A 57,671-nucleotide genomic window follows, 5' to 3' on the forward strand; every position below is an offset into this window, starting at 1 on the left:
TACGATTGACCGGTGACTTCTTTCGCTGCCGATGCCCAGTATTCAGCACTTCTTCGCGACACCCTCGAGAACGGCGCGCGAAAGGCCGACCGCACCGGAACCGGCACTCGCAGCGTATTCGGCCGCCAACTGCGCTTCGATCTGGCCGCCGGTTTTCCGCTCGTCACCACCAAACGAGTGCACTTCGCGTCGATCGCCTACGAACTGCTCTGGTTTCTGCGAGGCGACTCCAACGTCACGTGGCTGCAGGAAAAGGGCGTTCGCATCTGGAACGAGTGGGCAGACGAAGACGGAGAACTCGGCCCGGTCTACGGGGTGCAGTGGCGCTCCTGGCCCACCGCGGACGGAGAGGCCATCGACCAGATCAGCGAAGTGCTCAAAACCCTCCGCACCGACCCGGACTCACGGCGCATGATCGTCTCAAGCTGGAACGTGGCCGACCTCTCGAAAATGGCGCTCGCCCCCTGCCACGCCCTGTTCCAGTTCTATGTTGCCGACGGCAAGCTTTCCTGCCAGCTGTACCAACGCAGCGCCGATCTGTTTTTGGGCGTGCCGTTCAACATCGCCAGCTACGCCCTGCTCACCCAGCTCGTCGCCGAACAGGCCGGCCTTGAGCTCGGCGAGTTCGTCTGGACCGGTGGGGACTGCCACATCTACGACAATCATGTCGAGCAGGTCACCGAGCAACTCTCCCGCACGCCGTTCCCGTCTCCCACCCTGCGCGTCAAGCCGGGTCGGGACAGCCTGTTCGACTACGAATTCGACGACCTCGTGCTCGAGAACTATCAGCACCATCCCGCTATCAAGGGCGCGGTCGCGGTATGAAACTGGGCCTGATCTGGGCGCAGACGGTGAATGGCGTCATCGGGGCTGACGGCGTCATGCCCTGGCACCTGCCGGAAGACCTCGCCCATTTTCGTACCGTCACCCTGGGCGGCGCCGTCATCATGGGACGACGCACCTGGGATTCGCTTCCGGAGCGTTATCGCCCCCTGCCGGGTCGGCAGAACGTCGTGATCACCCGGCAGCAGGGCTGGGCCGCGGAGGGAACATCCATTGCGCACAGCCTCGATGACGCCCGCGCGCTGATCGAGGGGCCGGTGTGGGTAATCGGTGGTGGCGAGATCTATCGTCTCGCCCTACCCCTCGCCGACACGCTCGAGGTGACCGAGATCGACGCCGAGATCGCCGGCGATACCCATGCGCCCGCTCTCGACGCCGCCTGGGCCCGGGTCAGCACAGATCCGGAAAACGGATGGTTCAGCTCGAGTACCGCGCTCCCCTACCGTTTCACACGCTACGAGCGGTCTCCCGGCATCCGCTAGCCGGCCCCACCCGGTAAACCGACGCCTAATTGGACGGGGCCTGGGCCCGGGCCTCGGGCCCAGTTTATAACCTGGGCCCAGGGACGGGGCCCGGGCCCCGTCCGGAGTGGTGCGGCACGCTAGTGCTTCGGGGTGCTTTCGGCGCCAGGCTCGACGTCGTCGTCGTCTTCTTCTTGTTCGAGGTCGTATTCGCGCGGCTTCTTGTACGGGTCTGCTTCGCCGGCGTACGTGGCCGCGCCCTTGCCGTCTTCGGTCGCGGTATCGCGGTCGTGTGCCTCACGCAGCAGGTCGTCGATCAACGCCGCGTTCTCGGGGATGCCATCGGCGATGAACTCGATAGACGGAGTGAGTCGGGCGGTGATGTTCTTGCCGACCTCGCTGCGCATGAGGCCGGTTGCGGCCTTCAGGGCGGCTGCGCTGTCGGTGCGCTCCTCGATCGAACCGTAGACGGTGTAGAACACCGAGGCGTGCTGGAGATCGCCGGTCACCTTCACGTCGGTGATGGTCACGAACCCGAGCCTTGGATCGCGCAGGCCGCGTTCCAGTCGCTTGGCGATGATGACCTTAATGCGGTCCGCCATCTTTCTGGCGCGTTCCGGATCTGCCATGACTCACTCCTTATTAGCGGGCGTCGAAGCGCCCGGTCGTTCTGTACTTTTTCACCGTATTAAACGGATGCGCCCTGCCCGCTAAGGGCCGGAGCAAATTTCCCACGCAGTTAATATGCACAGCAGGGAATCGGGGTAGGGTCCCCGCTCTTTCCTTTTCGGGGGAAAAATTGCGGAGACCCGACCCAATGCGGAAGTCGGACTTCGTGAGAAGTCCGACTTCCAACAAGCCAAACGTTAGACGCGCGGCTTTTCCTTCATTTCGATGGTCTCAATCTCATCGCCAATCCGGATGTCGTTGAACTTGCCCAGTCCGATACCACACTCGAAGTCCGTGCGGACCTCGGTGACATCGTCCTTGAAGCGGCGCAGCGACTCGATGCCCAGGTTGTCCCCCACCACGATGCCCTCGCGAATAACGCGAGCCTTGGCATTTCGGGTGATGGTACCGGAGCGCACGATGACACCGGCGACGTTTCCGAACTTCGACGAGCTGAAGACCTCGCGAATTTCGGCGACACCACTCTGGATCTCTTCGTACTCGGGCTTGAGCATTCCCTTGAGGGAATTCTCGATGTCCTCGAGGGCGGAGTAGATGACGGAGTAGAACCGCACGTCGACGCCTTCGCGAGCGGCACGCTCGCGGGCCTTCGTGTCTGGACGAACGTTGAACCCAATGATGATGGCGTTGTCGACGGTGGCGAGGTTGACGTCGCTCTCCGTGACCGCACCGACACCACGGTGGATGATGCGCAGCTGAACCGAATCGTCGACCTCGATCTTGAGCAGCGACTCTTCCAGCGCCTCAACGGCACCGGAAACGTCACCCTTGATGATGAGGTTGAGCGACTCGACCTTGCCCTCTTCGAGGGCACGGGTGAAGTCTTCGAGGCTGATGCGCTTGCGCGCCTTGGCCAGCAGAGCGTTGCGCTCGGCGGCTTCACGCTTCTCGGCGATCTGACGGGCGGTGCGGTCTTCCTCGATGACGAGGAAGGTGTCGCCGGCGCGGGGAACGCTCGACAGACCCTGCACCTGAACCGCGCGGGACGGTGTGGCGGCAAGAACGGCGACGCCGTTCTCGTCGGCCATCGCACGAACGCGGCCATAAGCCGTTCCGGCGACGATGGAGTCTCCCACGTGCAGCGTTCCGGACTGGATGAGAACGGTTGCCACCGCGCCGCGGCCCTTGTCGAGGCGGGCCTCTATGGCAACACCACGGGCATCCTTGTTCGGGTTGGAGCGCATGTCGAGTCCGGCATCGGCGACCAGGAGCACGGCGTCAAGGATTTCCTGGATGCCGGTCTTGTTCTTGGCCGATACGTCGACGAACATGACGTCTCCGCCGTACTCTTCGGCGACGAGGCCGAATTCGGTGAGCTGCTGACGCACCTTCTGCGGGTTCGCGCCGGGCTTGTCGATCTTGTTCACTGCAACCACGATTGGCACGTTGGCGGCCTGGGCGTGGTTGAGCGCTTCAATGGTCTGCGGCATGATGCCGTCATCGGCAGCGACCACGAGAATGGCGATGTCAGTGACCTGCGCACCACGAGCACGCATGGCGGTGAACGCCTCGTGGCCCGGTGTGTCGATGAAGGTCATCGCGCGATCAATACCCTCGTGCTCGGTGATGATCTGGTAGGCACCAATGTGCTGCGTGATTCCACCGGCTTCACCCTCGGCGACCTTGGCGTTACGGATCGCGTCAAGAAGCGCGGTCTTACCGTGGTCGACGTGACCCATGACGGTGACGACGGGAGGACGAATCTCGAGGTCCTCGTCGGTTTCGTCTTCGAGTTCCTGGTCGATGTCGATGTCGAACGCGAGCAGCAGCTCACGGTCTTCGTCATCGGGAGAGACCATCTGAATTTTGTAGCCGAGCTCGCTGCCGAGCACATCGAACGTCGCCTCGTCGAGGGACTCCGTTGCCGTGGCCATTTCACCGAGGTGGAACAGCACGGTAACGAGGTTTCCAGGACTCGCGTCGATCTTGTCGGCGAAGTCCGTGATGGACGCTCCGCGACGAAGACGAACAACGGTTCCACCGTCACCGCGGGGTACGGATACTCCACCCAGCGACGGGGCCTCGCGCAGCTCGAACTCTGCTCTCTTCGTGCGCTTCGACTTGCGCGCCTTGTTCTTGCCGCCACCGCGACCGAACGCACCAGCGGTACCACCGCCGGGGCCGCGACCGCGACCGGCTCCACCGCCACCACCGGCAGGGCGAGGCGGGCCGAAGCCGGGGGCTCCGGCCGGAGCACCTGGACGAGTGAATCCGGGACGTGCTGCGCCGGCTCCACCCGGAGCGCCACCAGGGCGCTGGAAAGCGCCTGGACGCTGGCCGAAGCCGGTCGGGCGTGCAGCCTGGCCGGGTCCGCCGGGGCGCGGGGCGCCCGGGCGAGGTGCGGGAGGACGCGGAATGTTGCTCGGGGTAGGTGTGGCGGGACGCTGGCCCATGCCCTGCGCACTCGCGAACGGGTTGTTACCCGGACGCGGCGGCTGGGCGGGACGCTGACCCATGCCCTGATTGCTGGCGAACGGGTTATTGCCCGGTCGTGCTGCTCCGGGGCGAGGCATGCCAGGCTTGACCGGCGTAGCCGATCCTTCCGTGGTCTTCGCTTCGGGGGTACCTGTGCTCGGCTCGTCGGCCGCAGCAACCTTCTCGGCGGCTGCAGCCTTCTCGGCAGCAGCGGCCTTCTCAGCAGCCTGGGCCTGGCGCTCGGCAACGGTGAGCGGCGCGACCGGAACGGGCGCGGCATCCATTGTCGGAGCAGACTCGGCTGGCGCAGGGGCAACCGCTTCGGCTGGCGGCTTGGGGCCGGGACGAGCGCCCGGCTTGGCGCCGTGGCTCGGTCGCGCGGGTGTTGCCGTCGTAGAGGCGGCGGCTGCTTCACCGGCGGCGGGCGCTGGCGTTGCAGCCTTGGCAGCGGTACTGGCCGCTTCGAGAGCGGCACGAAGGCGACGTGCTACTGGCGGTTCAACGCTGGAAGACGGTCCTTTGACGAACTCGCCCATTTCTTTCAATTTAGCAAGGACATCCTTGCTTTCGAGTCCGAGTTCGGTAGCGATCTCGTGCACGCGTGGTTTCGCAGCCACAATTCTCCTGTTCCGGGTCTGCACCCGGAAAGGGGCAGACCGTTAGTAACGGACGGGTCTCATTTCGAGCCGCTCATTAGTTATCCATAAGCCAATTCAGCCTGTTCTCTAGTTGTTTCGCGTCCAGTGACCTGGTCACGCGAAAAGCACGCCCGAAAGCGTGTCGCCTTACGGCATCCTGAAAGCACGCTTCACGGGCGTGCAGCCACGCACCTCTACCGGGGATTGTGGCGGTTTCATCCACCACAATTTCTGATTTCCCAGCAACGATCCGCAAAAGTGAGGATCGAGGGGCGCGCGAACGGCAGCCAATACACGTTCTAACGGGTTCCATCGTACCCCCTATTCGGCATCCTCCAGAATGCTGTCCGGCTGGATGTCGATTTTCGCACCGGTCAGCTTGGCCGCGAGGCGAGCATTCTGGCCCTCCTTGCCGATCGCGAGCGACAGCTGGTAGTCGGGAACGAGGGCACGCACAGCCTTGATCGACTCGTCAATCACGTAGGCGCTGGTCACCTTGGCCGGCGACAGGGCGCTCGCGACGAAGGTTGCGAGGTCGGGCGAGAAGTCGACGATGTCGATCTTCTCGTTGTTGAGCTCAACGGTCACGGCGCGTACGCGCTGGCCGAGCTCGCCGATGCAGGCACCCTTGGCGTTGACGCCGGGCTCCGTGGCGCGCACGGCGATCTTGGTGCGGTGTCCGGCTTCGCGGGCGAGCGACACGATCTCGACGACTCCGCTGGCGATCTCGGGTACCTCAAGTGCGAACAGTTTGCGCACGAGCGAGGGATGGGTGCGCGACACGGTGATCTGCGGGCCCTTGAGTCCGCGACCAACGGCCGTCACGAACACGCGAATGCGTGCGCCGTGCACGTAGCTTTCGGTGGGCACCTGCTCCTCGGGGGGCATGATCGCTTCGATCGTGCCGAGGTCGACGTGGATCATTCGAGGGTTTGGGCCCTGCTGAATGATTCCGGCGACGATGTCACCCTCGCGGCCCTTGAATTCGCCGAGCACAGCGTCATCGGCCAGGTCGCGCAGACGCTGGTTGATGACCTGCTTGGCGGCGAAGGCGGCGATGCGACCGAAGTCGGTGGGGTTGTCGACGGCTTCGCCGATGACGTTGCCCTCGTCGTCGTGCTCGGGAATGTAGATGTCGACGTGTCCGGTCTTGCGGTCGAGAACGACGCGCGCTTCCGGCACTTCTTGGATGTCATGCTTGGCGTCGGCAATTTTCGACGCTTCAAGCTTGGTCACATCCTGCTGGATGTGCTTGACGTAGGCGGTCAGAATCGCCTGTTCAATGATTTGTACGAGTTCCTCAAAGGGAATCTCTTTTTCGCGCTCCAGTAGCCGCAAAACACTGAGGTCGATGTCCATGGCCGGCCTCCTCTATTCAGATCTTGCCGCCGCGAAACCGCGCAGCGGGCTGGATACTACGGTACCCGAATCTGCGGCGGCCCGTCACCCACTGCTCGGGCTGGGCACGTTCCGCGCTGGTTCGCTACAGAGCGGATGCTGCCAGCTGGGCCAGCCGGCAGCATCCGCTCTCGATGAGTCGGTCAGGCGAAGTGCTTGGCAACTTCGGCGACGTCGACCTGCTCGCGGTCGCCGGTGCGCCGGTTCCACAGTTCGACGATGCCGTCGGCCGCGCCACGGCCGACGATGACGATCCACGGCACGCCGATGAGTTCGGCGTCACCGAACTTTACGCCGGGCGAGACCTTGCGGCGGTCGTCGTAAAGCACCTCACGATTGGTGGCCTCGATCGCGGCAACAACGGTCTCTGCCGTGTCGAAGACGATCTCGTCCCGGCCGGTGGCGATCACGTGCACGTCAAACGGAGTGACCGATTCGGGCCAGATCAGGCCCTTTGCGTCGTTGTTGAGTTCAGCGATGACAGCGAGGATGCGGGTGACGCCGATGCCGTACGAGCCCATCGTGACCGTGACCAGCTTGCCATTCTCGTCGAGAACCTTCAGGCCGAGCACCTCGGCATACTTGCGGCCGAGCTGAAACACGTGCCCGATTTCCATGCCACGAATGAGTTCGACCGGGCCGGAACCGTCGGGGGCCGGATCGCCGGCGCGCACATCAGAAGCTTCAACGACGTCGTCGATGGCGAAGTCACGGCCGGCGACGAGGCCGAACACGTGGCGGCCCGCTTCGTTTGCTCCGGTGATCCACTCGGTGCCGGCGACCACTCGCGGGTCGACCAGAAAACGAATACCTGTGGTCGATTTCGTGCCGAGCACGGCACCGTCCACGCCCCACGGGCCGATGTAGCCCTTGACCAGGCCGGGGTTCTTGGCGAAGTCGCCCTCGTTGGCCGCCTCCACCTCGGCGGGAGCGAATGCCACCTCGACGCGCTTGAGGTCGACCTCGCGGTCGCCGGGAACGCCGATCGCGATCAGTTCACGCGTGCCGTCCAGGCTCGTAAGGGCGAGCACGACGTTCTTCAGCGTGTCGGCTGCCGTCCACTGGCGGCCATCGGGGCGGGGGTGTTCGGCATTGGCCTTGTCGACCAGCGTCTGGATGGTCGGAGTGTTCGGGGTGTCGAAGACCTGCGCGGCGGGCAGAGCAGCGAAATCTTCGTCGGCCGGCACGAGGGTGCGGAACGCCTCGATGTTGGCCGCATAGCCACCGCTGCTGCGCACGAAGGTGTCTTCGCCAACGGGGGTGGGGTGCAGAAACTCTTCGCTCTTGGAGCCACCCATCGCGCCGGCATCCGCTTGCACGATCTCGTAGTCGAGGCCGAAGCGGGAGAAGATGCGCTCGTAGGCGTCGCGCTGCAGCTGATAGCTGACGTCAAGGCCGGCGTCGGTGTGGTCGAAGGAGTATGCGTCTTTCATGGTGAACTCGCGGCCGCGCAGAAGTCCGCCACGCGAGCGAGCCTCATCCCGGTACTTGTCCTGAATCTGATAGATCGACAGCGGCAGGTCTTTGTAGCTGCTGTACAGGTCTTTGACGAGCAGCGCGAAGACCTCTTCGTGGGTCGGCGCGAGCAGCATGTCGGAGCCCTTGCGGTCCTTCAGGCGAAAAAGCCCGTCGCCGTATTCGTCCCAACGACCGGTCAGCTCGTAGGGTTCGCGCGGCAGCAGGGCCGGAAAGTGCACCTCGTGGGCGCCAGCGGCGGTCATCTCCTCACGGATGATGCGCTCCACTTTGGCCTTCACCCGCAGGCCGAGCGGCAGCCAGGCAAAAATACCCGGGGCCTGTCGGCGGATGTAGCCGGCCCGCACGAGCAGGCGGTGACTGGTCACCTCGGCGTCGGAGGGGTCTTCGCGGAGAGTACGGAGAAAGTAGTTGGAGAGACGTGTAGGCACCCGTCTACCTTACGCGGGCGCCGCCAGCCACTCCCCCACGGACCGTGCAGCCGCTGCGTCAGCCGACCTCGCTCAGGGTGCGCTCAATTGCGGCCAGGCGCGTATCCATTGCGGTGAGCCTAGATAGCAACGCGGCGTTGGTCTCGTTGCTCCGTGCCAACGCCTCTCGGACCGCAGGCGAACCCTCGTTATCGCGGCGACGAGATTTGAAGTACTGATTGAAAATTGCGTAAGTGATTCCGCCGATGATAGCGACGATTGGGACGAGATACGCGAAGTCAAAATTCATGGTTTTCCCCTTTTTGCTTGTTTACCGTGGCGGTTGCTACGGCATCGGCGATGGTGTCGATGGTCACGGTGATTGAAAATGGGGCCAGCGCGACGTGCTTGAGTGCGGTTCCCTCTGGGGAGAGTTCGAGTGACGTGGTGACGAATCCGCTCGCTTCGAGTTTGGCCAGATGCATGTAGAGCAGCGCCCGCGACATTCCAACGCGCCTGGCCAGCTCGCTGACGTGCACGCGCCCGCCCTGCAACTCGGCGAGGATCAGCATCCGCTGCGGGCTGGCGACCGCCGCGAGGGTCGCGCTGAGCTGTTCCACATTCATATCAACGCCTCCTGACGGGTGTAAGTATATTATTACACCCGCAAGTAAAGCAATGCCGCACACTGCAAAAGCGGGCAACCGGTTGCTTCGGGGTGCTGAAGTAACCGGTTACCCGCTTTCGCGGATCGAGAGATGCTACGGCACCAATTAGTTACTTCGCGCCGACGGAGACCGTGGGGCTGCCGAGTGCGGCAGCGGGCATCTCTGCGGCGAGACGGTTGGCCTCTTCGATGAGTGTCGCTACGATCTCGGACTCTGGCACGGTTTTGATGACCTCGCCGCGCACGAAGATCTGGCCCTTGCCGTTGCCGCTGGCGACGCCGAGATCGGCCTCGCGGGCTTCGCCCGGTCCATTGACGACGCAACCCATGACCGCGACGCGCAGCGGCACTGTCATGCCTTCGAGCCCGTCGGTGACGTCGTTGGCGAGCTTGTAGACATCCACCTGCGCCCGGCCGCAGCTCGGGCAAGAGACGATCTCAAGCTTGCGTTCGCGCAGGTTGAGCGACTGCAGAATCTGCAGGCCCACCTTGATCTCCTCGACCGGCGGGGCACTCAGGGACACGCGAATGGTGTCACCGATCCCCTCGCCGAGCAGAATACCGAACGCTGTCGCGCTCTTGATCGTGCCCTGAAAACTAGGACCGGCCTCGGTCACGCCGAGGTGCAATGGCCAGTCTCCGCGTTCGGCGAGCAGGCGGTAGGCCTTGACCATGATCACCGGGTCGTTGTGCTTGACCGAGATTTTGAAGTCGTGAAAGTCGTGTTCCTCGAATAGGCTCGCCTCCCAGACGGCGCTCTCCACGAGGGCCTCGGGGGTGGCCTTGCCATACTTCTGCATGAGGCTCGGCTCGAGCGAGCCGGCGTTGACTCCGATGCGCAGGCTCACGCCCGCCGCCTTCGCGGCAGCAGCGATCTTGCCGACCTGGTCGTCGAACTTGCGGATGTTGCCGGGGTTGACGCGCACGGCGGCGCAGCCGGCGTCGATCGCGGCGAAGACGTAGTTCGGCTGAAAGTGGATGTCCGCGATGACCGGAATCTGACTCTTCTTCGCGATGATCGGCAGCGCTTCGGCGTCATCGCGCGTGGGCACCGCAACGCGCACAATGTCACAGCCGGTCGCCGTGAGTTCGGCGATCTGCTGGAGCGTTGCATTGATGTTCGTCGTCGGAGTCGTCGTCATCGATTGCACGCTCACTTGAGCATTGCCACCGACCAGGACCTTTCCGACCTTGATCTGACGGGATTTACGTCTGGGAGCGAGTACCTCAGGTACTTTGGGCATCCCCAAGTTGATTGCAGCCACCGTCCTAGCTTAGTTGTCGTACTGTGCGCCAAGCTGAGTGCCGTCCCGGATCAGCGCTCCAGTTGGGCGAGCAGCGCCTCGAGGAACGCGGCCGGGTGTTCCAGATGCGGCGAGTGCCCGCAGTCGGCCAGTTCCAGCTCGGTCAGCTCCCCGCCGGCGGCCCGGTAGGCGCCCAGTACCGCGCGGGTCTGCTGGATCATCGGCTGCGGCGGCGCCACGTCGACACCGGGCCAACCCGGAATCACGCCGAGCTGCCCGAGATAGTTGAGGTCGAAGAACGAGGTGTCCGAGATGATGACGTCGTCGCTGCCGTGGATCCAGAGAATGGCCGGTTTCACGGCCAGGTCGACGATGCCGCTCGTGTTGAAATGGCCGGGAGACATGGTATTGAGCACGCCGCTGCCGCCAGGGGCGAAGCCGGGCCAATTCTCGGAAGGCGTCGAATCACCGGGGTAGTTGCCGACACCTGTTGCCGTGGTGAGCATTGATTCGATCCAGACATCGTCGTGCTCCGAACTGAACGGAGGCTTGACGTAGGTGGTCTGGTACACGGTGCGGGGGCTGGTCGGTTCGGTGCTATGGTCACCGTCATGTAGCCGGGCAACGAAGTCGGGGTTGGCGCCACCAGCACCCGTGCCTGCGTCGTCGGCGCTCAGCCGATGGCCGTCCGTTCCCCCCGTGCCGCCAAAGCCGTAGGGGGAAACCGGCGCGACCAGGGTCAGGGTCGCCGCAAGGCTGGCGTGGTCGAGCAGCAACTGCATGGTGACACCGCCGCCCATGCTCCAGCCCACGAGGTGCACCCCGGCGACGCCGAGCTCGGCCAACACGGCTGCAACATCGTCGGAGTAGTCGGCCAGGCCCCGAGTGGCATCGACCGGAAGTGTCGCGCTGCTGCCGAAGCCGCGCAGGTCGATGGCGAGCGCGCGCACCGAGGCGGGAAGGGCCAACATGAGCGGCTGCCAGAACAGTGACGACGACACGTTGCCGTGTATGAAGACGACGGTCGCCGTGGCGGTTCCTGTCGCCGTCCGTTCGAGCACGCCAGCGCGCAGTCGCGGGGTAAGCACGCTGCGTTCGGCAATGCCGTCGAAAATGTTGCTTCTGCTCATATCGGGGTCCTCTCTGACTCCTTGATCTGTGCCTTCACGGCCCGGGCTACCCGGTCGGCGCCACGGTCGCTCATGATGATCGTGTAGTGGTTGACGTCGTCGACCTCCTGCACGGTTAGGTGCGACAGTTGAGTTGCCCAGTCAGCGGCGACCGAGCGGTCGTACAGTGCGGTCGGCTCGTTGAGCAACCCGCGCGGCGCGCGCAGAAAATCGATAGGCACAGCCAGACCTCTCAGTGCCTCGGTGTAGCCATCGGAACCGTTGAGCTCCATCACGTTCTCGACCACGGCCGCCAGCCGTGTCGAGGGGTGCAGCGTGGGCGCAACTCCGTCGAGGTCGTAACGGGCGAAGTCGACCACCCGGGGGGACCAGTCGGCCGAAAACGCGGGGTGCCCCCGCCAAAAATCGAGGTAGGTCTGCTCCGTGTCGAAAGTCTGTGACAGGCGTTCGACGGCCGGGCCGAGCATGAGCAGCGGGTCGATGCCAGTATCCCGAGGAATCGGCAGGCCACCGTCGACCAGAACAAGCGAGTCGACCCGGTCAGGGTGCAAGTGGGCGAGCCAGACGGCGACGAACGCGCCCATCGAGTGGCCCACCACCACGGCGCGGTCAACCTCCAGAAAATCCAGCAGCCGGGCCAGATCATCCGCGTGCCGGCGCAGCCCGTATGGCCCAGGCAGCGCGTTACTGCGAGCACGGCCACGCAGATCGGGAGCGATCACCCGATGGCTCCCGAGGCGGTCGGTCAGCCACGGCCAGGTGAGGTGGGAAGCCGTGATGCCGTGGATAGCGAGCACCGTCGTCTGCTGCCCGCTGTGCGGCGCCGCACGCCACTGGCCACCGCACAGGTCTCCCCCGGCGACCGGAGCCCGGAACGGCTGGTAATCGTCACTCATGACTTCCTCGTTTCCACGATCCTGCTGGCGACGTTTCTATTGCCCCCGAGTGCGCCCTCAATGAAGCGCATCATCTGCTCGAAGACGTGCTCGGGCACGGCGCGCGTTCCGCTCGCGAATGGATCAGACTCCGCCCCTTCGTCGGCTCCATCATCACCCCAAAGCACCCAGCGCATGCCGATCATCTCACCGATGCCCATGAGCGCCCAGGCGGCGACAGTCGGATCGATATCGCTGATCTCCCCCGCAGCGCCGGCCGCGCGCAGCCCCGTTATGTAGCCCTCGACGATGCGGGTGTAGTGCAGCCGCAGGGCCCCAGGCGAGACGAACTCGGCCTCGCGAATTACCCGATACAGGGCGGGGTGGTCGGCGGTGAATTGAAAGAAAGCCCGAAATCCGGCGCGTTCCGAATCGATGCGATTTTCCGTGGCAGCGGATGCCGCACTCATCGCCAACCGCACGCGGTGATTGAGGTCCTCGACCAGTTCGTCGAAGATCTGCAGTTTTGAGTCGAAGTACAGGTAGAACGTGCCCTGACCGATGCCGGCGGCATCCGTTATGCGCGAGATCGACGCGTCGGCGTAGCCGACCCGCGAGAACACCTGCTCGGCGGCCTCGATGAGCTTGCGTTTCGTTTCTTCGCCTCGGGCGGTGCGCGGCTTTCCGGCGCTCAATGTTCGTTTCCTATCTTCTCAAAATCAAGACCGTGGTGCCAGTGCTCGAGCAGCTGGCGCCGCAGCACCTTGTTGCCGAGGGATCGTGGAATTTCCGGCACGAAACGCACGAACGCCGGCACCTTGAATGCGGCCAGCTGGGTGCGGGCATAGGCCAGGACGTCGACCTCATCGGGCGAGAATCCGGGCGCCAGCACAATGAAGGCGACGCCGACCTCGCCCCAGCGCTCGTGCGGAACCCCGATGACGGCGACCTCGGCGACCGCGGCGTGCTCGATCAGAACGGTTTCCACCTCGGCGGGAGCGACGCTCTCGCCGCCCGAGATGAAGATGTCGGTGAGCCGGTCGATCACGGCGAAGTAGCCGTGCTCGTCGCGGCGCACGAGGTCGCCGGTGTGCAGCCAGCCGCCGCGCAGGGTTCGGGCGGTCTCCTCCGGGGCGCGAAAGTAGCCGGAGAACACGCCGGGACCGCGCACGAGCAGTTCCCCAGTGGCGGCACCTCCGAGCAGGTCGCCGGTGACCGGATCGGCAACGGCAACCTCCACGTGCGGGTACGGCTTGCCGGCATAGCCGACCATGCTGCGCGCCTCGTCGTCGGGCAGGCACAGTACGTTCGGGGACGCTTCGGTCAGCCCATAACCCTGAGTGAGGGCCACGCCGCGGGCGTGCCAGGTGCGCAGCAGCGGCGCAGGCATTGGCGCCCCGCCGACGACGGCATGGTTCAGACTCGACAGGTCGGTCGCGGCAAAGTCCGGATGCTGCGCGAGGAAGAGGTAGTTCGCTGGAACTCCCATCATCGTCGTGATACGGCGGTCCGCAATCAGGTGCAGCACCCGGCCGGGGTCGAAGGTGCGCTCGAGCACGACGGTGGCGCCCATCCACCAGGCCAGCAGGGGCTGAATGTTCCAGCCGCCCACGTGATACTGAGGCATGACCGAGAGCACGACGTCCTTGCTGGTGATCTCCGTGATCCGGGAGAGCGACAGGTTGGTCCAGAAGCAGTTCGAGTGGGTCAGCACGACGCCCTTGGCCGGGCCGAGCGTGCCGGAAGTGAACACGATCAGCAAAGGGTCGTCGTCCTGCACGGATCTGGCCACCAGAGGCTCGTCCCAGCCACGGCGCGGGGAAGGCACGACGGTTTCAACTCCACGAACGCCGAGCAGCGTTGACGGGAGAGGCTCGGGAAGTCGGCTCTGGGCATCCGTTGCCAGGGTCTGGAACTCGTCTTCGACCAGCAACAGTGCCGGATCGGCGCGCTGCAGCTGCGCGGCCAATTCCCGGGGTGCGAGCCGCCAGGAGAGCGGCACAAGCACGAGACCGGCCTGGGCGCAGGCGAAGAACAGCACGACCTGATCCGAGCTGTTGCCGGTGATGGTCGCGACCCGGTCTCCTACGCCGAATCCGGCGGCGCGAAACGCGGCGGCGAGGTCGCCGGCCCGGTCGTCGAGGTCGCGGTAGCGCAGTGTGACGCCCCGGTCGTCGACGGCGACGCGTTCGGGTGTGGTTCGGGCCCGGTCACGGGTCCACCGGCCAAGGGTGTGCAGGTCGTCGGTCATATCTCCTCCGCCTCAAGCATGCGCTCCCGGCCCCGTCTTGACGGCCGATGCGGCCGGCCGCTGCGCTTGGTCAGGCCGGCCAGCCCTCCCGGAAGGAACAACACCACGAGAATAAACAGGGTGCCGAGGATGAACAACGGCTGCGACAACGGAATTCGCAGCAGGTCGGGCAATCCGGCGATGAACTCGGACCCGGCGAGGGCGGTCAGCCGCTGGTCGAGCAGCGTGTAGACGATCGCGCCGAGCACAGCTCCCCAACGCAGCCCGACGCCGCCGAGCACGACGATCACCAGCAGCGTCAGCGTGAAGTCCGGCGTTGCGACCCGGGGAGAAACCCCGCTCTGGAGCAGCAGGAACGCAGCGCCGGCCAGGGCGGCGAGCGCACCGGCGATGGCGAAAATGAGCAGCCGCACAAGATAGGGACGGATGCCGATGACGCGTACCCGAAGTTCGTTTTCGCGCGTCGCGGCCACGACGTGCCCGGCTCGCGACTTCTCCACCCACAAGACCACGAGGTAGACGATCACGAGCACCGCGAGCGAGAGCCAGTACAGGTTTCGGGTGTTGAGCACCCCGACGAGATCGTCGGGCACGTGTGAGACGTCGAGGGTGAGCCCCTCCTCACCGCCGGTCTGCCCGCCCGGGTTGCGCCGCACCACGACCGAGCCGGCCTGCGCGAAGGCGAGGGTGACCATGGCGAAGGAGATACCGGTGACGCGCAAACTCACGGAGCCGACCAGAGCGGCCAGGACGAAACCGATCAGCACGGTGATGAGGATGGCCGCGACGAACGTCGCGCCGGCCGGCAACCAGCTCGGCGAGAAGTTGCGCAACACGATTCCGAGCCCGTAGGCGCCGGCCGCGAAGAACAGCGCGTGCCCGAACGAGAGCATGCCGGCCAGCCCGAACAAAAGGTGGTAGCTGAGTGCGAGGGCCGCAATGAGCATGGCGTAGGCGAGCAGTTGCAGCGTGCCCGGAGTGTAAGTCGGGCCGGGAAAGACCCCGGGGATGCTGATATTCAGCAGCGGCAGCAGCAGCATGAGCAGCACCAGGGCGGCACTCGCGGCTATCTTGGTGACCGGTCGGGCCCACATCGATCTCATACTTTTGCTCCCAACAGTCCGCGCGGGCGCAGCAGCAGCACCGCGGCGAGGGCGAGCACCACGGCGAGGTCGCCGGTGCCGCCGAGATAGAAGTTCGCGAACTGCTGCAGCACCGCCACCAGAACGGATGCGATGGCCGCCCCGGCGAGGGACCCCAGACCTCCGATGACGGTCACGATGAAGGCGAAGATCAGCAGGGATCCGCCGATGTGGGCCGAGACATAGCCGTAATAGATCGAGGCGAGCACCCCGCCGAGGCCGGCGGCGGCGCCGCCGATCGCGAAGACCAGTGTGAAGGCGCGGCGCACGTCGATGCCGAGCGCGGTGACCATGAGCCGATTCTCGACGCCGGCCCGAATGATCAGGCCATACCGGGTGAACTTGAGGAACAGCACGATCGCCACGAGCACGAGCACCGCCACAACGATGAGCATGAACCGGTTGTTCGGAATGCGAGCACCGAGAATCTCGGTCGTCTGCCCTAGCCAGGACGGGCTAGTGACGTAGGTCGGGTCGGTGCCCCAGATTCCTTCGAACAGGGCAACGGAGGCGAGTGCGAGGCCGACGGTCACGAGCACCTGTTCGATGTGCCGGTTGTACAGCCGTCGGATCAGAAAGAATTCGGTGGCGGCAGCGACGAGCGCACCGACCACGGCTCCGGTCAGCATGGCGGCGGCCAGCGCCCACCAAGAGCCGTCGCTCAAGCGGCGGGCGACCTCCCAGCCGATGAAGGCGCCGATGGTTAGGAATGAGCCGTGCGCGAAGTTGAGCACGCCCATGAGGCCATAGATGAGGGAGAGGCCGGAGGCGACGAGAAAGTAGAGGGCACCGAGGCCGAGGCCGGTGATGAGCAGCAGAACGATGGTACTCATGCCGGCACCGTCGCATCCGTCTGTCCGGCGCTGCTTCGTTCCGAGCCGCTGTGCACGCCCAGGTAGCGCTGGATGCGTTCGGGGTCGTCGAGCAGTTCCGAGGCCTCGCCGGTGAAGACGACCCGACCACCGGACAGCACGACCACCCGGTCGGCGAGCTGCCGGATCACCTGCAGGTTCTGTTCCACCAACAGGATCGGCACCGTTTTCGCGGCGGCGAGCAACGCCTGGGCGACCTCGCCGACGATCTTCGGCGAAAGACCCTTGGTGGGTTCGTCGACCAGCAGCAGCCGGTTCTGGTTCAGCAAGGCGCGGGCCAGAGACACCATCTGCTGCTGTCCGCCGGAGAGCGTGCCGGCTAGCTGGGCCTGGCGTTGCACCAGGTCGGGGAAGAGTTCCTCGACCAGGGCCCGGTTGGGGTGGGCGGAGCGTTCAGCGAGTTTCAAGTTCTCGGCGACGGTGAGTTTGCCGAAGACCTCGCGGTCTTCCGGCACGTAGCCGACGCCGAGCTGCACGACCTTGTGGGTCGGCAGCCGGTCGATCCGGCGTCCGCCGAGGGTGACCTCGCCGCTGCGATCGATCAGGCCGAGGATCGACTTGATCGTGCTGGTCTTGCCGACGCCGTTGCGGCCGAGCAGTGCGGTGACGCCGGTGTCCAGCACGTTGAACGAGACGTCTTCGACGACCTGTTGACCCTGGATGCGGCCGTACAGGTTGCGCACGGTGAGGACGTTGGTGGTGCTCGAGTTGGTGCTCATACCGGATCTCCGAGATAGGCGGATTGCACCGTGGGATTCTTCATCACGGCATCGGGGGTGTCGCAGGCGAGCAGCTCGCCGTGGTGCATGACCGCAACGCGGTCGACCAGGCCGAGTACGACCTCCATGTGGTGTTCGACCATGAGCACGGTGCGGCCACCATGGTGCAGGCCGCGAATGACGTCCATCAGGCCGGGGATATCACCAGAGCCAACGCCGGCCATCGGCTCGTCGAGCAGAATGACGCTCGGATCCATGGCCAGCAGCATTGCGATCTCCAGCTTGCGCTTGTCGCCGTGCGAGAGGCCGCCGGCCAGGCTCTGGGCATGGTCGGCGAGGCCGACCTCGTCGAGTCGCGCGGCGGCCAGTCGGGTAGCGGCATCCGTTACCCGGGGAAACCGGGTGACGAGGCTGCCGCCGCCGGCCTTGGCCTGTGCGGCCAGACGCACGTTCTCGGTAGCGCTGAGCCCGTTGAACAGGCTCGAAGTTTGAAAGGTGCGGCCGAGACCGGCCCGTGCCCTGACATGGATCGGTTCCCGGGTCATGTCGCGGCCGTTATGCCGCACCACACCTTCCGTGGCGAACATCACTCCGGAAATCAGGTTGAACAGGGTTGTCTTACCGGCCCCATTGGGGCCGATCACACCGAGCATCTCGCCCCGCGGGATCGACAGCGACACATCGTTGAGGATGCGGGCACCGCCGATCTGCAGTCCGACTCGCTCTAAGGTGAGCACATCCATGCTGAGCACGGGCTGGTCCGGCATCGGGTTACTTCGCTGCGGTGACCGGCGGGGCGACGGTCTTCGCGTCGACGGTCTCGATCAGTTCCGGCGACCATGTGCCATCGGTGCCTTCCTTGAGCGTCGCCTGGAACATCGGCTGCAGAACGGCGTGGTCTTCGGCGCGAATGGTGAGCGAACCCTTGACCGAGTCGAAGGTGTAGCCCTCGAGTGAGGCGATCATGTCGTCGACGTTGTCGCCGCCACCCTCACGCACGGCCTGCACGAGCAGCTGTGCGGCAACGAAGCCGTCGGGCGAGAACAGGTCTGCCTGCGCATCGTTGGCCTTGAGGTAGCTGATCATGGCCTTACTTTGCTCGTTATCGGTGGCTGACGCGAAGTAGTGCGACAGGAAGCTGATCTGGCCGCTCGCCTCTCCATAGGCACCGTAGGTCGAGACGTCACCGAGGCCGGTCACCACGGGAACAGCGTCGAAGACGCCCTGCTGTTGCAGCGCGGTCCACATAGCGCCGGTGCTGGCACCGGCCCACGCTACGAAGATGAGGTCGGGTGAGGCGTCCAGCAGCTGCTGCGCGAAGGGCGTGAACTCGGTCGCGTCTTCGGCGACGAGCACGCCTTCGACGGTTGCGCCCTTGGCACCCAGCACGGCCTGGACTCCGGCGAGGTTGCCCTGGCCGAAGGCGTTGTCCTGGGCGAAGACCACGATCTTCTTGCCGCTCGGGTCGCCGATGAACGTTCCGGCGGTCGCGACATCTTCGTAGGTCTGACGTCCGGAGCGGAAGGTGTAGTCGTTGATGCCGGTGATGGCGTCGGCAGCGGCTGGGCCGGAGATGTAAAGGATCTTGTTTTGCGCGGCCTGCTCGGCGAGGGTGACGGCGATGCCCGAAGCGACGGTGCCGGCCAGAATCTGGTAGCCCTGCCCGATCAGATCCTTGGCGACCGAGACGGCAGTGTCGGGGTTGCCCTGGTCATCCTTCCAGGTGATGTCGAGCTCCCGGCCGTCGACCATACCGGTTCCGTCGGTCGCGTAGTCGAGGCCGGCCTCGAAGCCGGCGGTGTATGCGGCGCCATAGGCGGCGAGCGGGCCGGTCGCCGAGGTGATCATGCCTACCTGCACTGCGGCCTTGTCGGTGGAATCGCTGGCTGCCGTGCCGCCGGTCGTTGTCGTTGGTGCGCATCCGACCAGGGTGAGGGCGGCGACGGCGATGAACGCCGGGGCCAGGAACATCTTCGTTACCCGCATGAAATTTGCCTCTGTTCTTTGGTTGCTTGCTGTGAGTGGGGTGGTGTCAGGAGGTGCTGGGAGAGTGACTGCCAAGAAAATAACGCAAACATGACAGGTGGTTCAGGTATCAGGAATCTATGGGCGATCGACGCTAGTGTCAAGGTTCAGGCGTAAACCGATACCCAGACGTGGCCAATATGCTGGAGGCCTCACCTCATTGACAAAGGAGTCCCGATGACCGAAAACGATGTCGTAATCCTGGCCGGATCACGCACCCCGCAGGGTCGCGTGAACGGGCAGCTCTCGTCCCTCACCGCCGTTGACCTCGGCGCCGCAGCCATCGCCGGGGCCCTCTCTCGCGCCGGAGTGGCTCCGGAGCAGGTCGACTTCGTGCTTATGGGGCAGGTACTGCAAGCCGGCTGCGGGCAGAACCCGGCCCGGCAATCCAGCGTGGCTGCAGGCATCCCCTGGAACGTGCCGGCCATGACGCTCAACAAGGTGTGCCTGTCCGGCTTGGCCGCCGTGATAGATGCCGCCCGGCTGGTGCGGCTCGGCGAAGCGGATGTCGTCGTGGCCGGCGGCCAGGAATCCATGTCGCGCGCACCCCACCTGCTGCCCGGCTCCCGCCAAGGCTGGGCCTACGGAACGGTTTCGGCTCTCGATCACGCCGCCCACGACGGACTCACCGACGCGTTCGACGGACTCTCGATGGGACTCTCGACCGAGCGCGCCAACGTTGAACTCGGCCAGACTCGACTCGAGCAGGACGAAATCGCCGCCACCTCGCACCAGCGGGCCGCCGCGGCCGCGGCACACGACGTCTTTCACGACGAGATCACGCCGATCAGCGTGCCGCAGCGCAAAGGCGAGCCGCTCGTGATCAGCACCGACGAGGGTGTGCGTGCCGAGAGCACGACCGAGACGCTCGGCCGGTTGCGCCCCGCCTTCGACCCCGCGGGAAGCATTACCGCCGGCAATGCCGCCCCCCTGAGCGACGGGGCGAGCGCGGTCGTCGTGACCAGCCGCGGCTGGGCCGAAAAGCACGGCCTGCCCTGGTTGGCTGTGATTGAGGCCAGCGGCCAGGTTGCCGGCCCCGACAACTCCCTGCACTCCCAGCCGGCCAACGCGATCGCGCACGCACTCTCCCGCCAGGGCTGGACTGTGGCGGACCTCGACGTGATCGAGATCAACGAGGCCTTCGCCTCGGTCGTGGCGCAGTCGTCGAAGGTACTCGGGGTGAGCGCCGACGAAGTGAACATTCACGGCGGCGGCATCGCGATCGGCCACCCCATCGGATCGAGCGGCGGGCGCATCGCCCTGCATGCCGCGCTCGAACTGGCGCGTCGCGGCACCGGCAAGGCCGCCGTGGCCCTGTGCGGCGGCGGCGGCCAGGGCGAGGCGCTGCTGCTGTCGCGGTAACGTCTGGCTGGGTACGGCTAGGCCGGTCAGACCAGACCAAGCCGGGTCGGAATCCCAGTGTGGTGCCATGACTCGATGCTGCGTCTGGGCGCGGGGCGCCGCATCCGCCCGCGGGAGTAGTGCCCTACCCGAAGAAGTTGATCGGCTTGACGATGTCGGCGTAGATGAGCAACAGGCTCATCCCGCCGAGCAAAATCACCACAGCCAGGGTGAGCGGCATGAGCTTGGCCATGTCGACCGGTCCCGGGTCGGGTCGCTTGAACAGCTTCGCGAAGAATCGACGGATGCCTTCCCAAAGCGCCCCGGCCACGTGGCCGCCGTCGAGCGGCAGCAGGGGCACCAGATTGAACACGAACAGGGCGATATTGAGCGATCCGAGCAGCTGAAGCATGCTCGCGACCTTGGTGGCCACCGGAATGGTGTCCATACTGGCCAGTTCGCCGGCCACCCGGCCGACACCGACCACGCTGATCGGTCCGTCCAGGTCGCGCTCCCCCGGGCCGAACGCGGCATTGGCCACGGCCACGAGCCGGTCGGGCAGGTTGAGAATCACGTGGGCGACTCCGGCGATGTTGTCGCCGACCATCGGCAGCACGGCCGTCACGGGCTGGGGCACCAGTTCGCTCGCGGCTCCGATGCCGACGAAGCCGACCTCCTCCGTGATCGCGGCGCCGGAAGCATCCGTTCTAATTTTGTTATCAGCGGTGTAGACGTAGCGTTCGGTGAGTTTGGGGGTGAGTGCGAGATCGACGTCGGTACCGTCTCGTTCGACGACGACGGCGAGGGTACGACCGGGCGCCGAGCGGATGATCTCGGTCGACTGCTCCCAGCTCGCGATGGCGGTGCCGCCGATACTGACCAGTCGGTCTCCGGGCAGTAGACCGGAAGCGGCACCGGGCGACGCTTCATCGGTGGCCGCGCAGGTCTGTCGGTCGTTCGATGCGGGCAGCACGCACTCGCTCACGCTGCCGACGGTGGTGCTGATCTGCGCGCTTCCGAATCCCATGAGCAAAATTGCAAACATCACGATCGCGATGAGCAGATTCATGGTCGGCCCGCCGAGCATGATGATCACGCGTTTGTAGACCGGCAGTTGATAGAACGCGCGGTGGTCTTCGCCCTCGCCGATGGTCTCCGCGCTGGCCTGGCGGGCGTCGTCGACCAGGGTGGACAGGGCGCTGGTTTTCTTCTCCGGTGCGCCCTCCTGCACCATCTGGTCGAAGAAGCCGGTGGTGGTGCTGCGGGGGGCTCCGCCCTTCTTGGAGGGCGGGAACATGCCGATCATGGCGATATAACCACCGAGAGGCAGCGCTTTGACGCCGTACTCCGTCTCGCCCTTGGTGCGCGACCAAATCGTGGGCCCGAAGCCGATCATGTACTGGGTGACCTTGACACCAAACAGCTTCGCGGGCACGAGGTGGCCGATTTCGTGCAGGCCGATGGACACGGCGAGTCCGACGACGACGATCGCGACGCCCAGTATGAACAGCAGTACGTTTTCCACTGTCGTAGAGTAACCGCATCAAGCTGCAAAGCGGCTGGCTGTGCGCCCCGACCTCCCGGTTTAAGAGGTGCATGTGCTTTGCTAGAAGGCGGACGCACCAGGAGGTCCCTTGTCTTACGAACCTGTTCCCACGCAGAAGCTGCCCGTTCCGGCCACACTCGGCCCGATCGGCAGCCTGTTAGCCAACCGATTTTTGATCGAGAGCCTCATCGGTACCGGGGGGATGGCATCCGTCTATCGAGCGATGGATACCGCTCTGGGCCGCACCGTGGCCGTCAAACTGTTTCGCGCCGACGGCTCCGCGTCGGAGCCCGAGCGGCAGAGCGGTGAGATCGCCCTGCTCGCGAGCCTGAACCATTTCGCCCTGGTCACCCTGTTTGACGCGGGCACCGCAACCGTCGATGGCTCCCCACGCACTTTCATCGTGATGGAACTCGTCAACGGCCCCGATCTGCGCACCCGCATCGAGGGCGGCCCACTGGGTGGCCTCGAAGTGGCCGTGATGGGTGCCGATCTCGCCGAAGCGCTGCACTACGTGCACGAGCAGGGCATCATTCACCGGGACGTCAAGCCGGCGAATGTTTTGCTGGCGCCTTCCGGCTTCCCCGGCCGCAACATGCACGCCAAGCTCGCCGATTTCGGCATTGCCCGGCTGCTCGACGAAACCCGGCTCACCGCGACCGGGTCACTGCTCGGCACCGCGAGCTATCTCAGTCCTGAGCAGGCACTCGGTGGAGCTATCGGCGCGCCGACGGACGTCTATTCCCTCGGGCTGGTGCTGCTCGAGTGCCTCACCGGGGTGCGCGCCTACCCCGGAACCGCCGTGGAATCGGCGATGGCGCGGCTGCAGCGTCAGCCCGAGATTCCCAGCCAGCTCGGCCGCGACTGGACCGACGTTCTCCGTGCCATGACCGCCCGCGATTTCGCCGACCGGCCCACCGCCGCCGACGCCGCCGGATTGCTGCGTGCGCTCGCCACCGGCAGCCGCAACGCCGAGGTGCCCACCAGGCTGTTGCCCGCGGCGGCGCCCACTGCCACCCTGTTGATGCCGGCCGCCGCGCCCGACCCCACCCTGTTGATGCCGGCCGCCGCGCCCGACCCCACCCTGTTGATGCCGGCCGCCGCAGACGCTGACGCCCCGACCGAGCTTTTGAAAACGGATGCTCCCGCCAGCATCCCCGCCGCCAGCATCCCCGCTTCCAACGTCCCCGCCAAGCCGCGCCGCCCCGTGCGCCGCCGGCTGCTTCTCCCGGTTGCGAGTGGGCTCATCTTGATCGCCCTTGCCGTCGCCGCCCTGCTCCTGCTCAACCCGGCCGAAGCTCCAGCCGCGGTACCACCGAGTTATCCGGCCGTGGACGGCACGCTCGGCACCCACCTTCAAGAGCTGCAGGAAAGCGTGAACCCGTGAATCGACGCCATCGGCTGCCCCTGGCCGCCCTCCTCCTCCTCCTGCCGCTGACCGGCTGCACGGCCACCGCCGTCGACCTGCAGGCTGTCACGGCCGAGCAGCTGCAGACCGAGATTCTGGCGATCAGTGAAGCTTCCGCCGACGGAGACTTCGCCGACGCCCAGTCGTTGCTCACCGCCATGCAAGCGAATCTGCGCACGGCGGCCGCTTCCGGCCAAGTCAGCGCCGAACGATCGGCGTCGATACAGTCCGCGATCAATCTGGTGCGGGACGACCTGACCGTTGAGATCGATGCCGCCGTCGTGGCTGAGGAGGCCGCAGCGAAGGCCGCGGAGGAGGCCGCGGCCGCGCAGCAGAACGACGAAGACGCCAAGGACCGCGCCGAACAGGCAAAAGACGATGCGGAAAACGCCAAGAAGGACGCTGAAAACGCGAAGGAGAACCGCGAAGACCGCGACGACTGACCGGTGCGTTAGTGGGCCGCGATGAGCTGGTCAGCGGCGGCACGCGCCCAGCGTTCGGCCTCGGCGAGCGACTCCCTGGTAAGTTCTGCGCCCTGTTCGTGGGATTCGACCACGCGCAGCACCGTGTCGACGATGTCCAGAAAACCGATGCGTCCGGCGTGAAAAGCAGCAACGGCCTGCTCGTTGGCCGCGTTGAATACCGCGGGATAGGTGCCACCCTTGCGGCCGACCTTCTTGGCCAGTTCGACCGCGGGAAAGGCCGCGTTGTCGAGGGGTTCAAAAGTCCAGCTGTGCGGCACTGTCCAGTCGATCGGAGTGCCAACTGCGGCTACCCGGTTCGGCCAGTCCAGTCCGAGCGAGATCGGCAGCCGCATGTCCGGGGGGCTTGCCTGCGCGATCGTCGACCCATCGACGAATTCGACCATCGAGTGCACCACGGATTGCGGGTGGACGACGGCGTCAATGCGATCGTATTCCACGTCGAACAACAGGTGCGCCTCGATGATTTCCAGGCCCTTGTTCACGAGGGTGGCCGAGTTGGTAGTCACCACGAGGCCCATATTCCAGGTGGGGTGCGCGAGGGCCTGCGTGGGCGTGACCCGGGCAAGCTGTTGCCGGGTAAAACCGCGAAACGGCCCACCGGATGCCGTCAGCACGAGTCGACGCACTTCGTGCTGGGTTCCTGCAAGCAATGCCTGCGCAATGGCGGAGTGTTCGGAGTCAACGGGCACGATCTGGCCGGGAGCCGCGATCGATTTCACGAGGTCACCGCCGACAATGAGCGACTCCTTATTCGCCAAGGCCAGGATGCGACCAGCCTTCAACGCGGCGAGCGTCGGCCCGAGCCCGACCGAACCGGTGATGCCGTTCAGCACGACGTCGGCGTCGACGTCCCGCACAAGCTGCTCGGCAGCATCCGCTCCCAGGGCTGTGTGCTCGACCTGAAAGTCGAGGGCTTGCTCCGCGAGCAGGTCGCGGTCACTGCCGGCCGCGAGGCCAACCACCTCGAATCGTTCAGGGTTGGCGCGGATAACGTCGAGGGCCTGGGTTCCGATCGAGCCCGTAGACCCGAGGATAATTACTCGCTGCACCCCTCCATGCTAGGTGCACGCCGTCCGTGGCGTAGTGTCAACGGGTGACCGGTGCCAGAGCAGAACCCAAAGACGACGACGCAACCGGTCCCCTCGATAGCGACCCCTCAGCCGTCATCGCCGACGTGCCCGACGAACCAGAACGCGTGAAGCGTCCGGGATTCGTCTACTTTCTTGGCTACGGCATCATGGCCCCGGTCGCCCGCATCGTGTTTCGCCCGCACATCGTTGGCCGTGAAAACATCCCGGCGACCGGCAAAGTCATCCTCGCCAGCAACCACCTGTCTTTCATCGACAGCATCGTCATCCCACTCGTCGCGACCCGCCGGGTGCAGTTTCTCGCGAAATCGACCTACTTCACCGGAACCGGGTTTAAGGGCTGGGTGTCCCGCACGTTCTTCACCGCGATCGGTGCGATCGGGGTCGAACGCGGCGCCGGACAGGCCGCGCAGGTCGCGCTCGACGCCGGTCGCGCCGTACTCGAAGCCGAGGGCGCCTTCGCGATCTACCCGGAGGGCACACGTTCTCTCGACGGCCGTCTCTATAAGGGCCGCACCGGAGTCGCCTGGCTTGCCCTCACCACTGGCGCCGTCGTGGTACCGGTCGGACTGATCGGCACGCAGGAGATCCAGCCGGTCGGCACCAAGGTTCCGCGAATCCGCCGGGTCACGGTCAGCTTCGGCGAACCGCTCGATCTCAGCCATCACGGGCATGCCACATCGGGCAAGGCCCGCCGCCAGGCAACGGATGAGATCATGGCGGCCATTCACGGCCTGTCCGGCCAGGAATTGGCTCATGCTTACAACGAATCGCCCCCGGTTGGCACGCTGAATCGCCTCGCCCACCGGGTCTTTCCGCGCGAACGCCTGTAGCCGTAACCCACACGCATTCGGTCTCAAGCGGCGACAGTCATAGGCTGGAGCAATGACTGCAACGTATTCGGTGCCCCAGCAACGCAAACTCGTCACGGCTCTTCCCGGCCCCAAGTCGGTTGAACTTCAGGCTCGTCGGGAGAAGACGGTCGCCCGCGGCGCCGGAACCCTCGCCAACATCTACATGGACCACGGCGCGGGAGCGATCCTGGTCGACGTCGACGGAAACCAGATCATCGACCTCGGCTGCGGCATCGGGGTGACCACGATCGGTCACGCGCATCCGGACGTCGCGGCGGCAGCATCCGCGCAGGCAGCGAAACTGACCCACACCCTGTTCACGGTAACGCCATACGAAAACTATGTGGCAGTGGCCGAAAAGCTCGCCGAGATCACCCCCGGTGACTTTGAGAAGCACTCGATTTTGGTCAACTCCGGCGCTGAGGCCGTCGAGAACGCGGTGAAGATCGCCCGCAAGTTCACCGGCCGCCGCGCGATCGTGGCCCTCGACCATGCCTTCCACGGCCGCACCAACCTGACCATGACAATGACCTATCGCCCCTGGCCGGAACGTGCCGGTATGGGTCCGTTCCCCGGTGAGATCTACAGCGTCCCCACCAGCTACCCGTTCCGAGACGGGCTCAGCGGGCTCGAAGCGGCCGAGAAAACCATTGACTACATCACGACTCACATCGGAGCGACCGAGATCGCAGCGTTCTTCGTCGAGCCGATCCAGGGCGACGGCGGCGTCGTCATTCCTGCGCCCGGCTACTTCAAGCGGATTCGCGAATTCTGCACCGAGAACGGCATCGTCTTCGTCGCCGATGAGATTCAGGCTGGCATCGCCCGCACCGGCGTCTGGTACTCGATCGAGCACCACGACGTCGTACCCGACCTGGTGACCACGGCCAAGGGCATCGCCGGCGGCTTTCCCCTCGCAGCCGTCACCGGCCGCGCCGACATCATGGATTCCGTGCAGCCCGGCGGTATCGGCGGCACCTTCGGTGGCAACCCGGTCTCGACCGCAGCAGCCCTCGCGGTGTTCAACCTGATCGAGCGCGACAACCTGCTCGGCGAGGCGCAACGGGTCGAAGCCGCACTCTGGGCGCGCATCGGCGACTGGGCCGAGAAGTTCTCCATCGTCGGCGAGGTACGCGGCAAGGGAGCCATGTTCGGCGTGGAGCTGGTGCACCCCGGCACCAAGAAGCCCTACCCAGAGGCCTTGACTGCCGTAATCAAGCACGCGACCACGAACGGGGTCATCGCGCTGGATGCCGGCAGCTGGGATTCCGTGCTGCGCATCATGCCCAGCGTCGTGATCTCCGACGAGCTGATCGATGACGCTGCGACCGTGCTCGAAGAAGCACTCACCGCCCTGGTGGCCGCCTACCCCGCGTAACCCGGCGTCACTCCCCCGTTCACCGAGCCGTGAGTTTCGGCCACCGAGCCGTGAGTTTGTGGCCAGTTCAGCACTGAAATGGCCTCAAGCTCACGGCTCGGCAGCGCGAGACGCCGCAAAGTCACGGCTCGCCGGCGCGGCACGGCTCATGGCTGGCGAATTCCAGAACGCCTTGTGCCAACTCAGCCCGCGCAATCCCGTCAGGTCGAGGTTGGCGCCCACCCCGCGTATTTACCCGTGGCGACCCAATTAGTGATGTCAACGGACCGGGTGGGCGGCAGCTCGAGTGCAGACGGGCTGATGACGATCGGCACGTTGGACGGGCGCGTCATTGTTCGGCCACTGGTGCAGCGGATGCTGTCGGTTCCGGCAACAGCGTGGGCGCGGGTGTCGGCGACGACGACGGTGTCGGCGACGACGGTGTGGGCGACGGCTCCCCCGGCGCCTCGACGAGCGGCCGCACCTGGGCGAACGGGAACGACGCGGGCGCTGCATCCGTTTGGTCGGCCGGTCCGACGTAGTCGTAGGTGTAGTCGATGTCCGCTGACTTCACCAGGCGCAGCGGGAACACGTTCCAGCCGCTGCCGCCCGGCACCAACAGACTCGGCACGACCAAGTCCTGCTCGCCGGCCGCATCAAGCTGGGGAAGGTTGTTTGCGTTGGCCGGGTCATTGACCACGTTGAGCGCGCGCCCATCCTGGTCGAACAGCTGCACGTCACGAAGCGGCTGACCATCGGCGTCATAGGCGAACAGGTTGGTCACCTCCTGGCCGTTTTGGAGGAGTCCCTGCGTGCTGTACGTGTCGTACTCCATATACGCGCTGGCCTGCGCGTTCGCCGCTTGATGCGCCGTGAGATTCAGCACCAACGGCAGCGCCAGGACCGCGCACACGCTGACCACGGTGCGAAACCGTGGGAGCCAGCGCCAGGGCAGCCACCGGCCGCGCCCCCACTGCACACTCAGAATCACGAAGGCGCAGAGCACAAGCCAACGCACGGGGTCGGTCGGCACCGTACTGATCGCGCCGCCCACAAAGATCTCTGCGACCGCGTAGACCACCCAGCCGCGCAGCACCCACCAGAGCGGGCGCAACACGAGCAGAAAGTCGAGTACCGCCGCACCGGCCGCGCTCGAGCGGATGCGCCGGGCCGCGTCCGCTCGCGCAGCACCGGCCCGGGCGCGCAGTCGGCGCCGCGCCGACACCCGAACCGTCGGCGTCGCTCCCCGCACGGGAAGCCCGGCCGCGCCGCGCAACTCGTCGGCGTAGGCGACCGGATCGCCGAGCTCGAAGTCTGGCGCAGCGGCACCAGCATCGGCATCATCGAAGTCAGCGGCCTGCTCCATCAGGTCGGCCTCCAGACCGTCAGTGAGGTCGTCGACATCGTCGGCCGGCAAATCGCTCAGGGCGGCCCGCACGGCCAGGGCAAAGTCGCGAATGGGCTGGGTGGTGGTGGCGGTGTCGCTCATGAGTTGTCGCCGATCGTGAGTAGGGTAACTGCGGGTTGCGGCCGTTCGAGCAGCCGGGTGAGGGTATCGGCGAAGTGAGTCCAGTTCGCACGTTGTTCGGCGAGCATGGCCCTGCCGTTCGCGTTCATTCCGTAGTACTTGCGGTGCGGTCCGCCGTCGGACGGCACGACGTAGCTCGACAGCGCCCCCGCGCTGTATAGCCGACGGAGTGTGCCGTAGACCGACGCGTCGCCGACCTCATCGAGCCCGGCGGCGCGCAACCGACGCACAATGTCATAGCCGTAGCCGTCGTCATCGACGATCACGGCCAAAACGGCCATATCGAGCACCCCCTTGAGTAACTGGGTGGTATCCATCGGTATCCCTTCGATCAGCACGAACCTTCAACGCACCCCACACTACTATGCAAACCGCACTACCGCGCCATCCGCAATTTCGAAAGCCCTCGTCGAGCCGTGAATTTCGGCCGCCGAGCCGTGAGCTCGCGGCTATTTCAGCGCTGAAATGGCGTCAAACTCACGGCCCGGGCGCGCAGCGCCCTCCAACGGCGGCGACCGGCTCATGACCGCCCGGACTAGACTCGCGCTTGGACAAAGATGTTATGCAGTGAACGAGCGGGGGCTCAATGAATTTCAGTAGTGCCGGTGGCAATAATTCACGCAGCGGTCAGCGCATACGCGCCATGGAGTCATCGAGGCGCCGGCAGACTACGGTGATCGCGCGTGCAGTGACAGTTGTGCTGTCCGCACTAGTGCTTTCTGGATGCGCTTCGCCCGCGCCGGCTGCCCCGGAAGCGAGCGTGGCACCAACGCAAGCCGACACAACGCCAACGCCAACGGCGGCGGCCGCGACCGTTTCGACCATCACGATGAGCGGTTCGCAGTTAGTGAGCGAGACGGCGACCGAACAGCCGCTCTCTAGCGTTGACTTTTCGGAGGGGACGGACGCCGCCGTGCTCTTCTTCACCGACGCACTGGCGACTTCGCCAGAGCATTCTACGGGCGAGATTGAGGCGTGCGGCAACGTGACGGCCCGCTATTCCTGGGGCGGCACCGCGCTCGTGCTCGATGTCTGGGAACCGGCTGGTTTTGTTGTCACCTTCAATGAGCCCAGCTTCAATGGCATCACCTTGGAAAGCAGCGGCAACTTCGCGGTCGGCGACAATGCCCAAGCCTTCTTCGATGCACTTCCCCCCGAGCAGGCTTTCGATGAGTACAACGACGGCTCTGGGCCCTTCGTCTACGACAAAGTAGCCGACGCCTCCCCCTGGGGCGAAAGCAACGCCTACGGAGGCGTCGCCCGTCTGGTGACCGGCGGAGAAGTCGTGAGCATCGTTGCGCCCGATACGACGCGCGCCTTCTACTGCTAAACCTGCTCGCCCTGCCGTGAATTTCGGCTCGGCCGGGGTTCAATCCTCTAGACGGTGGTTACCGGCTCGTGCCCGACCGGAAAGTTCATCGACGCGCCGATGAAGCATTCACGGGCAGCCTCGGCGTGCAACGACTGCGCGAACTCGACCTGCTCGGGATCCGTGATCGTCACGCGGGGGCGCAGGGTAACGGATACGAAACTGCCGCCGCCGCCCGGCCGCTGCCGCATGACGCCGACCGCGGAATCGGTGTACGCAACGACCGTGACCCCGTGGCGCACGGCCACGTGAAGGTACGACAACATGTGGCACTGGCTCAGCGCCGCGAGCAGCAGTTCCTCCGGGTTCCAGCGTTCGGCATTGCCGTGAAAGGTCGGATCACTCGACCCCTTGATGACGGCCTTGACCTCGGCACCCCTGCCGAGCGGAGTGATCGTGTGCTGCCGGCCGTACGCTCGGTAGTTGCTTGTGCCGGTGCCCTCGTTGCCGGTCCAGTCCACCCGAACCGCGTAATTGTGTTCGCCAAGCATGATTCCCCCTCGAAGGTGATCCAAAAATTGCCGTGTCGTACAGCAATTCTGACAGCACAACCGACGTCGCGGGGAATGCGGTCGGTAAAGTGGATTCATCATGACTGACACTCTTATTGACCCTGCCACCGTTTCCGCACCGACATACTCGGTCACGCAAGAACGAAAGATCGTGACCGCCATACCCGGTCCGATCTCGGCGGCGTTGCATAAGCGGCGCCGAGCGGTCGTCTCCGATGGCGTCAGTTCCATGCTTCCCGTCTACATCAAGAAGGCCAACGGGGCGATCGTCGTCGACGTTGACGGAAACCAATTCATCGACCTCGGCGCCGGAATCGGAGTGACCACGATCGGCCACACCGAGGCCAGTGTTGTCGCGGCGGCCGTCGAACAGTCCCAGGACTTCATTCACACACTCTTCACCGTCACGCCCTACGAAGAGTACGTGCGCGTCGCCGAGTTGCTCGCCGAGCACACCCCGGGGGATTTTGCGAAGAAGAGCGTGCTCATCAACTCCGGAGCCGAAGCCGTTGAGAATGGCGTGAAGATCGCCCGCAAATACACCGGCCGCCGCGCCGTCGCCGTGCTCGACCACGCGTACCACGGTCGCACGGTGCTGACCATGGCCATGAACTACAAGGCCATGCCCTACGCCACCGGCTACGGCCCGCTCGCGAGCGACGTGTACCACGCCCCTAGTTCCTACCCGTATCACGACGGCCTGACCGGTGCCGAAGCGGCCACCCGCACCATCGCCTACCTTGACAAGGTGATCGGAGCATCCGATCTGGCCTGCCTCGTCGTCGAACCCATCCAGGGCGAGGGCGGTTTCATGGTGCCAGCGGATGGCTACCTTCCCGCCCTCCAGGAATGGTGTACCGCCAACGGCGTCGTCATGATCGCCGATGAGATCCAGAGCGGCATGGCCCGAACGGGCAAGTACTTCGCGAGCGAGCACTTCGGCTGGATCCCCGACCTCGTGCTCAGCGCCAAGGGCATCGCCGGCGGTTTCCCGCTGGCTGCCGTCACCGGCCGCGCCGAGATCATGGATGCCTCGCAGCCCGGCGGCCTCGGCGGCACTTTCGGTGGCAACCCGGTATCCTGCGCCGCCGCCATTGCCGTGTTTGAGGCAATCGAGGCCAACAACCTGCTCGGCGAGGCAGCACGCATCGGGAAGTCTCTCACTGCGGGGCTGACCGCGCTGAAGAACAAGTACGACATCATCGGCGAGATTCGCGGACACGGCGCCATGATGGCGATCGAGCTCGTGCAGCCGGGCACGGGCGACACCACGAAAGCGCCGAACGCTGCCGCGGTGAGCGCCATCTCCACCTACGCCGGCCAAAACGGCGTTCTGCTGCTCACCGCAGGAACCTACGGCAACGTCCTGCGCTTCCTGCCGAGCCTGGCCCTGTCGGATGCTCTGATCGTCGATGCCCTCTCGGTGATCGACGATGCCATGGCCGCTCACGCTGCAGCGCTCACCGCGCCCACACACTGACGCCGTGACGGAAACTTTCACGGTCGACGACTCCGTCGAGCTCGCCGTCGTCGAGCGCAGCGGCTTCGTCGAATCCCGGCACGCCGGTTCGGCAATCGTGCTTGGCACCAATGGTGAGGTGTTGCGGGCGCTCGGCGACGTTACCAGCGCCGTCTTTCCACGTTCGGCGATGAAACCGTTCCAGGCTGTTGCGGTCATGGCCAGTGGCGCTGCCCTGCGGGGAGCGGATGCCGCCATCGCCACCGCCAGTCACAGCGGTACTGCCGCCCACGTCGAGCTCGTTCGCGGGCTCCTCTCCCGGGCCGGGGTGCCAGAGACGGCGCTCGCCTGCCCGGCGGCCTGGCCGATCGACTCCGCCGCCCGCGACACCCTCGTGCGCCTCGGCGCCAGCAAGGCACCGATTTATATGGAGTGCTCCGGCAAGCACGCGGCGATGCTCGTGGCGTGCCAGCAGAACGGCTGGGCCCTGGAGGGGTATCTGAACCCGGCGCATCCGTTACAAAAGCGCATTCTCGACGTGCTTGAACGCTTTACCGGCGAACGGCCGGTCGCGTCGGGCGTCGATGGGTGCGGCGCTCCGGTGCACGCGATCTCGCTTACCGGGCTGGCCCGCGGTATCGCCCGCATCAGTACGAGCAAGTCGAACTCACCCTTTGCGATCTACCGCGAGGCCGGTTTTCTGGCCGAAGCGGTGCGCGCAAATGGCTGGGTTGTGGCCGGACCCGGCCACTCCGACAGCATCGTGATCGATCGACTTGGCCTGTTCATGAAGGGGGGCGCCGAGGGCATCATGGTAGCCGCTGCCGAGAACGGCACCACCGTGGCGCTGAAGATTCTCGATGGCAATCTGCGCGCCGCCGCGGCGGTCGCGCTGAGCCTGCTGGCCGACGCTGGGGCAATCGCGCGAACGGATGTCGCTGAGCTGCTGCCAGACCTCGGCCTCACCGTGACCGGCGGAGGCCTGCCGGTCGGAGAAATTCGCGCCAGCTACGTCTAGCCGGTTCTGGGGGACGGCGCGATCACGTTGAGCGCGCCGGGCCTCACGCGTGCCCCGACCGGGAGCGGCCCGATACGGTCGCCGTCGGCGTAGGCCTCGACGGACCCGGCCGCGTCGATCGCCACCGCCCGCCCCGTCTGCACCGTAACCTCCGGTAGTTGCAGGTGGGTTCCGCTGTAGACCCGGCGCAGCGCCTTCAGCAGCCGCAGCCGTCCGGCCGCGCTAAAGATGACAATGTCCAGCAGGCCGTCGTCGAGCTGCGCCGAGGGCGCCACGTGCATGCCAGAACCGTAGTAGCCCGAATTCGCCACGATCACGGTGTGTGCATCGATGCTCTGGGCCATGCCGTCGATCACAATGCGATAATCGGTCGCCCGGTGGGTAGCGATCGCCCAGACGGCGGCTACGGGGTACTGCAGCCTGGTCGGCAATCGGTGAACCCGGTTGACGAGCGCTGACGTGAGCGAATCTATCCCGGCGTAGACGCTGCCCACCACGATCTGCCCCCTGACATCGATCACATCGACCGAACGCACCGATCCGGTCAGCAGCAGGTCGGCGACGGCAGCAAGGTCGTTCGGAATTCCCAGTTGCCGCGCAAAATCGTTGCCCCGACCCACCGGCACCAGGCCGAGGGTCGCGCCCGTCGCCACAACCGCGCCGGCCAGAGAACCGACCGTACCGTCCCCGCCGACGGCGACAACAATGTTGCCACGCCCGGCGGCTTCGGTCGCAACCTGGCAGCCGTGATCCGCGCTCTGGGTGTGAGTCACCGTGACTCGAGCACCGGCGTCACGCAGGTGCTGCGCAACCTGGAGACCCCGACCGGTGGCCGCGCGCTGGCCGGCCGCCGGGTTGACCAGCAGGTCGAAGTTTCTCATTAGGGTTGATCAGCTCAGCTTCACCAGTCGCCGCGCTTTCGCTGCCCCGGAGACTTGCACCGTCACGACCACGACCAGCGCGAGGATGAACACGGCCGAGGCGAGCACGTTAGCTTCGGCCGGAATGCCGCGCGCCGCCGAGATGTAGATGTACTTCGGAAAGGTCGTCACTGCCCCGGAGTTGAAGTTCGTGATGATGAAGTCGTCGAAGGACAACGCGAACGACAGCAGCGCGGCCGCCAGGATGCCGGGTAGGAGCAACGGAAACGTGATGCGCGCGAACACCTGCCAGGCGGAACCATACAGGTCGCGGCCCGCTTCCTCCAGCGCCGGGTCGAGGCTCGCAACGCGCGCCTTCACCGTGACCACCACAAAGCTGATGCAAAACATGGTGTGCGCGAGAATAATCGTCAGCATGTCCTTTGGCACACCGAGGGACAGAAACTGGGCAGCCAGGCCGGCGCCGAGCACGACCTCCGGGGTGGCCATCGGCAGAAACAGCAACAGGCTGGTCTGTGACCGAAACTTGAACCGGTAGCGCACGATGGCGATCGCGATCATGGTGCCGAGGGTGGTCGCTATGACCGTGGCCACGGCTCCGATGAACAGGCTGTTGCCAAAGGCCTGGCAGACGGCGCCGTTTTGTACGTTGCAGACATTGAGCCATTTGTCGAAGGTGAAACCGCGCCAGGTGATGTTCGATTTGAGAGAGTCGTTGAAGGAGTAGACGAAGGTGTAGCCGATGGGGATCATCAGGAACAGCAGTGCCAACCCGCTGTACACGGGCAGCAACCACTTACCGAGGGAGAGCTTCACAGCAGTTCCTCCGTTCCGGATCGTTTGACGTAGATACTGACAATCACGAGGATCACGGTCATCAGAATGATGGACAGGGCCGCTGCCGTGGGATAGTTCTGCAGCACGAGAAAGTTCGCTTCGATCACGTTTCCCATCATCTGAGTGCCGGTACCACCGAGAAAGTCCCGGCTGGCGTTGATATAGTCACCGGCCGCCGGAATGAAGGTGAGCAGGGTTCCCGCCACGATGCCGGGCATAGACAGCGGAATGGTGACCTTACGGAACACCTGGAACGGGCTCGCATAGAGGTCATTGCCAGCCTCCAGGTAGCGCACGTCGAGCCGTTCGAGCGTCGTGTACAACGGCAGGGTCATAAACGGTATGAAGTTGTAGGTCAGGCCAAAGATCACCGAGAAGGCGGTGCCGGTCACGTGGGCTTCCGGCCCCAGCAGGGACAGCGCTTTAAGCGACTGCACGACGAAGGACTCGTCGGAGAACAGCTGCTTCCAGGCCAGGGTGCGCAGCAGAAAGCTAATGAAGAACGGCGCGATCACGAGCACGAGCATGAGGCTCTGCAGCAGCGGCCACCTGCGAGCCTTCACACCGATGAAGTAGGCAAGCGGGTAGCTGATCAGCAATGCGAAAAACGTCGCGGCCAACGCGTAGCTGAATGACCGCACGATGTGCGGCCAGTAGGTCGTGACGACCTCGACGTAGTTCTGCCAGCGAAAGGCGTAGTCGTACTGGCCAATGTCGCCGAACTCTCGCGGTGCCTGGAACGACGTCAGCAGCAGCGACACGAGCGGCGTGAGAAAGAAGAGCACCAGATAGAGGATGCCCGGCAACAGCAGAAACAGCGCCACCGGGCTCCGACGCCGGGCGACCGGGTCGGTCGACGGCGCTGTGGTAGTCGAGAATGCGGCGAAGGCCATCGCTAGGCCCCCTCAAGCTCCGTGATCAGCGAGGACCGGCGCTGCCGGGCGATGGTCTTGGTATCGAGATCGGCTTCGAACCGCGGCGCATCGGCCGGATCGTCATCAAGCCCGAAGCCATGGTCGACATTCCAGCTGAGCCAGACCTGGGCTCCGACGTGCGCGGCCGGCCCGAAAGCCATGTTTTGGGCGAACACGACCAGGGTGCCCACTCCGGGCACGGCCACAAGGTACTGCGTGCTGACCCCGCTGAACGACACGTCGATGACCCTGCCCGGGCCTACCACGTTGCGGCCGGCATCGTGGATCGGCGCCTGGGCGTGCAGAGTGAGCTTTTCGGGACGCACGCCGATCGTGACCTCGCCCGAAACCCGGTGCGCACGCCCCAGGGGCACCACGATCTTCTGACCGGAGACTTCGACCGCTATGGCAGTGCTCGTGGTGGACACGACCGGGCCCGTGAACAGATTGGACTGGCCGAGAAAGTTCGCGACGAAGGCGGTCTTGGGCAGTTCGTAGAGCTGCTGCGGCTCCCCCATCTGCTCGATGCGGCCCTTGTTCATGACCGCGACGGTGTCGGCCATGGTCATGGCCTCTTCCTGGTCGTGGGTCACGTGCAGAAAGGTGAGGCCGACTTCTTCCTGGATGGTTTTCAACTCGAGCTGCATCTGACGCCGCAGCTTGAGGTCGAGAGCCCCGAGCGGCTCGTCGAGCAGCAGCAGCGCCGGCCGGTTGACGATGGCGCGAGCGAGGGCAACGCGTTGCTGCTGGCCGCCGGAAAGCTGCTGCGGTTTTCGGTGGGCGAGGTGGTCGAGTTCCACCAGAAGCAGGGCCTCGTGCGCTTTGGCGACCGGATCGCCGATCTTGCGTCGCCGCAGCCCGAACGCGACGTTTTCTAGAACGGTCATGTGGGGAAAGAGAGCGTAGCTCTGGAACACCGTGTTGACCGGGCGCTGGAAGGATTTCTGATTCGTCACATCCGCTCCCCCGATCAGGATGCGCCCGCTCGTGGGTTCCTCCAGCCCGGCGACCAGCCGCAGCGTCGTCGTCTTGCCGCAGCCAGAGGGGCCGAGCAGCGCGAAGAACGACCCTGCCGGAATGGTGAGGTTGAGATTTTCAATGGCGGTGAACCCGGGGAAACGTTTCTCGATGCCGACCAGCTCCAGGTCAGCTCCACGATCAGCGAACGCACCGACGGTCATTAGGCTGCACCCAGCAGGATCGCCTGGAATTGGGCATTGAAGGTCTGTTCCTCGGTGCCGTCGAGCCCCCGAAAGACATAGGCGTTGGCGAGGGTGGCGTCGTCGGGAAAGATCAGCTGATCTTCGGCCAGCGTCGGGTCGATGGCCATCATGGCTTCCTTGGCGCCAGCCACCGGGGTGATGTAGTTGACGTACGCGGCAACCTCAGCAGCGACGGCCGGGTCGTAGTAGTAGTTGATGAGTTCTTCGACATTCTTCTTGCCGGGCGACCCGATCGGCACCACGAAGTTGTCGTTCCAGAGGGTGCCGCCCTTTTCGGGAACGACGAAGCCCCACTTGTCGCCGTTTTCGGCGTTGAGCTGCACGATGTCGCCTGACCAGACGATCGCGGCCAGAGTGTCTTCGTTCGCGAGGTCCTCCTTATAGGAGTTGCCCTTGATGTTGCGAATCTGGCCGTCGGAGACCTGCTTCTTGAACTCGTCGATAGCGGCAGTGAATTCTTCCTCGCCCCACGTGCCGGAGATGTCGACGCCCTGGTCGAGCATGATCAGGCCCATTGTGTCTCGCATTTCGGAGAGCACCCCGACGCGGCCTTTGAGATCAGGGGCCCAGAGGTCTTCAACCGATTTGAGACCTTGCGGATACTTTTCCTTGTTCCAGGCCAGGCCGGCGAACCCACCCTGCCAGGGAACACTCATAGCCCGACCCGGATCGAAGTCGACGTCCTGCAGCGACGGCAGCAGATTGGCGAGGTTGGGAATGTTGGCATGGTCGAGTTCCTGGGTGTAACCGAATCTGATCATGCGGCTCACCATCCAGTCGGTCAGGCACGCGACATCTGCGCCGATGTCCTGGCCGAGGGCGAGCTGATCCTTCACCTTGCCGTAGTAGGAGTTGTTGTCGTCGACTGCTTCGGTGTACTTGACCGAGATGCCCGTCTGCGCCATGAAGGCGTCGAGGGTGGGGTAATTCCCGGCGTCATCGACGTCAATGTAGAGCGCCCAGTTGTCCCAGCGGATGGTCTTGTCGGTGGCCGAGGTGTCTGCGGCAGCGGTAGGTTTGGCCGCCGCTCCGGACGAGCACGCGGCGAGCGCGAGTGCCGTAGCACCAGCACCGGCACCGGCCAGCAGTGTGCGACGGCCCAGCTGCGCGCTCTGCGCCTGGCGAATAAGCTGGCGGATCATGGGATCGGCGGGCAACGGCTTGGACTTCATCATCGTTCTCCTAGCATTCTGGGCACGCACACGGTCGGCACTCGCTGCGTTGCGAGTTGGTCGATAATTGCACATATCGGTGGTAGAAGCACCTAAAAGAGGTCAAAACATTGATCTTGCAATCGTTCTGTCACGAAATCAGCACAAACTTGCACCATTCGCCCGTGAAATCGTCGGTGCGCCACGCTCGGGAGGTGGCGCTGCACAGATTGCTGCACTAGCCGTTGGCCGAGGTTCTGAGCTAGTCCGGCAACATCGCTCTGGTGACATCTCCGTCGGGGTGCAAAACCCAGACCCGTCCACGTCCGGGTGCCAGCGGAGGCGGCAGCTCCCGGCGATGACTAACCAGCCGAAAGTCCGACAGGCTGCAGCGGTCGAACACCAGGCTGGCCGCTCGATCGCTTGAAGTCGAACCACGAAGCCGTGCCAGCAACGTCCAGTGCACCTGCCAGGATTCGGCGTCACCGACGACAATCAGTTGACCGGCAGCATCCGCTTGGCCCACAGCGCCTGCTTCCAGCAGAGCGGATGCCGCCGGTGCGCTGGTTCCGGCAAGTTCCAGCACCGGGACACCCAGGACATTGCGCAGGCGGGTGGCCGTGCTCGTCGGCGACGATGACACGATCAGAAGCGTACCGCCAGCTGGTAGCGCATCGGGCACCACGACAGCAGGCATGACCAGGCCCGGAGTCGGCGCCAGCAGCTGCACGCGCAGGGTGCGCCACACTCCCCCACCCGGCGGCAGCGACGCGGTATAACCGGCCGATTGTCCCCCGGCCGCGAGGTGGTCCTGCACGCTCGGCAGTTTCAGCAGCAGGGTGCTCTGGCACAGTGCTGCCAGCCCGGGAACCACGCTCGTGTGCCGTTGCACGGCGACGACGACACGCACACCGGCGGCCGCTCCGTCCCGCAGCAGACCGACGAGCAGATCAACGGCTGCCAGCCGGTGGTCGGGCTGCCAGCGGGCGCAGACGGAATCAAAATCGTCGAACAATATCAACCGAGGCGCCGCCGAAGTCTGTTGCCCGGTTTCCACGCGGGCGCTCAGAGTCGTCAGCGCATCCCAAACAGACTCCACGTCGGCCGTGACCAGCTGGGTCTCGACCCGATGTTCGGCCACCCGGGTGAGCGTGTGCAGCAGGGCTGATTTACCCGAACCCGCCCCGCCGACCACCAACAGGTGCCCATCGCGGTCGGGGTCGTAGGCGAACACACAATACCGCTGGCGCTCGGGTTCGTCGAGCAACCCGAGCGGATACCCCGTCGCCGACGATTCCCCCACGGTCGCCGCCTCCAGATCGAGCTCGGTCACAATCGGCGGCAGCGCATCGAGCCATGGACGTCTGGGAACGTATCCGGATGACGTTGACAGTAGCGCCGTAGCGATGCTCGCAATGTCGAGTTCTCCGGTCGTTGCGACCTGGCAGAGCACCGGTTCTCCGGCTTCCGTGGCGACCAAACACCGGCCGGGCTCATTCGGTGCCAACCCGGCCGCAGCATCCGTGCCGATCACGGCCTGGCTGTCGGCCCGGTTGTTCACCCGCAGCGACAGGCGCAGACTGCAGTTAGCCAGCAGCGCGTCGCGCACGACCCCGGCCGGCCGTTGGGTACACAGAATCAGGTGTACTCCGAGCGACCGTCCCCTGGCGGCAATGTCCACAAAGAGGGCGTGTAGCTCGGGAAACAGCGCGAGCATGGTCGCGAATTCATCGATGACGATGACCAACCGGGGAAGCGGATGCTCCAGGCGCGCGTCGGTCACGTCCCGCGCCCCTGCCGCACTCAGCATGCGCTCCCGGTAACGCAGTTCGGCACCCAGACTGACGAGAGCCCGAGTAGCTGCGTTCGAGTCGAGGTCGGTAATGAGTCCGACGCAGTGCGGCAGTCGAGCAAGCGGTTGAAAGGCCGCGCCGCCCTTGAAATCGACCAGGAGAAAGTTCACCTGCCGCGGCGAATACGTCGCGGCCAGCGCGGCAACCCAGGTGGTCAAAAGCTCGCTCTTGCCGCTGCCGGTAGTTCCACCGACCACGGCGTGAGGTCCGGACTGCACCAGGTCAAGGCACACCGGCCCGTCTCGGCCCACTCCGATCGGGCAGGCGAGGCTCGGCGGGGCCATTGACCGGTCCATCGTCGCAGCATCGGTGACGTGGTCGAGCAGTTGCATGACCGGGACCATGGCCGGGATCGCTCCCATCGTGCTCACGAGGCCTGCGGACTTGGCCTGCTCGTCGAGTGCCACCGCAAAATTGACGGCTTCGGCTCTGGCGAGAAGCTCCGGACAGAAATCCAGAGGGGGCGCCCGATTCGGCGAGCGAATAATCTGTGCCCGTGCTGGGCCATTCACACGCACGACCGTTCCGCAGCCCGGCGGCAAGTCTTCGAGCCGCATCGCCAGGGCGAGCAACAGCCGCCCGCTTTCTGGTTCCCCACGGCGCGGATCGGTGGTGCTGATGGCGTTGGTCGTCGTCGTGGTTCGCAGCTGGAGTGTAACCCGGCGCGGCGGTGGCGCCGCGTGCGGCAGCTCTGCCACCCAGTCCCAGTCGGTGGACTCGGCATCGCTGGGGGCGGCGACACCCAAGTCGGTCGGCGGCACCGCGAAAGCGACCTGCACGACAACGGCGCGGCCGAGGGCTGCCGCGAGCGGCACCGGCCCGACGATACCAAGCCCCTGGGCCAGGTCGACGACGATGGGGGCGCCGGTGACTGTTGCTGCCCACTCCCGCAGTTGCCGGTTATCGTTCGGGGCGCTCCCTCCGCCGAGTCGGATGCCGCTCGGGGCCGGGCCGACGCCCAGCGAGACGAGCGTGCCATCCGTTTGTCGCCAACGCGCGGCCGCCGCACGCCCGAGCACAATGTTTCTCGCCGAAGGCGTATGCCGCCAGGCTTCATCGCGCCAGCGGGTGTGACGTTCGGTGATCATCAAACGCAGCACCGCCACGGCGTCGCCGTGCGAGGCCGTCTCAGCTCGGCGGCGTTTACGGCCCGTACGTTTCGAGTCGAACATGCTGGCCACCGCGATGATCGGGCTGAGAACGGCGAAAATCAGCGCGAAGGCCGAGCCGGTGATCATCCAGATCATTCCAGCAGCGACCAGGGGCGCCACCGTGGCAAGCAGGGGAAACCCCGCGGGCGGCGCAGCGGCCGGCGCGGGCGGCAGCGCGAGGGTTTCATCGACGGCGGACACCCCACCAGCAGACCCGATTATCGGTCGAGAAACAGCCGCGACCTGATTATCGGTGCACAACCGGCGTTCTGGTCAGCGGTGGAGGAGGTATCTCAGGCGACACTGAACGAGTGGTCAGCGATTTCGACCCGGGTATCACGCGGCAGAACGTACCGTCGGCCCGGTTCGAGTGCCTCGGCCGTTTCGCCCGGACGGCGAATCACGGTGCCGTTGCCCGAGACCCGGTCGCTGACCCAGAAATCGCCGTCGTGCTGGCCGAACTCAAGGTGAGTCTTGGAGACCGAGCGGTCGGCATCCGCTACCCGAATGAGGTCGTCGAAAGTCTCGTCGGGTTGGGCCAGGGGTTTGCGGCCGATCAGGCCGGAGCCCTGCACGGACGCCACCTGACCGGTGCTGAAGGTCAACACGAAGGTCACCCGGGTCGGCAGCGCGGCGGCGGAGACTGCGGGCGGTGCTGCGCCTGGTGCGGCTGTCACCACGGCGGTGGCCCGCACGGGCGCCGGAACCTCCGCGGGAATCGGTACGGAGATGACGACGGTGGTGCGCGGCAGGCGCGCAATGATCGTCGTGTCGTTGGGGCGAGGGTCCGGGCGCTTGCGCGACTCCACGGTAGCGGTACGGGAGCTGCCGCATTCGCCGCAGAACATGGCCAAGACCGGCAACCAGGCCCCGCAAATCTGACACGTCACGATCGGCCTGGCCTAGACCTTTTTGACCAGGCTGGATTTGAGCTGCATGAATCCGAAACCATCGACCTTGCAGTCAATGTCGTGGCCATCGACCGGGTCGACGAGACGAATGTTGCGAACCTTAGTGCCGACCTTGATCGACAACGACTGGCCCTTGACCTTGAGGTCCTTGATGATCGAGACGGTGTCACCGTCGGTCAGCACGGTTCCGAAGGCGTCCTTGACAACGGCTTCCTGTTCTTCGTCGACCGGTTCATTCGACCATTCGTGGGCGCAGAGTGGGCAAACCAGCAGCGCGCCCATCTCATAGGTCAAATCGCTGGAGCATTCAGGGCACGGGGGCAGGGTCTCATTCACTCGTTTCATAATACGCGACTGGACTGCGCCGGTACGGGCGTGCTATCGACGGCGGGTCAGCACGCGCCAGAGCCGGCCGGCGATGACCATGAGGATCAGCCGAATGTCAGCGATGAAAGAGGACGCTTTCCAGCCGATCCCGATTCCGGACTCCCGGTTGAAAGCCGATACCGAACGTCCGAAGAAGTGTGACTGGGCCAGGTCAGGTGTTGGGCGCCTCGTACGATTCGACGGCGAGCACGTCGATCACGATTGCGGTGACGTTGTCGCGACCACCGTTTTCCAGGGCCGCCTCGACCATTGCCGCGACGGCATCCGCTGCCAGCTTCTGTTCGAGCAGAAAATGACGGATTCCGTAAGAGGTGAGTTCTTTAGTGAGTCCGTCTGAGCAGACCAGGATGCGCATGCCTGCCTGGATGGGCAGGATACGGTAATCGGGAATGGGCGGTTCGTGAAAGCCGACGGCCCGAGTGATGATGTTGCCATGCGGGTGCACATCGGCCTCTTCACGGGTGATGCGCCCGGCATCGACGAGTTCCTGCACGACCGAGTGGTCGTTGGTGACCTGCTCGAGAACACCACCGGTCAGCTGGTAGACCCGGGAATCGCCGATGTTGTAGACGATCCAGCTAACGGCGTCCGAGACGAGTGCCAGCGCTACGCCGGTCACGGTGGTTCCGGTGCCCTGGTCGGTGACGCCGACACCCTGCGCCATGTCTTCCACGGCGAGAGCGAGCGCCCGGTCGATCGAACCGGCCTCCGCCACGAGTGTTCCGGAGAGCTCGGCGAGCCTGGTCACTACTGCGGCGCTTGCGACATCGCCGGCCGAGTGACCACCCATGCCGTCGGCCACTGCGAACAGGGGCGGAGCGGCGAGGAGGCTGTCCTCGTTGACCTCGCGGCGATGGCCGACATCGGTCATGGCGGCCCACGCCAGCGTTAGCGTCGTGGAAACGCTGGGCAGTTCGACGCGAAATTCGGTCGAACCTTGACCAATCTGGGTCACGGGAGGTGCCTTCCGAGTGTGGGCACGAATCCGTCCCCGCCGTTCCAACGTTCACCGAAGGACTTGGACCATAATAACGTCACCGCCCACGGACGCTGCACCTAGTGCCCGATGTAGCTCATCACGTGCTTGATCCGCGTGTAATCCTCGAACCCGTACATCGAAAGATCCTTGCCATAGCCGGAGTGCTTGAAACCGCCGTGCGGCATCTCGGCAACGATGGGAATGTGCGTGTTGATCCAGACGCAACCGAAGTCAAGGTGCTTGGCGAAGCGCATCGCACGGCCGTGGTCGCGGGTCCACACCGACGATGCCAGGCCGTATTGCACATCGTTCGCCCAGCGAAGCGCCTCGGCCTCGTCGGTGAAGCGCTGCACGGTCATCATCGGCCCGAAGATCTCCTGCTGCACCGCCTCATCGGTCTGCACGAGCCCGCTCACGATGGTTGCTTGATGAAAATATCCGGTACTGCCAACCCGATGTCCGCCAAGTTCGAGCACGGCGTGGTCGGGCAGACGGTCGACGAAGCCGGCTACCTGGGCAAGCTGGTTGGCGTTGTTAACCGGTCCAAACAGAATGCCCGTTTCGCGAGGAGCCCCCGTGCGGGCGTTGTCACGGGCATAGGCGGCGAGCGCAGCGACGAATTCGTCGTGAATGCCACCTTGCACAAGCAGCCGGGTTGCAGCCGTGCAGTCCTGACCGGCGTTGAAGAAGCCGGCGGCGACGATCCCGGCAACGGCGAGCTCGATATCCGCATCGTCGAACACGATGACCGGTGCCTTGCCGCCCAGCTCGAGGTGCACCCGTTTCAGGTCGTGTGACGCGGCTTCGGCCACGGCCATTCCCGCCCGCACCGAACCGGTGATCGACACAAGCTGCGGGGTCTTGTGGTCGACCATGGCCGCACCGGTCGTGCGGTCGCCGACGAGCACGTTAAGCACACCGGCTGGAAGAAATTCCGCCGCGACCTCGGCGAGCAGCAGGGTCGCGCTCGGGGTCGTGTCCGAGGGCTTCAGCACCGTGGTATTGCCGGCGGCGAGCGCGGGCGCAAACTTCCACACCGCCATGTTCAAGGGGTAATTCCAGGGCGTGACCTGGCCGACGACACCGATCGGTTCACGCCGGATGAATGAGGTGTGGTCAGTCATATACTCGCCGGCCGCGCGACCCTCGAGGTTGCGGGCGGCGCCGGCAAAAAACCGAATCTGATCGACCGAGAGCAAAATCTCGTCGTCAACCAGGGTGGACCGAGGCTTCCCGGTGTCGAGCGACTCGGCGTCGGCGAATTCCTCGGCGCGCGTCTCGATCGCATCCGCTATGCGAAAGAGCGCTAGCTGCCGCACGGCCGGGGTCGTCTCGCCCCACATTTCGAAAGCGGATGCTGCGGCCCGGTAGGCCGAGTCCACATCGGCTGCATTCGATACCGGGCTAGTGCCGTAGACCGTTTCGGTCGCGGGATCGATGAGGTCGAACCGATCCGTCGCGGTGGAGTCGACGTACTGACCATTGATGAAGTTACGTAGTTCGGGGGCGCTCATGCGGCCCAGTGTATCTATTTCAATGTGAAATGCATCGAGATTCACAAATGAAATCCGCAGTAATTTGCATAAAACGCGACGGATTCGCTTGCTGAAGTGTATTTGGACTGACAGAATCGATGCATGAATGGACAAAGGCGCGGTCAGTCGCCCAAGCCGGCCCAGCTCGACGATGTGTCGAAAAAGATCATCGAACAGCTTCAAGCGGATGGACGTCGGTCGTACGCGGAGATCGGCAAAGCTGTCGGCCTCAGCGAAGCGGCCGTGCGCCAACGGGTACAGAAACTCACTGACTCCGGTGTCATGCAGGTGGTAGCTGTAACGGACCCGATGCAGCTGGGCTTCTTCCGTCAAGCCATGATCGGCATTCGCGCCTCAGCCGACACCCGCGTGCTCGCCGAGCAGCTGGCCGAGATCGATGCCGTGGACTACGTCGTGCTCACGGCCGGCACCTTTGACATTCTCGCCGAGGTCGTCTGCGAAGACGACGACGAACTGCTCGAACTGCTCAACTCCAAGATCCGCAATCTCGATGGAGTCCTCTCCACCGAGACGTTCGTTTATCTCAAACTCCATAAACAGTTCTATAACTGGGGAACACGGTAAAAAATGACTCTCACCACGCCCACCGAAACGCCTATTGCCTTCAGCGACGCCCACAACGCCGAGCTTCAGCAGAAGGCCAAGGATCACCTCTGGATGCACTTCTCGCGTCAGTCGGTGATGGAATCCGGCGCTGGAGTGCCCATCATCGTCAAGGGCCAGGGGCACCACATCTGGGATTCCAAGGGTAAGCAGTACATTGACGGCCTCAGCGGCCTGTTCACGGTCAACGCGGGGCACGGACGCAAGCGATTGGCCGAAGTCGCTGCCAAGCAGGCCGAGGAACTCGCCTTCTTCCCAATCTGGTCGTACGCTCACCCGAACGCGATCGAACTCGCCGATCGGCTCGCCTCCCATGCTCCCGGCGACCTCAACCGGGTGTTCTATTCCACCGGAGGCGGTGAAGCGGTCGAGACCGCGTTCAAGCTCGCCAAGTATTATTGGAAGCTGATGGGCCGCCCGACCAAGCACAAGGTCATCTCCCGCAATGTCGCCTACCATGGCACCCCGCAGGGCGCCCTGGCCATTACCGGCATCCCGGCGATGAAGGAGATGTTCGAGCCGGTCACCCCCGGTGGTTTCCGCGTTCCCAACACAAACTTCTATCGGGCCGACGAGATGAGCCCTGGCCTCGGCCTCGGTGACAACCTCGAAATGTTCGGTCAGTGGGCCGCGAACCGCATCGAGGAGATGATCGAGTTCGAGGGCCCCGAAACCGTCGCCGCCGTCTTCCTGGAGCCGGTACAGAACTCCGGCGGCTGCTTCCCACCGCCTCCCGGATACTTCAAACGGGTACGCGAGATTTGTGACAAGTACGACGTGCTCCTGGTCGCCGACGAGGTCATCACGGCGTTCGGTCGCATCGGTAACATGTTCGCGTCGACGACCTACGACATTCAACCCGACATGATCACCTGTGCCAAGGGCATGACGAGCGGATACTCGCCAATCGGCGCGACCATCATCAGTGACCGTATCTACGAACCGTTCAAACACGGCGACACGACGTTCTACCACGGCTACACGTTCGGTGGCCACCCGGTCTCCTCGGCAGTGGCCCTGGCCAACCTTGACATCTTCGAAGAGGAGAAACTCAACGAGAACGTTCGTGAGAATTCGCCGCTGTTCCGCAAGGAACTGGAGAAGTTGCTCGACCTGCCCATCGTCGGCGACGTGCGTGGTGCCGGGTATTTCTTTGGTATCGAGCTGGTCAAGGACAAGGGCACCAAGGAAACTTTCAACGACGAGGAATCTGAGCGTCTGCTGCGCGGCTACCTGTCGAAGGCGCTCTACGAGGCCGGACTGTACTGCCGCGCCGACGACCGTGGCGACCCGGTCATCCAGCTCGCTCCCCCACTAACCGTTGGCCCGAAGGAATTCGCCGAGATGGGCGAGATTCTGCACGGGGTGCTGTCGGAGGCGCCGAAGTACATGTAGCTGCTCTGAACGAGGTTCAGCGGCCGGCTGCGCGCTCGTCGAAGTCTTCACCCCAGTCTTGATCAAGGTCTTCGTCGAGTTCGTAGCCGTCGCTCTCCTCAACTGCGCCGTCATCATCGCCGTCATCATCGCGCGGGACCGCGAACGCCCACTCCGGCAGGTGTCCAGAGTCGAGCAGCAGTTCCAGCAGGATCGCCATGCTGTACTGCGAGTCGATGGCGAGGGCTTGGTCCACGAAGAAGCCGGCCACGGACCCGCTGCCGAGTGCCCACGACAACCAGGCCAGCATGCAGAGCGGCGCAGGCCTGGCCGATCGAGGTGCCATGGCAACGACGGTGCGCAGCAGGGTGATCGCGACACGGATCCGGTCAATGTCGGGCCGTTCGCACTGCAGGCCAAGCATGATGTCGCCGGTGTGTGCAGCGGTCGGGTCACCGATGCTGATCTCCTCGGCTACGAGGTCGTCGAGGCTTCGACCGGTTTCGTGCTGGAGCCGAGCGTACCGTCCGTTGATGTCGTGGGCGCGCACCCCTTCATCGCGCCCGAAGGCGAACTGCACCATGATCTGATCGCGATTGGGCGGGGACTGCACGAGCACGAGAAGCGCCGCGGCGTTTTCCTCGGTGGGCGGATTCGGCCAGGTCAGTGCCTCCTCGGCGATCGCTATCGGGTCGAGTGCGACGCCGAAGGCGCTAAACAGCGGTGGAGAGTTCTCGGCCCGCGCGAGCAGGTGGCGGTACCGCCGGTAGATCCGGGCCAGGCGTTCCTGGGTCGCCAGGTTGACGCCGATCGGATCCGCGCCGTTCTGCAGAGTGCCGAGCGGGCGTACAAGCTTGGTCCCCGTTTCCTCGTTCGCCGCCATGTTCACCGGTGACGCGGCGATATCGCTGAGTGGATGCCCGCCAGCGGGGCACTCCGAATCGAGGTAGCTTCCCCAGGCATCCGCTGCCACGCACAGGGAATCGCGCAGCAGAAAACCGCTCCACTCGAGCCGCCGGTTCAAAATCTCGGCAAACTGTTCGCGCGGGATGCCGACGGCATCGTTAAAGGAATCACCGGTGTAGATGACCGGAACGACGGCGTCCACCCCGGGAATCTTGCACAGCATCCCGGCGAGGGTCGTCGCGATGCGTTTGTACACCTTGTGGGGTGCACCGTCGTCCGGCAGATTGAAACGCAGCGCACCGCAGGTGCGGTTGCCACGAAACGCGACGAGCACGGCGCTGGTCTCGGGAGCGAAACCGAGCAGCTGGGGAACGAGTGCCAGAAAGTCCTGGGCCTTCTGGGCTTTGACAATGGTGGGATGCATGCCGCTACTGTGCCAGCGCCGCCGCGCGCTGGATCTGCGCCGGACCAAATCTGGGGTTGATTCGGGGATGTGACCGGTTGGGGAGGAGTCGCCTCTAGACCTCGTCGGCAACGGGCGCTGCGAATTGTGCGGCATACAGCGCCTGGTAGGCACCGTTGGCGGCGAGCAGCTGCACGTGGTTGCCCTGCTCCACGATGCGGCCCGATTCCATGACCAGAATGAGGTCCGCGTCACGAATCGTCGACAGGCGGTGGGCGATGACGAAGCTCGTGCGTTCGGCCCGCAGGGCGCTCATCGCCTTCTGCACGAGAACTTCGGTGCGGGTGTCCACCGAGCTGGTCGCCTCGTCGAGGATGAGCACGCTCGGCTGCGCCAGGAACGCGCGGGCGATGGTGAGCAGCTGCATTTCGCCGGCGCTCACGTTGCTGCCCTGATCGTCGAGCACGGTGTCGTAGCCGTGCGGGAGCGAGTGTACGAAACGGTCGACATAGGTCGCGGTGGCTGCGGCGAGAATCTCCTGCTCCGTCGCATCCGGTCGGCCGTAGGCGATGTTGTCGCGAATCGTGCCGCCGAACAGCCAGGTGTCCTGCAGCACCATGCCCATGCGGCTGCGCAGGTCATGCCGGGTCATGGTGGCAACATCGATGCCGTCGAGCAGGATGCGCCCCGAGTCGATCTCGTAGAACCGCATCATGAGGTTGACCAGCGTGGTCTTGCCGGCTCCGGTCGGACCGACGATCGCGATGGTCTGCCCGGGTTCGGCGACGAGGCTGAGTTCCTCGATCAGTGGTTTGTCCGCGGTATACCGGAACGACACGTTTTCAAAGACCAGACGCCCGTGCACCTGGGTGGGCGCGTCGGCGGGGTCGGGGTCTTCGCTCTGTTCGTCGGCGTCGAGCAGGTCAAACACGCGTTCAGCGGATGCCACGCCCGACTGCAGCAGGTTCGCCATCGACCCGAGCTGCGCGAGCGGCTGAGTGAACTGGCGGGAGTACTGGATGAACGCCTGCACGTCACCCAACTGCATGGCGCCGGAAGCAACCTGCAGTCCGCCGACAACCGCGATAGCGACGTAGACAAGGTTGCCGATGAAGGTCATGGCCGGCATGATCATGCCGCTGATGAACTGGGCGCCGAAGCTGGCCTCATAGAGTTCGTCGTTTTTGGCCGTGAACCGGGCGTCGACCTCTTTCTGCCGGCCGAACACCTTGACCAGCGCATGGCCGGTGAACGTCTCCTCGATCTGACCATTGAGTTCGCCGGTGTTCGCCCACTGGGCTACAAACAGTTTCTGGGAACGCTTCGCAATGAACGCCGTGATCACGAGGGTGAGCGGCACCGTGACAAGCGCGATCACAGCGAGCAGCGGCGAGAGGATGAGCATCATCACTATCACGCCGATGACAGTGAGCAAGCTGGTCACCACCTGACTCAGCGACTGTTGCAGGCTCTGCGAGATATTGTCGACGTCGTTTGTCACTCGACTGAGCAGCTCACCGCGCGGCTTCTTGTCGAAGTAGCTCAGCGGCAGGCGGTTGATCTTCGCCTCGATCTCTTCCCGCAACCGGTACACCGTGCGCTGCACCACGCCGTTGAGCACGTAGGCCTGCATCCAACTGAACACGCTCGACAGCACATACAGTGCGAGCGCCCAGAACAGCACGGTGGAGAGTATGGCGAAGTCGATTCCGAGCCCGGGGGTGAGCGTCATGCCGCTGAGCATGTCGGCCCGGGTGGTGTTGCCGGCTGCTCGCAGTTCCGCGATCACCTCGGCTTGGCTGCTGCCACTGGGCAGGCTTTTCGACACGATGCCAGAGAAAATCAGGTTGGTACCTTCGCCGAGCAGACGTGGGCCGAGCACGGAGAACGAAACACTGATCACGGCGAGCACGAGCACGAGCACGAGAGCGAGCCAAAGCCGCTCGGGGCGGAGCTTGCCGAGCAGGCGTTTGCCAGACGCGGTGAAGTTCATCGATTTCTCGGCCGGCAGGCTCATGCCGCCAAACGGCCCGCCGCCGCGCTGCGGACGCACCGCCGGCTTGTCATCGGCGTGCGTCTCGCTCATGCGGCTTCCTCCGCGGAGAGCTGGGACGACACAATTTCCTGATACGTGGTGTTCGTATCGAGGAGCTGCTCGTGGGTTCCCCGACCGACGATGCGGCCGTCTTCGAGCACCAGGATCTGGTCTGCGTCCATGATGCTCGACACCCGCTGGGCGACGATGACCATGGTGGCGCCATCGGTGCTTTGCTTGAGGGCAAGCCGAAGTCGAGCATCGGTGGCGAGGTCGAGGGCCGAGAATGAGTCGTCGAAAATGTACAGCTCCGGCCGTTTTACGAGGGCGCGCGCAATTGCGAGGCGCTGGCGCTGGCCACCCGACACGTTGGTGCCGCCTTGCGAAATCGGTGCGTCGAGCCCGCCGTTCATTTCCGTGACGAAGTCCCGAGCCTGGGCGATCGTGAGGGCCTGCCAGAGTTCCTCCTCTGTCGCATCCGGTTTGCCGTAGAGCAGGTTGCTGCGCACCGTTCCGGAGAAAAGATAGGGCTTTTGCGGCACGAGGCCGATCTGCCCCCAGAGCAGGTCGGGACTGAGCTCGCGCACGTTGACGCCATCGACGAGTACGGAGCCGCTCGTGGCGTCGAACAAGCGCGGCAGCAGGTTGACCAGGGTGGTTTTGCCGCTGCCGGTGCTGCCGATGATCGCGGTGGTCTGGCCATGACGGGCGATGAAGCTGACGTTACGCAGCACCGGCTGTTCGGCGCCCGGATAGGAAAATCCAACATCGAGCAGTTCGAGTTCGCCTTGACCGACCGTTGCGTTCACCGGGTTGGCCGGCGGCACAACGCTCGACTCGGTCGCCAGCACCTCACCGATGCGGTCCGCCGAGACGGCAGCGCGCGGGATCATGACGGCCATGAACGTGGCCATCATGACGGCCATGAGAATTTGCATGAGGTAGCTGAGGAACGCGATCAGCGTACCCACCTGCATCGATCCGTCTTCGATGCGAAACGCGCCGAACCAAATCACGGCGACGCTGGAGACGTTGAGCACGAGCATGACGATGGGGAACATGAGCGCCATCAGCCGACCCGAGCTCAGGGCGACGTCGGTCACGTCCTGGTTGGCCCTAGCGAACCGGGCGATCTCTTGCGTCTCGCGTACGAACGCCCGCACCACCCGGATACCGGTCAGCTGTTCCCGCAGTACCCGGTTGACGGTGTCGATGCGCGTCTGCATCCTGCGAAACAGCGGCACCATCCTGACCACGATGGACCCGACGGCGATAAGCAGGATCGGCACGCTCACCGCGATAAGCCAGGACAGCTGCACGTCCTGACGGATCGCCATGATCACACCGCCGATGCTGAGGATGGGTGCAGTTACCAGCAGGGTGCAGGTGGTGAGCACGAGCATCTGCACCTGTTGCACGTCGTTGGTGGAGCGGGTGATGAGCGATGGGGCCCCGAACCGGGTGACCTCCTGCTCGGAAAACTCGCCCACCCTGCTGAAGACGGCCCCGCGCAGGTCGCGCCCGACCTTCATCGCCACCTTCGCACCGAAGTACACAGCCACGATCGCGCAGACAATCTGCGTGAGAGTGATCAGCAACATCAGTCCGCCAACACGCAGAATGTAGCCGGTGTCACCGGTTGCGACGCCCTCATCGATGATGTCGGCGTTGAGGGTGGGCAGAAAGAGAGAGGCGATCGATTGGGCCAGTTGAAAGAGAATCACTCCGAGAAGCAGCTTCCAGTGTGGACGCAGGTACCGCACGAGTAAGGACCACAGCACGAAGTTCTCCCAGGGTGGGGTCAGGCGAAGAGGTTGGAAATGTACGCGACCTCGTCGGCCGACGGCTGCCAGGACGCCGCGGCATCCGCGTTTTGAATGATTTGCTCAGGCTTGGTGGCGCCGGCGATGACGCTGGTCAGTCCCGGCTGCGCCAGCAGCCAGGCGAACGTCGCGGCCAACATACTCACCCCGCGCGCGTCACACCATTTTTGATACTGCTCGATCACGTCCCACGGGGCATCGTCGACGAGGTGGCGCCTGATCATCATGATGCGGCTGTCGGCTGGCCCGCCCGTGCGAGAGAATTTGCCGGTGAACAAGCCATTGTAGAGCGGGAAGAAGGGCAGAAACCCGAGGCCGTATGCGTTCACGGCCGGCAACACCTCGTCTTCGACACCACGTGCGAGCAGGCTGTATTCGTTCTGGCTCGAGATGAACGCGGGGTGACCGTTCATACGGGCGGTGAACTCGGCTTCGGCGATCTGCCATCCGGATAGGTTGGAGTGACCGATGTAACGAATCTTGCCCTCGGTAATGAGGTCGTGCAGGGTTGACAGGGTCTCTTCGATCGGGGTTGACGGGTCGGGAGCGTGCAGCTGGTAGAGATCGATCCAGTCGGTCTGCAGTCGTCGGAGGGACGCCTCGACGGCTAAGCGGATGTACCGGCGTGAGCTGCGCGCGCCCCAGTCCGGACCGTTCAACCCGCCCATGTCCAGGCCGAACTTCGAGGCCAGCACGATCTGGTCGCGCTTGCCCCGCAGCGAGTGTCCCATGAGCGTTTCGCTCAGTCCTCGCTCCGCACCGTAAATGTCGGCGGTGTCGAACAACGTCACCCCTGCTTCGAAAGCGGCGTCGATCACCGCCGTCGTGCCTTCCTGGCTCTCGGACGCGGTCCCGGTGCGACCGAAATTGTTGCACCCGAGCCCGATCGTCGAGACGGTCAGTCCGGAGGAGCCGAGTCTGCGATATTCAATTTGAGCCATCACTACAGACTAGGGGCGCAGCCGCCTCCTGCACAGGTGCGAGTGCCAGGCCCTTGTGCACCCATGTCCGAAACCCGCGAAGTCTCGGCCGAAACGGCGGCTACAGTCGAATCATGGACAGCATTCCGACGCACACCCAGCTCCCCACAACGACGCACGCGCTCCTTCGCCTCCCCAGCCCCGTCGGCCGTCTGGAACTCACCGCCGACGATGAGGGCATTCTTTCTCTTTCCATCGAAACCGACGGTCACCTGCCACTCGACGCGACCCCGGAGACCCCCTCCCCCGTGTTGCGACTCGCCGCCGAACAGCTCAACGAATACTTCGCCGGAACCCGGCAGTCGTTCGATCTTCCCGTGCACCTGACGCGCGGCACCGAGTTTCAGCGCAGCGTCTGGGCTCGGCTGGCCAGCCTCAACTTTGGCAACGTCATCTCCTACGGGGCGCTCGGTAGTGACGTCGGCCGACCGGGTTCGGGCCGCGCCATCGGCGGAGCCGTCGGCGCGAATCCGGTGCCGATCATCATCGGCTGTCACCGCGTACTGGCGACGAGCGGTCAGATCACCGGCTATAGTGCCGGGCAGGGTATCCCCACCAAAGCTTGGCTGCTCAATCACGAGGGCATCGCGCACCGGTAGCCGGGCAGTGTGACCGTGAATTCAGCGACGCCCCAAGGGCAGCAGGCCGAGCGCCCGCACGGCGTCGCGTTCCTCCACAAGTTCTGCAACGGATGCCTGGATTCGATTGCGCGAGAAGTCGTTGAGTTGTAGCCCGCTCACGATGTGCCAATTCCCGTCAACCGATCGCACCGGGAACGAGCACACCAAGCCGGGCGGAACATCGTAGGAGCCATCGGAAACGACCCCGGCGCTGGTCCAGTCGACGCCGCGGCCGGTGACCCAGTCGCCCACATGGTCGATGGCCGCGTTGGCGGCGGAAGCGACCGAGGAGCCTCCCCGCACGGCAATAATCTCCGACCCGCGCTGGGCAACTCGCGGGATGAAGGTCGCCGCCAGCCATTGCTCGTCGACGAGATCGCGAACCGCTCGGCCTTCTGCGGTGGCGTGGAAGATATCCGGGTATTGACTGGCCGAGTGGTTTCCCCAGACGGTCAGCCCCTGAATCGCCCCGACTGAGACGTCGAGGTGGCTGGCCAATTGTCCGACAGCCCGGTTGTGGTCGAGCCGGGTCATGGCAGTGAAACGGTCACTCGGCACATCCGGCGCGTGTGCGGCGGCGATGAGGGCATTTGTATTGGCTGGATTGCCCACCACCAGTACGCGCACGTCATCGGCCGCACCAGCGTTGATGGCTGCCCCCTGCGGTGCGAAAATACGGCCGTTGGCCTCCAGAAGGTCGGCACGTTCCATGCCAGGCCCGCGTGGGCGCGATCCGACGAGCAGTGCGATATTCACTCCCTCGAATGCGACCGCAGGGTCATCGGTGACCGTTACCCCGCGCAGCAGGCCGAAGGCACAGTCCTCAAGTTCGAGCGCGGTGCCCTCCGCGGCCTTCCGCCCCTGGGGTATTTCCAGCAGGGTGAGACGGATGGGCGTCGTTGGTCCCAGCAGTGCGCCAGCGGCAATGCGAAAGAGCAGCGCGTAACCAATCTGTCCGCCTGCTCCGGTGACAGTCACATTGACCGGCTGCCGAAGGATGGGAACATTGATCGCTGAGCGGAACGTACTGGTGTCTGAACTCACGCGCCCAGCCTAACCCCGGTATAGATCGTCGATGAGGCCGCGCGCCCTGGGGCGGCGAGGTGCTGTTCTACGACGAGCTCGAGTTCACCGGGTGCGCCATGGTCTAGTCGGATTCCGACCGATCCAGCCCAGCGGATGAGTTCGCGCGCGTTCGTGAAATTGTGTTCGTGTTCGAGCAGAGCCCGGGTGAACTCGCCCTTGGACTTCTTATTGAAGTGGTTCAGGGCACGCTTCTGACCGTCTCCGTCGTCGGCGACCACCCGCAGGTACAGTGACTCCGGCCGCACGGGTCGGGCGCCCAGGGCTACATACGCCTCAGACCTCAGGTCGAGCAGCAGTCCGTCGGTCCGGCCCAGGAGCCGCTGAATATCGCCGCTCCAGTGCTGTTTGAGAGTGTGGTTGGCCAGCGTGACACCCGGCACTCGCGAATCGTGGGACAGTCGGTACGCCGGTATCGGATCGAGGGCGGCGATCGGCCCAAGCAGTGCGGAGTGCACGACCAAATGAGCGTGCGCGAATTCGCGCCTCGGTCCTGAGAGGGTCGCAGCATCCAGGCCGTCGAAAAGCACCCCGGTGTAGCGGTCGATTACCGGAAGGGTCGGAGAGGTCAGTAACTCACGGTTGCGGTCAATCTCGAACAGCTGTGTGCGTCCCAGCTTGAGGGCGGTGCGGGCAGCCTCTGGATGCCGCGTCAGCGTTACGAGCGCCCGCGCCAGTACCCGACGCTTCACGTTCAGGGTCGGGTAGGCCAGTTTTGTCCAGTCCAGGGGTACAGCTTCGCCGCCGGAGCGTTTCGTCTCCGACGGCGGAAGCAGTATCAGCACTGGTGTTTCAGACGGGCTATTTGGAACCCACGAGCTCAGCCTTGCGGGCCACGATGGTGACCATGTCGTTGTCGACCGACAAGAATCCATCCTCAGCCCGGGCGAGAACCTTGGAGCCGTCTGGCAGGGTGAGACGCACGTCACCCGCGGCCAGAATCGCCAACATCGGTTCGTGCCCGGCCAGGATGCCGATCTCGCCCTCGACGGTCTTGGCGACAACCATGCTCACCTCGCCGGTCCACACCTGATGGTCGGCCGAAACAACGCTGACGGACAACGACTTCGCCATGCTTAGTCGTTCTCCTTCTGAATCTGAGCCCACTTCTCTTCGACGTCGTTGATGCCACCGACGTTGAAGAAAGCCTGCTCGGCCACGTGGTCGAAGTCACCGTTGGCAATGGCCGTGAACGACTCGATGGTGTCCTTGAGCGGAACAGTGGAGCCCTCGACACCGGTGAACTTCTTCGCCATGTAGGTGTTCTGCGACAGGAACTGCTCGATGCGGCGGGCACGGGAAACCGTGACCTTGTCTTCCTCAGAGAGCTCGTCAACACCGAGGATCGCGATGATCTCCTGGAGTTCCTTGTTCTTCTGCAGGATGGCCTTGACGCGAACGGCCGTGTTGTAGTGATCGGCACCCAGGTAGCGGGGGTCGAGGATACGGCTGGTCGAGGTGAGCGGATCGACGGCCGGGTACAGGCCCTTTGACGCGATCGCTCGGGACAGCTCGGTCGTAGCGTCCAGGTGGGCGAAGGTGGTCGCCGGTGCGGGGTCGGTGTAGTCGTCGGCAGGAACGTAGATCGCCTGCAGCGAGGTGATCGAGTGACCGCGGGTCGACGTGATGCGCTCCTGCAAAATGCCCATCTCGTCGGCCAGGTTGGGCTGGTAGCCCACGGCGGACGGCATCCGGCCCAGCAGGGTCGACACCTCGGAACCGGCCTGGGTGAAACGGAAGATGTTGTCGATGAAGAGCAAGACGTCTTGCTTCTCCACGTCGCGGAAGTACTCAGCCATGGTGAGGGCGGAGAGGGCGACGCGCAGACGCGTTCCCGGCGGCTCGTCCATCTGGCCGAAGACTAGCGCGGTCTTGTCGAAAACGCCAGCTTCTTCCATCTCGGCAATGAGGTCGTTGCCCTCACGGGTACGCTCACCGACTCCGGCGAACACCGATACTCCACCGTGGTCCTGCGCAACGCGCTGGATCATTTCCTGGATGAGGACGGTCTTGCCGACTCCGGCACCACCGAACAGGCCGATCTTTCCACCGAGAACATACGGCGTCAGAAGGTCGATGACCTTGATACCGGTTTCGAACAGTTGAGTCTTGGACTCGAGCTGGTCGAAAGCCGGCGGCTTACGGTGAATGGGCCAGCGTTCGGTGATTTCGATCTTCTCGCCGGGCTGGGCGTTGAGGACATCGCCGATGACGTTGAAGACCTTGCCCTTGGTGACGTTTCCGACCGGAACCGTGATGGGGCTGCCGGTGTCGCGTACTTCCTGGCCGCGGACGAGTCCGTCGGTCGGGTTCAGCGCGATGGCGCGAACGAGGTCGTCACCGAGGTGCAGTGCAACCTCGAGAGTGATCTCATTCGACTCGTCACCGATGGTGATCGTGGTCTTCAGGGCGTTGTAGATGCCGGGGATCGAGTCATGCGGAAACTCGATGTCGACAACGGGGCCCGTGACGCGCGCGATGCGGCCAACAGAGCCGGCCGTGTCCTCCGCCCGGACTGGCGCGATTGCGGTGTCAGTCATTGCTCTCTCTTCTCTTGCCCATGGGACATGTGAACTACTTCTTAGCGGATGAGAGCGCGTCGGCTCCACCCACGATCTCGGAAATCTGCTGGGTAATCTCAGACTGACGCGCGTTGTTCGACAAGCGTGTGTAGTCCGTGATCAGCTTGTCGGCGTTGTCGCTGGCCGACTTCATCGCCTTCTGGCGACTCGCGTGCTCGGACGCCGCCGACTGCAGCATGGCGTTGAACAGACGACTCT

Annotated in this window: 54 protein-coding genes (1 of these 54 only partly in view); 13 read left to right on the forward strand and 41 right to left on the reverse strand. The window is 64.6% G+C overall.

The window, feature by feature from the left end; translation table 11 throughout:
* Window positions 1-12: 12 nt before the first annotated feature.
* Both E3T39_RS10575 and E3T39_RS10580 read left to right on the forward strand, forming a co-directional pair.
* Window positions 13-825, forward strand: a complete 813-nt coding sequence (locus E3T39_RS10575; protein WP_134515091.1) for a thymidylate synthase — start codon at window positions 13-15, stop codon at window positions 823-825.
* Window positions 822-1,325: a dihydrofolate reductase gene (locus E3T39_RS10580; protein ID WP_134515093.1), complete on the forward strand. Its 504-nt coding sequence runs from the start codon at window positions 822-824 to the stop codon at window positions 1,323-1,325. The genes E3T39_RS10575 and E3T39_RS10580 overlap by 4 nt, the downstream gene beginning before the upstream one ends.
* A 119-nt stretch (window positions 1,326-1,444) precedes the next feature.
* Here E3T39_RS10580 and rbfA read toward each other — a convergent pair whose 3' ends face one another.
* The 17 genes from rbfA to E3T39_RS10665 form a co-directional block, all read right to left on the reverse strand.
* Entirely contained in the window at window positions 1,445-1,933 is a 489-nt protein-coding gene (rbfA, locus tag E3T39_RS10585; RefSeq protein WP_134515095.1) for a 30S ribosome-binding factor RbfA, read from the reverse strand.
* A 237-nt stretch (window positions 1,934-2,170) separates the two neighbouring features.
* Window positions 2,171-5,026, reverse strand: a complete 2,856-nt coding sequence (gene infB / locus E3T39_RS10590) for a translation initiation factor IF-2 (RefSeq protein ID WP_134515096.1) — start codon at window positions 5,024-5,026, stop codon at window positions 2,171-2,173.
* A gap of 76 nt (window positions 5,027-5,102) precedes the next feature.
* Window positions 5,103-5,360 carry a YlxR family protein gene (locus tag E3T39_RS10595; RefSeq protein WP_134515098.1) on the reverse strand — a complete coding sequence of 86 codons (258 nt, stop codon included), beginning with the start codon at window positions 5,358-5,360 and terminating at the stop codon, window positions 5,103-5,105.
* Window positions 5,361-5,368: 8 nt separating this feature from the next.
* Window positions 5,369-6,406 (reverse strand): transcription termination factor NusA, encoded by a 1,038-nt coding sequence (gene nusA / locus E3T39_RS10600; RefSeq protein ID WP_134515100.1) that lies wholly within the window; start codon window positions 6,404-6,406, stop codon window positions 5,369-5,371.
* Window positions 6,407-6,588: 182 nt separating this feature from the next.
* Window positions 6,589-8,352 carry a proline--tRNA ligase gene (locus E3T39_RS10605; protein ID WP_134515102.1) on the reverse strand — a complete coding sequence of 588 codons (1,764 nt, stop codon included), beginning with the start codon at window positions 8,350-8,352 and terminating at the stop codon, window positions 6,589-6,591.
* A gap of 58 nt (window positions 8,353-8,410) precedes the next feature.
* A complete protein-coding gene (locus tag E3T39_RS10610; RefSeq protein ID WP_134515104.1) occupies window positions 8,411-8,641 on the reverse strand; it encodes a hypothetical protein in 231 nt (76 codons plus the stop codon).
* Entirely contained in the window at window positions 8,631-8,957 is a 327-nt protein-coding gene (locus tag E3T39_RS10615; RefSeq protein WP_134515105.1) for an ArsR/SmtB family transcription factor, read from the reverse strand. The genes E3T39_RS10610 and E3T39_RS10615 overlap by 11 nt, the downstream gene beginning before the upstream one ends.
* Before the next feature lie 151 nt (window positions 8,958-9,108).
* Window positions 9,109-10,263, reverse strand: a complete 1,155-nt coding sequence (gene ispG, locus E3T39_RS10620; RefSeq protein WP_174845117.1) for a flavodoxin-dependent (E)-4-hydroxy-3-methylbut-2-enyl-diphosphate synthase — start codon at window positions 10,261-10,263, stop codon at window positions 9,109-9,111.
* Between the two features lie 50 nt (window positions 10,264-10,313).
* On the reverse strand, window positions 10,314-11,372 hold the full coding sequence (locus E3T39_RS10625; protein WP_134515107.1) for an alpha/beta fold hydrolase: 1,059 nt from the start codon (window positions 11,370-11,372) through the stop codon (window positions 10,314-10,316).
* Window positions 11,369-12,268, reverse strand: coding sequence for an alpha/beta hydrolase (locus E3T39_RS10630; protein WP_134515109.1), 900 nt, complete (start codon window positions 12,266-12,268; stop codon window positions 11,369-11,371). The genes E3T39_RS10625 and E3T39_RS10630 overlap by 4 nt, the downstream gene beginning before the upstream one ends.
* The gene (locus E3T39_RS10635) at window positions 12,265-12,942 is read right to left on the reverse strand and encodes a TetR/AcrR family transcriptional regulator (RefSeq protein WP_134515111.1); all 678 of its coding nucleotides are present in this window, start codon (window positions 12,940-12,942) and stop codon (window positions 12,265-12,267) included. The genes E3T39_RS10630 and E3T39_RS10635 overlap by 4 nt, the downstream gene beginning before the upstream one ends.
* Window positions 12,939-14,498 carry a class I adenylate-forming enzyme family protein gene (locus E3T39_RS10640; RefSeq protein ID WP_134515113.1) on the reverse strand — a complete coding sequence of 520 codons (1,560 nt, stop codon included), beginning with the start codon at window positions 14,496-14,498 and terminating at the stop codon, window positions 12,939-12,941. The genes E3T39_RS10635 and E3T39_RS10640 overlap by 4 nt, the downstream gene beginning before the upstream one ends.
* Window positions 14,495-15,601: a branched-chain amino acid ABC transporter permease gene (locus E3T39_RS10645; protein WP_134515115.1), complete on the reverse strand. Its 1,107-nt coding sequence runs from the start codon at window positions 15,599-15,601 to the stop codon at window positions 14,495-14,497. Before E3T39_RS10645 ends, E3T39_RS10640 begins: the two co-directional genes overlap by 4 nt.
* Window positions 15,598-16,473, reverse strand: coding sequence for a branched-chain amino acid ABC transporter permease (locus E3T39_RS10650; protein ID WP_134515117.1), 876 nt, complete (start codon window positions 16,471-16,473; stop codon window positions 15,598-15,600). Before E3T39_RS10650 ends, E3T39_RS10645 begins: the two co-directional genes overlap by 4 nt.
* A complete protein-coding gene (locus tag E3T39_RS10655; RefSeq protein ID WP_134515119.1) occupies window positions 16,470-17,231 on the reverse strand; it encodes an ABC transporter ATP-binding protein in 762 nt (253 codons plus the stop codon). Before E3T39_RS10655 ends, E3T39_RS10650 begins: the two co-directional genes overlap by 4 nt.
* A complete protein-coding gene (locus E3T39_RS10660; RefSeq protein ID WP_134515121.1) occupies window positions 17,228-17,998 on the reverse strand; it encodes an ABC transporter ATP-binding protein in 771 nt (256 codons plus the stop codon). The genes E3T39_RS10655 and E3T39_RS10660 overlap by 4 nt, the downstream gene beginning before the upstream one ends.
* Before the next feature lie 4 nt (window positions 17,999-18,002).
* The gene (locus E3T39_RS10665; protein WP_134515123.1) at window positions 18,003-19,217 is read right to left on the reverse strand and encodes a substrate-binding domain-containing protein; all 1,215 of its coding nucleotides are present in this window, start codon (window positions 19,215-19,217) and stop codon (window positions 18,003-18,005) included.
* A gap of 216 nt (window positions 19,218-19,433) precedes the next feature.
* Here E3T39_RS10665 and E3T39_RS10670 point away from each other — a divergent pair, with 216 nt between their 5' ends.
* Complete coding sequence (locus E3T39_RS10670) at window positions 19,434-20,618, forward strand: acetyl-CoA C-acetyltransferase (protein WP_134515125.1); 1,185 nt, start codon at window positions 19,434-19,436, stop codon at window positions 20,616-20,618.
* A 124-nt stretch (window positions 20,619-20,742) separates the two neighbouring features.
* On the opposite strand, the gene E3T39_RS10675 is transcribed toward E3T39_RS10670, so the two are convergent.
* Entirely contained in the window at window positions 20,743-22,122 is a 1,380-nt protein-coding gene (locus E3T39_RS10675; protein ID WP_134515127.1) for a M50 family metallopeptidase, read from the reverse strand.
* A gap of 109 nt (window positions 22,123-22,231) precedes the next feature.
* Between E3T39_RS10675 and E3T39_RS10680 the strand changes: the two genes are divergently transcribed.
* Together E3T39_RS10680 and E3T39_RS10685 are read left to right on the forward strand one after the other, a co-directional pair.
* Entirely contained in the window at window positions 22,232-23,530 is a 1,299-nt protein-coding gene (locus E3T39_RS10680) for a serine/threonine-protein kinase (RefSeq protein ID WP_241979655.1), read from the forward strand.
* Window positions 23,527-23,994, forward strand: coding sequence for a mucin-associated surface protein (locus tag E3T39_RS10685; RefSeq protein ID WP_134515129.1), 468 nt, complete (start codon window positions 23,527-23,529; stop codon window positions 23,992-23,994). The genes E3T39_RS10680 and E3T39_RS10685 overlap by 4 nt, the downstream gene beginning before the upstream one ends.
* 8 nt (window positions 23,995-24,002) lie before the next feature.
* Here E3T39_RS10685 and dxr read toward each other — a convergent pair whose 3' ends face one another.
* Window positions 24,003-25,085: a 1-deoxy-D-xylulose-5-phosphate reductoisomerase gene (gene dxr, locus E3T39_RS10690; protein WP_134515131.1), complete on the reverse strand. Its 1,083-nt coding sequence runs from the start codon at window positions 25,083-25,085 to the stop codon at window positions 24,003-24,005.
* 44 nt (window positions 25,086-25,129) lie between these two features.
* Here dxr and E3T39_RS10695 point away from each other — a divergent pair, with 44 nt between their 5' ends.
* Both E3T39_RS10695 and E3T39_RS10700 read left to right on the forward strand, forming a co-directional pair.
* Window positions 25,130-25,957 carry a lysophospholipid acyltransferase family protein gene (locus tag E3T39_RS10695; protein ID WP_420898157.1) on the forward strand — a complete coding sequence of 276 codons (828 nt, stop codon included), beginning with the start codon at window positions 25,130-25,132 and terminating at the stop codon, window positions 25,955-25,957.
* Window positions 25,958-26,009: 52 nt separating this feature from the next.
* Window positions 26,010-27,356, forward strand: coding sequence for an aminotransferase class III-fold pyridoxal phosphate-dependent enzyme (locus E3T39_RS10700; protein ID WP_134515133.1), 1,347 nt, complete (start codon window positions 26,010-26,012; stop codon window positions 27,354-27,356).
* 328 nt (window positions 27,357-27,684) lie between these two features.
* Here E3T39_RS10700 and E3T39_RS10705 read toward each other — a convergent pair whose 3' ends face one another.
* On the reverse strand, window positions 27,685-28,824 hold the full coding sequence (locus tag E3T39_RS10705; RefSeq protein ID WP_134515134.1) for a hypothetical protein: 1,140 nt from the start codon (window positions 28,822-28,824) through the stop codon (window positions 27,685-27,687).
* Window positions 28,821-29,180: a PadR family transcriptional regulator gene (locus E3T39_RS10710; protein ID WP_134515136.1), complete on the reverse strand. Its 360-nt coding sequence runs from the start codon at window positions 29,178-29,180 to the stop codon at window positions 28,821-28,823. Before E3T39_RS10710 ends, E3T39_RS10705 begins: the two co-directional genes overlap by 4 nt.
* Before the next feature lie 443 nt (window positions 29,181-29,623).
* On the opposite strand from E3T39_RS10710, the gene E3T39_RS10715 reads away from it, so the two are divergent.
* Entirely contained in the window at window positions 29,624-30,193 is a 570-nt protein-coding gene (locus E3T39_RS10715; RefSeq protein WP_134515138.1) for a hypothetical protein, read from the forward strand.
* 47 nt (window positions 30,194-30,240) lie between these two features.
* Here E3T39_RS10715 and E3T39_RS10720 read toward each other — a convergent pair whose 3' ends face one another.
* Complete coding sequence (locus tag E3T39_RS10720; protein ID WP_420898160.1) at window positions 30,241-30,726, reverse strand: OsmC family protein; 486 nt, start codon at window positions 30,724-30,726, stop codon at window positions 30,241-30,243.
* Window positions 30,727-30,823: 97 nt separating this feature from the next.
* On the opposite strand from E3T39_RS10720, the gene gabT reads away from it, so the two are divergent.
* Window positions 30,824-32,224 (forward strand): 4-aminobutyrate--2-oxoglutarate transaminase, encoded by a 1,401-nt coding sequence (gene gabT, locus E3T39_RS10725; RefSeq protein ID WP_134515142.1) that lies wholly within the window; start codon window positions 30,824-30,826, stop codon window positions 32,222-32,224.
* Between the two features lie 4 nt (window positions 32,225-32,228).
* Window positions 32,229-33,221: an asparaginase gene (locus tag E3T39_RS10730; protein WP_241979656.1), complete on the forward strand. Its 993-nt coding sequence runs from the start codon at window positions 32,229-32,231 to the stop codon at window positions 33,219-33,221.
* Here E3T39_RS10730 and E3T39_RS10735 read toward each other — a convergent pair.
* The 10 genes from E3T39_RS10735 to E3T39_RS10780 all read right to left on the reverse strand — a co-directional run bounded on the left by E3T39_RS10735 (window position 33,218) and on the right by E3T39_RS10780 (window position 45,022).
* Window positions 33,218-34,102, reverse strand: a complete 885-nt coding sequence (locus E3T39_RS10735; RefSeq protein WP_198416118.1) for a diacylglycerol/lipid kinase family protein — start codon at window positions 34,100-34,102, stop codon at window positions 33,218-33,220. The two genes, E3T39_RS10730 and E3T39_RS10735, sit on opposite strands and share 4 nt — an antisense overlap.
* A gap of 9 nt (window positions 34,103-34,111) precedes the next feature.
* Window positions 34,112-34,918: an ABC transporter permease gene (locus E3T39_RS10740; protein WP_174845118.1), complete on the reverse strand. Its 807-nt coding sequence runs from the start codon at window positions 34,916-34,918 to the stop codon at window positions 34,112-34,114.
* The gene (locus E3T39_RS10745; RefSeq protein ID WP_134515145.1) at window positions 34,915-35,832 is read right to left on the reverse strand and encodes an ABC transporter permease; all 918 of its coding nucleotides are present in this window, start codon (window positions 35,830-35,832) and stop codon (window positions 34,915-34,917) included. The genes E3T39_RS10740 and E3T39_RS10745 overlap by 4 nt, the downstream gene beginning before the upstream one ends.
* A gap of 2 nt (window positions 35,833-35,834) precedes the next feature.
* On the reverse strand, window positions 35,835-37,034 hold the full coding sequence (locus tag E3T39_RS10750; RefSeq protein WP_134515147.1) for an ABC transporter ATP-binding protein: 1,200 nt from the start codon (window positions 37,032-37,034) through the stop codon (window positions 35,835-35,837).
* Window positions 37,034-38,248 (reverse strand): ABC transporter substrate-binding protein, encoded by a 1,215-nt coding sequence (locus E3T39_RS10755; protein WP_134515777.1) that lies wholly within the window; start codon window positions 38,246-38,248, stop codon window positions 37,034-37,036. Before E3T39_RS10755 ends, E3T39_RS10750 begins: the two co-directional genes overlap by 1 nt.
* A gap of 241 nt (window positions 38,249-38,489) precedes the next feature.
* Window positions 38,490-41,432 carry an FtsK/SpoIIIE domain-containing protein gene (locus E3T39_RS10760; RefSeq protein WP_134515149.1) on the reverse strand — a complete coding sequence of 981 codons (2,943 nt, stop codon included), beginning with the start codon at window positions 41,430-41,432 and terminating at the stop codon, window positions 38,490-38,492.
* 92 nt (window positions 41,433-41,524) lie between these two features.
* Window positions 41,525-42,121: an FHA domain-containing protein gene (locus E3T39_RS10765; protein ID WP_134515150.1), complete on the reverse strand. Its 597-nt coding sequence runs from the start codon at window positions 42,119-42,121 to the stop codon at window positions 41,525-41,527.
* A 12-nt stretch (window positions 42,122-42,133) separates the two neighbouring features.
* Window positions 42,134-42,478, reverse strand: a complete 345-nt coding sequence (locus tag E3T39_RS10770; protein ID WP_338145273.1) for a zinc ribbon domain-containing protein YjdM — start codon at window positions 42,476-42,478, stop codon at window positions 42,134-42,136.
* Between the two features lie 202 nt (window positions 42,479-42,680).
* Complete coding sequence (locus E3T39_RS10775; RefSeq protein ID WP_338145274.1) at window positions 42,681-43,484, reverse strand: PP2C family protein-serine/threonine phosphatase; 804 nt, start codon at window positions 43,482-43,484, stop codon at window positions 42,681-42,683.
* A 101-nt stretch (window positions 43,485-43,585) separates the two neighbouring features.
* On the reverse strand, window positions 43,586-45,022 hold the full coding sequence (locus E3T39_RS10780; RefSeq protein ID WP_134515154.1) for a gamma-aminobutyraldehyde dehydrogenase: 1,437 nt from the start codon (window positions 45,020-45,022) through the stop codon (window positions 43,586-43,588).
* Window positions 45,023-45,145: 123 nt separating this feature from the next.
* Here E3T39_RS10780 and E3T39_RS10785 point away from each other — a divergent pair, with 123 nt between their 5' ends.
* Both E3T39_RS10785 and E3T39_RS10790 read left to right on the forward strand, forming a co-directional pair.
* The gene (locus E3T39_RS10785) at window positions 45,146-45,628 is read left to right on the forward strand and encodes an Lrp/AsnC family transcriptional regulator (protein WP_134515156.1); all 483 of its coding nucleotides are present in this window, start codon (window positions 45,146-45,148) and stop codon (window positions 45,626-45,628) included.
* Between the two features lie 3 nt (window positions 45,629-45,631).
* The gene (locus tag E3T39_RS10790) at window positions 45,632-47,062 is read left to right on the forward strand and encodes an aspartate aminotransferase family protein (protein WP_134515158.1); all 1,431 of its coding nucleotides are present in this window, start codon (window positions 45,632-45,634) and stop codon (window positions 47,060-47,062) included.
* Window positions 47,063-47,078: 16 nt separating this feature from the next.
* Here the strand turns inward: E3T39_RS10790 and E3T39_RS10795 are convergent, their stop codons facing one another.
* The 4 genes from E3T39_RS10795 to E3T39_RS10810 form a co-directional block, all read right to left on the reverse strand.
* Window positions 47,079-48,371: a DUF4192 domain-containing protein gene (locus E3T39_RS10795; RefSeq protein ID WP_166784103.1), complete on the reverse strand. Its 1,293-nt coding sequence runs from the start codon at window positions 48,369-48,371 to the stop codon at window positions 47,079-47,081.
* Between the two features lie 94 nt (window positions 48,372-48,465).
* Entirely contained in the window at window positions 48,466-50,436 is a 1,971-nt protein-coding gene (locus tag E3T39_RS10800) for an ABC transporter ATP-binding protein (RefSeq protein ID WP_134515162.1), read from the reverse strand.
* Window positions 50,433-52,166, reverse strand: coding sequence for an ABC transporter ATP-binding protein (locus E3T39_RS10805; RefSeq protein WP_134515164.1), 1,734 nt, complete (start codon window positions 52,164-52,166; stop codon window positions 50,433-50,435). The genes E3T39_RS10800 and E3T39_RS10805 overlap by 4 nt, the downstream gene beginning before the upstream one ends.
* 20 nt (window positions 52,167-52,186) lie before the next feature.
* Window positions 52,187-53,149: an aldo/keto reductase gene (locus tag E3T39_RS10810; RefSeq protein ID WP_134515166.1), complete on the reverse strand. Its 963-nt coding sequence runs from the start codon at window positions 53,147-53,149 to the stop codon at window positions 52,187-52,189.
* 113 nt (window positions 53,150-53,262) lie between these two features.
* Between E3T39_RS10810 and E3T39_RS10815 the strand changes: the two genes are divergently transcribed.
* On the forward strand, window positions 53,263-53,787 hold the full coding sequence (locus E3T39_RS10815) for a methylated-DNA--[protein]-cysteine S-methyltransferase (protein WP_134515168.1): 525 nt from the start codon (window positions 53,263-53,265) through the stop codon (window positions 53,785-53,787).
* A gap of 21 nt (window positions 53,788-53,808) precedes the next feature.
* On the opposite strand, the gene E3T39_RS10820 is transcribed toward E3T39_RS10815, so the two are convergent.
* The 5 genes in view from E3T39_RS10820 to E3T39_RS10840 are tightly spaced (at most 34 nt apart) and all read right to left on the reverse strand, a layout consistent with a single transcriptional unit that may run on beyond the window.
* A complete protein-coding gene (locus E3T39_RS10820) occupies window positions 53,809-54,852 on the reverse strand; it encodes a malate dehydrogenase (RefSeq protein WP_478213416.1) in 1,044 nt (347 codons plus the stop codon).
* The gene (locus E3T39_RS10825; RefSeq protein ID WP_134515170.1) at window positions 54,849-55,676 is read right to left on the reverse strand and encodes a YaaA family protein; all 828 of its coding nucleotides are present in this window, start codon (window positions 55,674-55,676) and stop codon (window positions 54,849-54,851) included. The genes E3T39_RS10820 and E3T39_RS10825 overlap by 4 nt, the downstream gene beginning before the upstream one ends.
* Window positions 55,677-55,692: 16 nt before the next feature.
* On the reverse strand, window positions 55,693-55,965 hold the full coding sequence (locus E3T39_RS10830; protein WP_134515172.1) for a F0F1 ATP synthase subunit epsilon: 273 nt from the start codon (window positions 55,963-55,965) through the stop codon (window positions 55,693-55,695).
* A gap of 2 nt (window positions 55,966-55,967) precedes the next feature.
* Entirely contained in the window at window positions 55,968-57,431 is a 1,464-nt protein-coding gene (gene atpD / locus E3T39_RS10835; RefSeq protein WP_134515173.1) for a F0F1 ATP synthase subunit beta, read from the reverse strand.
* A gap of 34 nt (window positions 57,432-57,465) precedes the next feature.
* Window positions 57,466-57,671, reverse strand: the 3' portion of a protein-coding gene (locus tag E3T39_RS10840; protein ID WP_134460102.1) for a F0F1 ATP synthase subunit gamma. Its footprint extends 697 nt past the window's final position; the window shows 206 of its 903 coding nt (coding positions 698-903); its start codon lies off the right edge, out of view — the gene reads right to left on this strand; the stop codon is at window positions 57,466-57,468.

The organism is Cryobacterium suzukii (genome assembly GCF_004403185.1).
GTDB classification, from domain to species: Bacteria; Actinomycetota; Actinomycetes; order Actinomycetales; family Microbacteriaceae; genus Cryobacterium; species Cryobacterium suzukii.

Bases quoted from the DNA above. Each gene is read 5' to 3' on its own strand.
- E3T39_RS10670 (WP_134515125.1), top strand. From the start codon at position 19,434: ATGACCGAAAACGATGTCGTAATCCTGGCCGGATCACGCACCCCGCAG.
- E3T39_RS10665 (WP_134515123.1), bottom strand. From the start codon at position 19,217: ATGCGGGTAACGAAGATGTTCCTGGCCCCGGCGTTCATCGCCGTCGCC.
- E3T39_RS10640 (WP_134515113.1), bottom strand. From the start codon at position 14,498: ATGACCGACGACCTGCACACCCTTGGCCGGTGGACCCGTGACCGGGCC.
- E3T39_RS10780 (WP_134515154.1), bottom strand. From the start codon at position 45,022: ATGAGCGCCCCCGAACTACGTAACTTCATCAATGGTCAGTACGTCGAC.
- E3T39_RS10630 (WP_134515109.1), bottom strand. From the start codon at position 12,268: ATGAGTGACGATTACCAGCCGTTCCGGGCTCCGGTCGCCGGGGGAGAC.
- E3T39_RS10610 (WP_134515104.1), bottom strand. From the start codon at position 8,641: ATGAATTTTGACTTCGCGTATCTCGTCCCAATCGTCGCTATCATCGGC.
- E3T39_RS10710 (WP_134515136.1), bottom strand. From the start codon at position 29,180: ATGGATACCACCCAGTTACTCAAGGGGGTGCTCGATATGGCCGTTTTG.
- E3T39_RS10745 (WP_134515145.1), bottom strand. From the start codon at position 35,832: ATGGCCTTCGCCGCATTCTCGACTACCACAGCGCCGTCGACCGACCCG.
- nusA (WP_134515100.1), bottom strand. From the start codon at position 6,406: ATGGACATCGACCTCAGTGTTTTGCGGCTACTGGAGCGCGAAAAAGAG.
- E3T39_RS10790 (WP_134515158.1), top strand. From the start codon at position 45,632: ATGACTCTCACCACGCCCACCGAAACGCCTATTGCCTTCAGCGACGCC.
- E3T39_RS10655 (WP_134515119.1), bottom strand. From the start codon at position 17,231: ATGAGCACCAACTCGAGCACCACCAACGTCCTCACCGTGCGCAACCTG.
- E3T39_RS10660 (WP_134515121.1), bottom strand. From the start codon at position 17,998: ATGCCGGACCAGCCCGTGCTCAGCATGGATGTGCTCACCTTAGAGCGA.
- atpD (WP_134515173.1), bottom strand. From the start codon at position 57,431: ATGACTGACACCGCAATCGCGCCAGTCCGGGCGGAGGACACGGCCGGC.
- E3T39_RS10705 (WP_134515134.1), bottom strand. From the start codon at position 28,824: ATGAGCGACACCGCCACCACCACCCAGCCCATTCGCGACTTTGCCCTG.
- E3T39_RS10800 (WP_134515162.1), bottom strand. From the start codon at position 50,436: ATGAGCGAGACGCACGCCGATGACAAGCCGGCGGTGCGTCCGCAGCGC.
- E3T39_RS10785 (WP_134515156.1), top strand. From the start codon at position 45,146: ATGAATGGACAAAGGCGCGGTCAGTCGCCCAAGCCGGCCCAGCTCGAC.
- E3T39_RS10580 (WP_134515093.1), top strand. From the start codon at position 822: ATGAAACTGGGCCTGATCTGGGCGCAGACGGTGAATGGCGTCATCGGG.
- E3T39_RS10700 (WP_134515133.1), top strand. From the start codon at position 26,010: ATGACTGCAACGTATTCGGTGCCCCAGCAACGCAAACTCGTCACGGCT.
- E3T39_RS10625 (WP_134515107.1), bottom strand. From the start codon at position 11,372: ATGAGCAGAAGCAACATTTTCGACGGCATTGCCGAACGCAGCGTGCTT.
- E3T39_RS10815 (WP_134515168.1), top strand. From the start codon at position 53,263: ATGGACAGCATTCCGACGCACACCCAGCTCCCCACAACGACGCACGCG.
- E3T39_RS10650 (WP_134515117.1), bottom strand. From the start codon at position 16,473: ATGAGTACCATCGTTCTGCTGCTCATCACCGGCCTCGGCCTCGGTGCC.
- E3T39_RS10750 (WP_134515147.1), bottom strand. From the start codon at position 37,034: ATGACCGTCGGTGCGTTCGCTGATCGTGGAGCTGACCTGGAGCTGGTC.
- E3T39_RS10615 (WP_134515105.1), bottom strand. From the start codon at position 8,957: ATGAATGTGGAACAGCTCAGCGCGACCCTCGCGGCGGTCGCCAGCCCG.
- gabT (WP_134515142.1), top strand. From the start codon at position 30,824: ATGACTGACACTCTTATTGACCCTGCCACCGTTTCCGCACCGACATAC.
- E3T39_RS10645 (WP_134515115.1), bottom strand. From the start codon at position 15,601: ATGAGATCGATGTGGGCCCGACCGGTCACCAAGATAGCCGCGAGTGCC.
- E3T39_RS10795 (WP_166784103.1), bottom strand. From the start codon at position 48,371: ATGCATCCCACCATTGTCAAAGCCCAGAAGGCCCAGGACTTTCTGGCA.
- E3T39_RS10735 (WP_198416118.1), bottom strand. From the start codon at position 34,102: ATGAGAAACTTCGACCTGCTGGTCAACCCGGCGGCCGGCCAGCGCGCG.
- E3T39_RS10810 (WP_134515166.1), bottom strand. From the start codon at position 53,149: ATGGCTCAAATTGAATATCGCAGACTCGGCTCCTCCGGACTGACCGTC.
- rbfA (WP_134515095.1), bottom strand. From the start codon at position 1,933: ATGGCAGATCCGGAACGCGCCAGAAAGATGGCGGACCGCATTAAGGTC.
- E3T39_RS10830 (WP_134515172.1), bottom strand. From the start codon at position 55,965: ATGGCGAAGTCGTTGTCCGTCAGCGTTGTTTCGGCCGACCATCAGGTG.
- E3T39_RS10755 (WP_134515777.1), bottom strand. From the start codon at position 38,248: ATGAAGTCCAAGCCGTTGCCCGCCGATCCCATGATCCGCCAGCTTATT.
- E3T39_RS10595 (WP_134515098.1), bottom strand. From the start codon at position 5,360: ATGGAACCCGTTAGAACGTGTATTGGCTGCCGTTCGCGCGCCCCTCGA.